The sequence below is a fragment of the Rhodanobacter fulvus Jip2 genome (assembly GCF_000264315.1).
GTDB classification, from domain to species: domain Bacteria; phylum Pseudomonadota; class Gammaproteobacteria; order Xanthomonadales; family Rhodanobacteraceae; genus Rhodanobacter; species Rhodanobacter fulvus.
This window is the reverse complement of sequence record NZ_AJXU01000081.1, coordinates 1-52034: the sequence shown is the minus strand read 5'-3', so window position 1 is coordinate 52034 and position 52034 is coordinate 1. Positions and strand designations below refer to the sequence as shown.

Sequence of the window (52034 nt, the reverse complement as noted above, 5' to 3'; positions counted from 1 at the left end):
GAGGGTTGGGGAGGGGTCGCTTTTGATCTTGAAATCAAAAGCGTAACCCCCTCACCTAAAGGACTCCCTACAGTCGCCGACCTCCCCCTGCTTTGCAGGAGGAGGAGCGGCTACGGAGATAAATGCGGGTATCCGCTGAAACTCAACTGCGCCTCGCCGGCGCCTACCCGCAACCGCGCCAGTGCGCCGAACGGCAGCGTGAACTTGTCCGGTTCGTGGCCGGTTGGCAGGCCGTCGATCACCGGGATGCCGCTAGCGGTGCGGATCTGCCCAAAGCTGTCGGCCAAGCCATAGCCGTTGTCGTAGCCGCTGGGCCGGCACTGGCTGAAATCACCCAGCAGTAGCGCGCGCTGTCGCCCCAGCACGCCGGACAGGTGCAGTTGGTACAGCAGCCGCTCGATCCGGAATGGCGGTTCGCCCACGTCCTCGACGAACAAAATGCCGCCCTCTATCGCGGGAAAATACGGCGTGCCGACCAAGCTGCACAGCACCGCCAGGTTGCCGCCCCACAGCGGGCCTTCCGCGTCCAGCTCGGTGGTGGACGCGGTGCGCCACGACACGTGCGAATCGGGCGAACGGGCGGTCTGCCAGAAATGCCGCCAGGTGAAATCACTCAGCGCTTCCGCGCCGAAATCCGCGCCCAGCATCGGGCCGCTGAAGGTGCACAGCCCACTTTTCGCATGCAGCGCCAGTTGCAGCGCGGTGAAATCGCTATAGCCGACCAGCAGCGTGTTGCTGCCGCCCAGCCGCTCGCGCAAGGCGTCGTAATGCAGGTCGGCCAGCAGCCGGGTGGCGCCGTAGCCGCCGCGGATGGCCAGCGCGATATCCGGCAGCGCATCCAGCGTGGCCAGCGCATTGATATCCGCCGTGCGTTGGGCGTCGCTGCCGGCGTAGCGCTGCTCACTGCGGTCGAGTACATCCAGGGCATCCACGACGCAACCGGCCACGCGCAACCGCTCCACGCCGCGCGTCATGGCGGCGCGATCGTGCGGATAGCCGGAAGGGGCGATCAGGCGGATGCGGGTTTCGGGCATGGGCTTGGGTTCGGTGGGCGACGGTCGATTATGCGGCGATGGGGTGGCGGTTGCAGGGCGGAGACATGGCGCGATGTGTGGGAGCGGCTTCAGCCGCGATGCTCTTGGCTCTTCCAAATCCCGAATCCCGGATCCCGAATCCCGTAAAAAGCATCGCGGCTGAAGCCGCTCCCACAGGTTCAGGGCCGGTACGGTCAAACGTACTCGACAACCTCCAGATCGAAACCGCCCAGGCCCACCAGCTTGCGCGGCGTGCCGATCACGCGCAGGCGGTGCACGCCGAGGTCGGCCAGAATCTGCGCGCCCAGGCCCAGTTCGCGCCACTCCTGTTGCGCGTCGCGTGCCGGTTCGGGCTGGGGCTGGCGCTGCAGCCCGGCCAGCAGGGCGTCGGGCGTGTCGTCGCCCGACAGCACCAGCAGCACGCCGCGATCCTCGTCGGCGATGCGGCGCAGGGCCGCGGTCAGGGTTATGCCGAGGTCGTCGCGTTGCAGATGCAGCACGTCGGACAAAGTGTTGCGCACGTGCACACGCGACAGCACCGGCGCGCCGTCATCCACCGTGCCGCGCACCAGGGCGAAGTGCAGGCCCTTGCGGATCACGTCGCGGTACGCGACCAGCCGGAACGCACCGAACTCGGTCTGTACATCTTCCTCGTGCACGCGCTGCACCGTCTTCTCGGTTTCCAGCCGGTGACGGATCAGGTCGGCGATGGAGCCGATCTTCAGGCCATGCTTGCGCGCAAAAATCTCCAGCTCCGGCCGCCGCGCCATCGAGCCGTCTTCATGCAGGATCTCGATCAGCACCGCCGCCGGTTCCAGCCCCGCCAGCGCTGCCAGGTCGCAGCCCGCTTCGGTGTGACCGGCGCGGCTCAGCACGCCGCCCGGCAGCGCGGTCAGCGGAAAGATGTGCCCGGGCTGGGTCAGGTCCTGCGGCTTCGCATCCGCCTGCGCCGCCACCTGGATGGTGCGCGCGCGGTCGTGGGCGGAAATGCCGGTGGTGACGCCTTCGGCCGCCTCGATCGAGACGGTGAAGTTGGTGTGGTAGGCCGAGGTGTTGTCGCTGACCATCGGCTTCAGGCCCAACTGGCGCGTGCGTTGCTCGGTGAGGGTGACGCAGACCAGGCCACGCGCCTCGCGCACCATGAAGTTGATGTCTTCGGCGCGCACTTTCTCGGCGGCCATGATCAGGTCGCCCTCGTTCTCGCGGTCTTCGTCATCGACGATGACGACCATGCGGCCGGCGCGGATGTCTTCGAGGATGTCGGGGATGGTGTTGAAGGGCATGGGTGTTCCTTGGGAAGGATGTTCTCCCTCCCCTGCTCGCAGGGGAGGGTTGGGGAGGGGTTGCTCTTGATCTGAAAATCAAAAGCCTTACCCCCTCCCAACCTCCCCCTGCGAACAGGGGGAGGAGCAAAGAGATCAGGCGAAACCGTGTTGCTTGAGGAAGGCCTCATCCAGCTTCGGCGTCTCGCCGCTGGACAGCAGCCGCTCGATATAGCGCGCCACCACATCCACCTCGATGTTCACCGCATCGCCCACGCGACGCGCGTGGAACGCGGTGTGCTCGACCGTGTGCGGGATCAGGTTGACGCCGAAGCGATGGCCCGACACTTCGTTGACAGTGAGGCTGGTGCCGTCGATGCAGACCGAGCCTTTGGCGGCGATGTAGCGCGACAGGCTGGCAGGCACTTCGAAGGTCCAGCGCTGGGAGCGGCCATCGGGCGTGATCGACACCACCTTGCCCAGCCCGTCGACATGGCCGGAAACCATATGGCCGCCCAGACGGTCGGCCAGGCGCAAGGCCTTTTCCAGATTCACCGGATCGCCGGCCTTCAGTTTTCCCAGCGAAGTCAGCGACAGCGTTTCGTTGGAGACGTCCGCCGCGAAACCGCGCGCTTCCAGCGTGACCGCCGTGAGGCAGACGCCGGAGACGGCGATGGAATCGCCCAGTTGCACGTCGGCGAGATCGAGGTCGGCGGTATCGACGTGCAGCCGCACGTCACCGCCGCGCGGTTCGAGCCGCGCGATGCGACCCACGCATTGAATGATGCCGGTAAACATCAGCGCACCTCCGGCGGGAGGGCGAGGCGATGCCATGACTGAATGATTTTCATGAAACGTTTCCCGCGTCGAAAAAAGCGAAAAACGCCTCAAGGCATGAGGCCTGACGCACGCCGCGAAGCGTGTGCCGTGCCGTCTTCTCTTTATCCGGACTTTGAGGATGTGGTTGCCCGCATCCAACCGTCGGCTCCGGCATTGGACCGGATCTGCTGACCTTCCGCATGGCGGAAGCGCTCGCGGGCTCGCCTCGAAAGGCCTACCGCCGGTGGGGAATTTCGCCCCGCCCTGAAGACGTCGTACTGCCGGCAAAGCCGACTGGCGGAGTCTAGCACCATCGCCAACAAGCCCATGCTCTTTGTGGGAGCGACTTCAGTCGCGATGCTCTCCAGGATGTCGAAGCAAAGGCATCGCGACTGAAGTCGCTCCCACAAGGGCGGCGCGCGCCGAGCTACAACCCGATGCGCTGCCCGGTCTTGCGTCGGTAATCGCGCAAAACCTGATCCATCACCCAACTGGTACGCACGCCGCTTTCGGTGACGTCCGGGCAACTGCCCGGATGGCCGGTGAGCTCGGCCACGATGGTTTCGATCAGCGGCTGCTGGATGGCGCGCGGGTTTTCGATGTTGAATTCGCGCACGCCGGCGGCGTTCTCCAGCCGGATGGGGCCGTCGCCGAAGGTGGCGAAGGAAAGCCGGCCCGCATCACCCACCACTTCGGTGAGGTCGTGCCGCTGCAGCGCATCGAAATTCCACAGGCCGGTGCCGATCATGCCGTTGCCGAACGCGAACGCCATCGCCACGCTGTCCTCCGCCGGATAGCTGCCGCGCTGGTTGCTGGCGTGGCCGCTGACGCTGGTGATGGGGCCGAACAGCCAGTCCAGGATGTTCAGCGTGTGGCAGCCGATGTCCACGAACAAGCCACCGCCGGAGATCTCCGGGCGCACGTGCCAGTGCACCGACTGCGGCTCGCTGTAACGCGGGTTGTGCGCCGCGGTGTGCACGCAATGCACCGAGCGCGGCGTGCCGATGGCGTGCTGGTCGAACAGCAGCTCGCGAATCTTGTGGAAGCGCGGCAGCATGCGCCGGTAATACGCCACGAACACCGGCACGTTGGCGGCGCGGCCGGCGGCCACGATGGCCGCGCACTCGGCCGCGTCCATCGCCATAGGCTTTTCCACGTAGACCGGCTTGCCCGCCGCGATGCTCATCAGCGCGTAGTGCTTGTGCGATGACGGCGGCGTGGCGACGTAGACGGCATCCACGTCGGGATCGTCGACCAGCGCCTGGCCGTCGTCGTACCACTTCGGCACGCCATGGCGCTGCGCGTAGTCGCGCGCTTTTTCGCCGTTGCGGCGCATCACCGCCACCAGCGCGGAATGCGGGGTTTTCTGGAACGCGGGGCCGCTCTTGATCTCGGTGACGTCGCCGCAACCGATGATGCCCCAGCGGATGGTTTCGGGATGGGCACTGCTCATGCGACGGGCTCCTTGTGCGGAAAGATGATCGGGTGCGCCGGGGCGCGGCAGAAGTCAGCCCGGCCGCAGGCGCAGGCGGATGTCCGGCCCCAGCATGCGCTGGTCCAGCAGGCGCAACGACCAGCGCGAGGCCATGTCGGTCAGGCTGGGCAGGTGCATCAATGGCGCCGCTTCGCTGCCCAGCAGCAACGGCGCGATGTACAGCAGCAGCTCGTCGACCAGGCCGGCGGCGAACAGCGCACCGCACAACCTGGGGCCGGCTTCCACGTGGATTTCGTTGACATCGCGTTGGGCCAGCAGGGCCAGCACCGCGTGCAGATCGAAGGCATCGGCCGGCGTGGGTAGCGCGAGGCGCTTGATGTGCGCGAAGCGGTCGTCGGTGCAGGAAGAGGCGGATTCCCCATGGATTAGCAGGGTCGGCGCCGAGCCATCGAGCACGTGACTGCCGGCGGGGGTGCGTAGTTGCCGATCCAGGATGACGCGCAGAGGCTTGAAGCCCTCTCCTCCAAGCTTGCTTGGGGGAGAGGGTTGGGTGAGGGGGGCTCTGGCTTCAAAAGCAGCCCCCTCACCCCAACCCTCTCCCCCGGCGGAGCCGGGGGAGAGGGAGCTAGAAGCGAGCCGCACGGTGAGGCGGGGGTTGTCGGCCAGCACGGTGCCGCTGCCGCTGAGGATGGCCGAGCTGCGCGCGCGCCAGCGCTGCACGTCGGCGCGGGCGGCCTCGCCGGTGATCCACTTCGAATCGCCGTTGGCCAGCGCGGTGCGGCCGTCCAGGCTCATCGCCAGCTTCACCCGCACGAACGGGCGGCCGCGCTCGATGCGGCTGAAAAACCCGATATTCAGTTCGCGCGCGGCTTCACGCATCAGGCCGGTTTCGACCGCGATGCCGGCGGCGCGCAAGCGACTCACGCCGCGGCCATCGACCTGATCGAACGGGTCTTCGGCCGCCACCACCACCCGCCCTACCCCGGCGGCGATCAACGCATCGGCACATGGCGGCGTGCGGCCGTGATGGGCGCACGGTTCGAGCGTGACGTAGGCGGTGGCGCCGCGGGCACGTTCGCCGGCCTCGCGCAAGGCGTAGACCTCGGCGTGCGGTTCGCCCGCGCGTTGGTGAAAACCGGTGCCGACCACCTCGTCGCCGTGGGCGATCACGCAACCCACGCGTGGGTTCGGTGCTGTGGTGTAGAGGCCGCGTTCGGCCAGACGCAAGGCGTGGGCCATGTGGGCGTGGTCGGTGGCGGAGAAAGAGGCGCTCACCGCACCGCTCCTACAGGGCGGCGGTGCACGTCACTTGCCTTCACGCTTGCCGCCGCCCAGCAGGGGCAACTGCAGATCGGACAACCCCGGCAAATCACGCTCCAGCTTCTCGATTTCCTCGCGGAACGCGTGCACATCCTCGAACTTGCGGTAGACCGAGGCGAAGCGCACGTACGCCACCTGGTCCAGATTCTTCAGCTCGCGCATCACCAGCTCGCCCAGCTGGCGCGACGGAATCTCGCGCTCGCCGCTGCGGCGCAGGTCGTTGATGATGGTGCGCACGGCGCTGTCCACATCATGGCTGGGCACCGGCCGCTTCTGCAGCGCGCGCTCGAAACTCACCCGCAATTTGCGCTCGTCGAACGTCTCGCGCCGCTCGCCACTCTTGACGATCGTCGGCAACTTCAATTCGGCCGTCTCGAACGTATTGAACCGCTCGCCACACTGCGGACACTCGCGCCGGCGCCGCACCGTGCTGCCGTCCTCGGTCAGCCGCGAGTCGATCACCCGGGTGTCTTCGTGCTGGCAGAAGGGGCAGTGCATTTTTACGGGATTCGGGAGACGGGATTCGGGATTCGTGAGAAGCGCAAACGCGCGGGAATCCGGGTTCTTCCGAATCCCGAATCCCGAATCTCGATTCCCGGCTTCTCAGCCATACACCGGGAACTTGCGGCACTGTTCAGTGACCTTGCCGCGCACCGCGGCGATCACCGCCTCGTCTTCCGGCGCATCCAGCACGTCGCAGATCCAGTTCGCCAGTTCGGTCACGTCCGCTTCCTTGTAGCCGCGGGTGGTGACGGCGGGCGTGCCCACGCGCAGGCCGGAGGTGACGAAGGGCTTGCGCGGGTCGTTGGGGACGGCGTTCTTGTTGACGGTGATATGGGCCTTGCCCAGCGCTTCCTCGGCGGCCTTGCCGGTGACGTCCTTGCCGATCATGTCGACCAGCATCAGGTGGTTTTCGGTGCCGCCGGAGACGATCTTGTAGCCGCGCTCGATGAACACCTTGGCCATCGCTTTGGCGTTCTTCACCACCTGCGCCTGGTATTCCTTGAACTCGGGCTCCAGCGCTTCCTTGAACGCCACCGCCTTGGCCGCGATCACGTGCATCAGCGGGCCACCCTGGATGCCGGGGAACACGATCGACTGCAGCTTCTTCTCGATTTCTTCGCCCGCACCCTTGCTCACGATGAGACCGCCGCGCGGTCCGCGCAGGGTCTTGTGCGTGGTGGAGGTGACTACGTGCGCGTGCGGCAGCGGGCTGGGGTAGACGCCCGCGGCGATCAGGCCGGCGACGTGGGCCATGTCCACGAAGAACAGCGCGCCCACCGAGTCGGCGATCTTGCGCATGCGGGCCCAATCCACCACCTGCGAATAGGCGCTGAAGCCGCCGACCAGCATCTTCGGCCGGTGCTCGGTGGCCAGGCGCTGCACTTCGTCATAGTCGATCAGGCCGTTCTCGTCGACGCCGTACTGGATCGCATTGAACAGCTTGCCGGAGACGTTGACCTTGGCGCCGTGGGTGAGGTGGCCGCCGTGCGCCAGGCTCATGCCCAGGATGGTGTCGCCCGGCTGCAGCAGCGCCAGGTACACGGCCTGATTGGCCTGCGAGCCGGAATGCGGCTGCACGTTGGCATAGTCGGCGTCGAACAACTGCTTCAGCCGCTCGATGGCCAGCTTCTCGGCCACGTCCACATACTCGCAACCGCCGTAGTAGCGCTTGCCCGGATAACCTTCGGCGTACTTGTTGGTCAGCTTGGAGCCCTGCGCTTCCAGCACGCGCGGGCTGGCGTAGTTCTCCGAGGCGATCAGCTCGACGTGATCTTCCTGGCGCTGGCCTTCATCGGCGATGGCCTTGGCCAGTTCGTCGTCATAACCGGCAATCGTGCAGTCCTTGGGGAACATTCTGGCCTCGGCAGGGTGGTGGCGGGATTTAGCCGGAAATTGTAGCGCTGCCGTGCTTTTGCGGCCACCGGCAGGTGGCTTCGCGCGGGTTCATCGGCGCGACGGCACAAGCCGCTATAATGCGCGGTTTGATGAATTCCCCTTGTCGTGCCGATCCACCGGCGCGGCGCACGCTTTCGGAGGTTGCATGAGCTCGCAGTACATCTACACCATGAACGGGGTCAGCAAGATCGTCCCGCCGAAGCGCCAGATCATCAAGGACATCTCGCTCAGCTTCTTCCCCGGCGCCAAGATCGGCCTGCTCGGCGTCAACGGCGCGGGCAAGTCCACCGTGCTGAAGATCATGGCCGGCGTGGACAAGGACTTCCAGGGCGAGGCCCGCGCGCAGCCGGGCACCAAGATCGGCTACCTGGCGCAGGAGCCGGACCTGAACCCGGAAAAGACCGTGCGCGAAGTGGTCGAGGAAGGCGTCTCCGAAATCCTCGACGCGCAGAAGCGGCTGGAAGAGGTGTACGCCGCCTACGCCGAGGACGGCGCGGATTTCGACAAGCTGGCCAAGGAACAGGAACAGCTGGAAAACCTGCTGGCCGCCAACGATGCGCATGCGCTGGAGCGTCAGCTGGAAGTCGCCGCCGATGCGCTGCGCCTGCCGCCGTGGGATGCCGTCGTCGGCCCGCTGTCCGGTGGCGAAAAGCGCCGCGTGGCGCTGTGCCGCCTGCTGCTGTCCAAGCCCGACATGCTGCTGCTGGACGAGCCGACCAACCATCTGGACGCCGAGTCGGTCGACTGGCTGGAGAAATTCCTGCACGACTATCCCGGCACCGTCGTCGCGGTCACCCATGACCGCTACTTCCTCGACAACGCCGCCGAGTGGATTCTCGAACTCGATCGCGGCCGCGGCATTCCGTGGAAGGGCAACTACACCGAATGGCTGGAGCAGAAGGACGCCCGCCTGAAGCAGGAATCCAACCAGGAGAAATCGCGCCAGAAGGCGATCGCCAAGGAGCTGGAGTGGGTGCGTTCGGCCGCCAAGGGCCGCCAGTCCAAGGGCAAGGCCCGCCTGGCCCGCTTCGAGGAACTGAACTCGGTCGACTACCAGCGCCGCAACGAGACCAACGAGATCTTCATCCCGCCGGGCGAGCGCCTGGGCCAGGAAGTGATCGAGTTCAAGAACGTGACCAAGTCGTTCGGCGACCGCGTGCTGATCGAGGACCTGTCGTTCAAGGTGCCGCCGGGCGCCATCATCGGCGTGATCGGCCCGAACGGCGCGGGCAAATCCACCCTGATGAAGATGATCATGGGCAAGGAAACACCGGACTCGGGCGAGGTGAAGCTGGGCCACACCACCAAGCTGGCCTACGTCGACCAGTCGCGCGACGCGCTCGACCCGAAGAACAACGTGTGGCAGGAAGTCTCCGGCGGTTCGGACATCCTCACCATCGGCAACTTCGAGATCCAGTCGCGCTCCTACATCGGCCGCTTCAACTTCAAGGGTACCGACCAGCAGAAGATCGTCGGCAGCCTGTCCGGCGGCGAACGCGGCCGCCTGCACATGGCCAAGACCCTGCTGCAGGGCGGCAACGTGCTGCTGCTCGATGAGCCGTCCAACGACCTGGACGTGGAAACCCTGCGCGCGCTGGAAGATGCGTTGCTGGAATTCCCCGGCTCGGCGATCGTGATCTCGCATGACCGCTGGTTCCTCGACCGCATCGCCACCCACATCATCGCGTTCGAAGGCGACTCGCACGTGGAGTTCTTCCCCGGCAACTACAACGAGTACGAGGCCGACAAGAAGCGCCGCCTGGGCGACGACGCGGGTCCGAAGCGGGTGAAGTACAAGAAGCTCGCCTGAGGCGAGCTTCGGGAATCGGGAATGGGGAGTCGGGATTCGGAAAGGCGGCTCGCACGCGCTTCCCACCTGCTCCGAAAACCCCAACGTCCGTCACCCCAGCGAAGTGCTTCTCAACAGCGAAGCTGGTCACGCTGGGGTCCAGCGTCTTTCCCAAGCGTCGCGGAAGGCGCTGGATTCCTGCTTTCGCAGGAATGACGGTATGGGCCGCGGGGTGACTCAGGCTTCGACAAAGGCCAGCGCGGCGCTGCCGCGCGGCAATCGCACCTGGGCGTGGCTGCCGTCGACGGCCACGGTTTCCTCGTGGCGCGGCGACCAGTCGCCGTTGCCGGCGACCTCGTTGCCGGCCAGGCGCACGTCGTGGATGGCGTCGATCGAATCGGCCTCCAGCCGCCACAGGCGCAGCCGCGACGCGGGCGCGCCAAGCTCCATGCGCACGGTCACGTCGCGCTGCAAATCCTTGTTGAACAGCGCGATAAGCCGCTGGCCGTTCCTGTCGGCCGCGTAGGCCGTGAGGTTGGCGCCGTTCGCGGCCAGCTCCGCCGACACGAAGCGCGCGCCGCCAAACTGCTGCGCCAGCAGCAAGCCGTAATACAGCGGGCGCGGGTACCAGCCCTGGCCCACGTCACCGGCGATCGGTGTGTAGCGGCCGCTGATCGCATCCAGCCGCTGCTTGAGGTTCGCGCCGTTCGGCGCCGTCGCCACGTTCTTGTTGAGCGAGGCCTCCAGCACCGACAGCGTGCCGGAGTGGATGTTGATGCCGTCCACGCCGGCCTGTGCGCAAGCCAGCGTGAAATCGCCACTCCACAACGCCGAGGCAAATGTATTGCTGACGCCCAGCTTGCCGCCACCCCAGTAGGAATTGGCCTCGGTGAGCAGGAACGGCAGCTTCTTCGCCGCCGCCACCTTGGCAACCTGTTCCGCCTGGCTGATGAAGCCGGGATCGCCCGCCAGCATTTGCGCCACCGTGGTGGTGGGCGCCGGCGCGCCGCCGCGGTAGTAGTGGTGCGTCAGCGCCACGATGTCGTCGGTGTCGCGGGCGAACTTCAGCACCCAGTCGATTTCGTTGCTGGTGTCGGGGCCGGCGATCGGCACATGCGCGCGCTGGCGGATCGCCCCGGCGGTTTTGCGCCACAGCGCCATGTACTCGTCGTAGCTGAAGGCGCTGCCATCCGCGTGCTTGTACAGGCTCGGTTCGTTGCCGATCTGGATCGCCTGCAGCCGGTCGCCCACCGCGCGCTGCACCGCCTCGGCCAGCTCGGCCGCCATTTCCGGCGAACCGCGGCGCAGGTTGACGCCGAATACCAGCCGCCAGCCGGTGGCGTCGAGAAAGCCGGCCAGGTTCGCCAACTGCTCGGGCGTAACCATGTACGGCCGCTTGTACACCGCGTTCGGCAACTGCGGCATCGGCGGCAGCGCACCGGTGTAGCCGCTCCACGCCGAGAAGTCGCTGGAATTGCCGCCGATGCGCAGCACGCCGGCGGGATTCAACCGGCGCAGCAGGCCGATCAGCGCCTCGTTCGATGCCGAAAAATAGCGCGTGTCGTGCATCTGCAGCGTTTCGAAACTCAGGCCGACCAGCCCGGAGGGCACCGTGCGACCGGTCACCGACTCGCCCAGTTTCAGCGTGGCGCGAACTGGCGTTCCACCGGAACCGCCACCGGGTTTCGCGGCGAGCGGGTTGATCAGCGCCACGGCAGCGGCCGTGGCGCCGACCTGAAGGAAGCGACGTCGGCTGGCGGAAATCTCGTGCGTCATGGGCTAGGGCCTCGCGGTTTTCGAGATGACAGATCACTCTCGTCGACGATAAACGAAAAATCCCGCCAGCCGCTAAAATGGCCAACCGATCCCGCCGACTCGAGAGTGACCATGCGCTTTTCCGACGCCCTGCAGCAACGTTGGCGCCAGCACGACACCCTGGTCTGCGTGGGGCTCGATCCGGACCCGGCGAAATTCCCCGCGCACATCAAGGGCGCGCCCGACGCGGTGTTCGCCTTCTGCCGCGCCATCGTCGACGCCACCGCCGACCTGGCCTGCGCGTTCAAACCGCAGATCGCCCACTTCGCCGCCCTGCGTGCCGAAGATGCGCTCGAGCGCCTGATCGCCCACATCCACCAGCGCCATCCCGGCGTGCCGGTGATCCTGGACGCCAAGCGCGGCGACATCGGCAGCACGGCGCAGCACTACGTCACCGAGGCGTTCGACCGCTACGGTGCCGACGCAGTGACGCTGAACCCGTACATGGGCCGCGATTCGATCCAGCCGTTCCTGGATCGCGCGGACAAGGGCGTGATCCTGCTGTGCCGTACCTCCAATCCCGGCGGCGCGGATTTCCAGGCGCTGGATTGCGGCGGCGTGCCGTTGTACCTGCGCGTGGCCGAAACCATCGCCCGCGACTGGAACACGCACGGCAACTGCGCCCTGGTCACCGGCGCCACCTGGCCCGACGAAATCCGCCAGGTGCGTGCACTGGTGGGCGACATGCCGCTGCTGGTGCCCGGCATCGGCGCGCAAGGCGGCGACATCGAGGCGGTGATGCACGCCGGCCGTACCACCGACGGCAGCGGCCTGATGATCAACTCCTCCCGCGGCATCATCTACGCCGGCAACGACAAGGACTTCGCCATCGCCGCGCGCACCGCCGCGACCGAACTGCGCGACACCATCAACCGCTACCGTTAGCGCGCGACCTTTCCCTCGCCATCAAGGGTGCGCAGGACTATTACACGATCCAGTGGGCCGAGCGCAGCCCGGCGCAAGCGGCCCGCGTCGCGTTCGACAAGACACGCTGGGTGGCGCGGCTGGAGCAACTGATGCCGGTGTTTTTGTGCGCGAAAGTTGCGGGCGAAAAGGCCCCTTATCCAAGCTGTGTATCGCGTTTGCCTCGGGACGAAATATCCGACGGCACCACCGACGCCAACGCGCAAGCAACATCCACCTCGCCATCACTGTCACGCTGAGATCGCGACATGCCGCCCTGCGTGCCCGACCACGGCGCCCAGGGCGGCGAGGTAGTAGCGTTGGCGCAACCACAGCGACGATCCTGAGCAGTGTCGAGTACGCAAGCCTCAGCCGGTCGCCGCCTTGGCGGCCTGCAGCGTCTTCGCCTTCAGATCCAGTGCATCGGCGGCATCCAGCAAGGCACGCGCAAAGCTGCGCACTTCGGCCGGGCGCAGCGCGTACCAGTTGCCCGCCTTGCCAACGGTGGGCAGCGTACGGCCCACGCGCGACACGCAATGCGGCCGGAAAATCACCATGCCCGTCAGCGATTCCGAGCTGATGTCGGCGGACACAATCTGCATGTGCGTTTCGTCTTCTTTCTTCACCGAACTTCTCCCGGGCGGGATTCCGCCAAGCGACCACTCTACGCCATCGCCGATTTCGCCCATGGCCCGCGCGCGCGCCCTGCCCCCGCCGCTGTAATCTTGAGCGCTGCGCCCTCGTCCGCGACGTGTCGCTCGCCGAGCCGCGCAGTTCCCCATCCCCAAAAAAGGAAGACGACGCATGGCCGAGCAGATCGACATTCGCATGGAAGACTGGAACCGCCTGCAACGTGAGGTGGCGCGTTTACGCCTCCTGGTGATCATCGCCCTGCTGGCGGTGATTGCACTGGCTGCCGTGTCGTTGCTGCGCAAGCCGGATACACCGACCAAACCGGACCCGATTCTCCGGGCACAGGGCCTGGTGATCACCGATGCGCAAGGCCATGACCGCATCCTGATCGGCGCGCCGGTGCCGGCCAGCAAGGACCGTACGCGCAAGGACAGTGCATCCGACAGCATCATTTTCCTCGGGAAGACGGGCGCTGATCGCCTGGCGCTCGGGCAAATCCCCACGCTGCATATCGATGGCAAGACCTACAAGCGAAGAGGTGATGACAACAACTACGGCATGACGCTCTACGACACCAAGGGCAGCGAGCGCGGCGGCATGGCATTCATGGGCACCGGACGTGTCGGGCTCGCGCTCGATCGCGCCAAGCCCCCGTATGAGGCCATTGGCCTGATGGTCGATGACGAGGAAAATTTTGCCGGAATGTACATCAACTACGGCGACCCCAAGGCGCGGGACTCTGCCATCGAAATGGGCACGGACGCCGAACGCGCTCACATCAAGTTCAATGGCATGGACGGCTTGCCGCACGCGCGGCTCAATATCGATGGAAAAAGCAAGCCGGCCTGGCAATTCGACGACGCCGCATCCGCAGCGAAAGCGGCACAAACCGAAAAGCACTGAGTCATTGCGCCCGTACGCGGTAATCGCTGCGTACGGGCATCGGCGCGTCGCTGCCGATGCCGCTGGCGTACTCGTCCCGGCGCTTTGTCATGGTCGAGCCGATGCGCTGGCGCATCCCGGAACACGACGGCGGCCTGCGCCCGATCGATCAGTCGCTGTCACTCGCGCGGCATGATTCGGCGCAGTCATCGAGCGGCAGGAAGAATCGGCGCTTGGGCACTTCGATGGCGCCGGCGCGACGATAGAATCGTGCCGCGCCGGTGTTCCAGTCGGGTGTCTGCCACTGCACTTCCGCGCAGCCGGCGTGCCGTGCGGCCGCGATGACCGCCGCCAGCAACGACATGCCGATGCCGTCGCCACAGCGCCCTTCACGCACGAACAGGCAATCCATGTGCAGGAATTCGCGCGCCTGCCAGGTCGAGAACGCGCTCGTGGCGGTCGCGTACCCGAGCAGCTCGCCGTGCGCTTCGGCCACCCATGCGTGCAGCCGCGGCGAGGGCGAGAACAGCGCCCGCTCCAATCCCTCGCCGATACCCACCGGCAGCGGCATGGCGCGCTCGTAGCTGGCGTGTTCCGCGCAGAGAAGCACCAGCGTCGGCACGTCCTGGCGCGATACCGGCCGTATCTCGCACGCCGCGGCACCCGCCTTCATGCCGCCACCGTCGACGCCAGCGGCGGGTGCATGTTGCATGGCTGGAGGAACTGTCCTGCATGGCGCGGGATTTGCCACGGCTCACGCATTGCCGATGGCCAGTTCGAACCCCTCATCCAGCCAACCGGCCATGCCGCCCGCCATCAGCTTCACCGGCCGTCCCAACCGGGCCAACCGTACCGCGGCGCGCGCCGCACCGTTGCAATGCGGGCCGGCGCAATACACCACGAACAACGTTGACTCGGGATATGTCGCCAGGCGCGACGCGATGATCTTGCCGTGCGGGATGTTCACCGCGCCGGGAACGTGCCCGCGCGCGTAATGTGCCGGGCTGCGTGCGTCGATCAGCACGAAACCGGGATTTCCCTGCCGCAGCGCGTCGTGGGTATCCCAGCAATCGGTCTCGAACGCGAACGCGGCCTCGAAATGCTGCAGTGCCTGCGCGGGCGGCGCGGCGGGAGTCTGGGTGACGGCGTTGGACATGGCGACTTCCGGTGCTGGAGGGAAGCTCATTGTTCGGTTCCGTCGGCGCGCGCACAATTGGCGAAAACGACACGATTCGATCAGATCATGCCAACCTCACGCCGCCGCGCCATCGCGCGCAATCCGCTGGTCGCCGCGCTGGTGTATGACGGCTTGTGCGGCTTCGAGTTTGCCTGTGCGGCCGAAGTTTTCGGCCTGCCCAGGCCCGAACTGCAGCCAGGCTGGTACCGCTTCGAAACCTGCGCTGCCGAGCGCGGCCCCTTGCGTGGCCAGCACGGCATGCGAGTGATGGCGGACGCCGGGCTGGACCGGCTGGTCGAAGCCGGCACCATCATCATTCCCGGCTGGAAGGGCATCGACGTGCCGGTGCCCATGCGCGTGCTGGACGCGCTGCGCGAGGCGCACGCGCGCGGCGCGCGGCTGTTGTCGATCTGTTCGGGCGCCTTCGTGCTGGCGGCCACCGGCCTGCTTGACGAGCGGCGCGCCACCACCCACTGGCGCTACGCCGACGCGCTGCAACGCCGGTACCCGCGCATCACGGTCGATCCGGCGGTGCTGTACGTGGACGAGGGTCAGTTGCTTACCTCCGCCGGCAGCGCGGCGGGCCTGGACCTGTGCCTGCACCTGGTTCGGCGCGACTACGGCCCGGACATCGCCAACCAGGTGGCGCGACGGCTGGTGATTCCGCCGCATCGCGATGGTGGCCAGGCGCAATTCGTGGAACGACCGGTGCCCAGGCGGCCGAGCAATCCGCTGTCGAAAGTGATCGAGACCATGCACCGCCGACTGGCCAGCCGCCAGTCGATCGCCGAACTGGCTGCGATGGCCGCGATGAGCGAACGCAGCTTCATGCGCCGCTTCAGGGAGGCGACCGGCAGCAGCCCCACGGACTGGCTGATCGCGGCGCGGGTGGACCGCGCACGCGAGCTGTTGGAAGGTTCGTCGCTGTCCATCGACGCCATCGCGCAGGAATGCGGCTTCGGCAGCGCCGTTACGCTGCGCCACCATTTCCGCCGCAAGCTCGGCACCAGCCCCGGCGCGTACAAGGCGCGCTTTGCCTCGGCCAGGGAATTATCGGGGCCTGCTGCTGTTTGATGGCGGACGTGCATTGCCGCCGCTGCGGCGTCGCCACTTTCATCGAGCACCACGACTCGTCACAGCGGACTGCCTGACCAGACGATCCAGCGGCTACTTGGTCGGCGGATACGGGCTCCCCTGCAGCAGCTGCGCCAGATGCGCCGCGTTGCAGGCCTGCGTCTTGATCGCACCGGCCAGCGCCTTGGGCGTTTCCTCAAGATCGATGTAGTTGGTCTTGTGCATCGCCTCGCCCACCCAGTAGCTGGAACTGCCGCCGGGGATGCTGAAACCGACATCGGCGAGCGCCTGGTACATCTCCGCGGTGACGTGGTGGGCGCCGTCCTCGTTGCCGACGACGCAGACCATGGCGACCTTGCCGAAGGTCGGATAGACGCCGTGCTCGTCGATTTCCCCGAACACGGCGTCGAGCCGTTCGCATACCCGCTTGGCGACGCTGCAGGGCTGACCCATCCAGATCGGCGTGGCCAGCACGAAGATGTTGGCGTCGTCGATGCGCTTGCGCAGCGCCGGCCACGCATCGCCCGGGCCCTGGGCGGTTTTCACGCCGGGCTTGATGTCGTGGTTGACGGCGCGCTCGCAGGCGGTCGTCACGCCGTAGTCCTGCAGCGCACCCAGCACCTGGTCGAGCAGTTTCTGGGTGGACGACGATTCGTTGCCGGTTTTGAGGGTGCAGTTGAGGCCGAAGGCGGAAAGCATGGCGGCTCCTTGGATAACGGGGCTATCCAGCCTGCGCCTGCGGATGTCGAGATGCGGTCAGTGTCATGTGTTGCTTCCGCATGGATTCGGTGGCCGGGCACAAAGCCCACCGTATCAGTCGGCGACGCGCACCCCTTTCCAGAACGCCACGCGGCCGGCGATCTGCGCCGCGGCATCTTTCGGTTGCGGGTAGTACCACGCGGCCTGCGCGTTCACCGCGTCACCGACCACCACGTCGTAATAGCTGGCCGTGCCCTTCCACGGGCACACGCTGTGATGATCGCTTTCGCGGAAATATTCCTCTCGCAACGAGGCGGCGGGAAAGTAGTGATTGCCTTCGACCACGACGGTGTCGTCGCTTTCGGCCAGCACGGTGTCGTTCCAGATCGCTTTCATCTTTCATCTCCGGGAGGTAGTTGCGGCATCCGGCCACTCATGCGCGGGACAACGAGCTCAGTTAACCGGCACGGCCTTTGCGGCCGTCTCTTTCCGCAGGACGATCACGCCGTCCAGCACTCGCGACCAGTCCAGCGCGTGGAACTTTCCGTAGTCCAGGGCGCGGGCTGGTATCTTGCCCATCGACGCGAGCTCTGTGTGACCGACGAAGCGCAATGCGACCAGCCCCGCTGTGGCAAAGGCTCGTGACTCCATGGTGTCCGGTGCCGCCGCGGCAAGGGATCGCGGCGTTCCATGCCCACCCACCTGGCCGTAACTGCCGCCGAGCGCACTGAAGCCGATCGCGGCGGCGCGATCGCCCAGCGATTCGGTCAGATAACTTCCCAGCGGGCGGACACTCGGTTTGACGCCCTCAAGTGTTTTCGCCGCATGCACACTGGCGCACCACACCACGATTCGCGTGTTCGCCGGCCAATGCGCGCGGATCCAGACGAAGTTCTGATACATCGCCCGATCGCGCAGGCCAAGAGGGTCTACCCCCGCAAAATCCAGGTAGCGGGCATACGAGTCCGTCATCGCGATCAGCGCAGGGGATGGCTTGGCGTCTTTCGCCCCGAGCTTCGTCCGGATATCCCCCAGGCAACCGCGCAACTGCTTCAGCGCGCTGGCATCGAAAGAATGGGTATCGTCGTATTCCCAGCGGTTGTGGCGCCCGATGATGATGCTGCACGCCTTGCGTCGGTCGCCGGCCAGCACGGACGACAAATCCGTCGGTAACTGTTGTTGCGAATAGTGGGCGGTGATACCCCCGACTTGAGGGTCCATGCCTGCCACCCGTACACGCCCTGCTTGCGCCTCGGTGAACAGCCAGCGCTCGAGCGGCGCGAACGCAGCGTAGCGCGACCACAGTGCACCGATGGCATCCGCGAGTTGCTCCCGAGTTGCCGTACCCCTGGCAATGGATTGCTCGAAATCCAGCATGTCGTAGAACTGGCTTTCGAAAACCACACCGCTGAAACCGCATTCCCCGACCAATCGCCTGACCAGCGACGTCTTCACCGCGATGGTTGTGGCGCCCGCATGGTGCCCATCCTCGCCAAGCAGCACGACCTGCTTCGAGCAGACCGCCTGGATCACGGGGTCAAGTCCGGCTGTTGCTGCACCGGCACGCTCGGGACGGACCGTGGGCTGCGCCCATGCCGATGTCGCTACCGTGCACACCAGAAGCCACACCATCAAGATGGCCACCTGTCGTCCGGCCCTGTTCGTCAACGACAACGCCCTTCTCCCGTCCGCTCAATCGTCTGTAAGGTCCTGCCCCGGAAACAGCACGTCGGTGTAGCCGAATTTGCTGAAGTCGGTAATGCGCGAGGGGTACAGGCGACCGATCAGGTGGTCGCATTCGTGTTGCACCACGCGGGCGTGGAAGCCTTCGGCGGTACGGTCGATGCGGGTGCCTTGCGGGTCGACGCCCTGGTAGCGGATGAGGGAATAGCGGCTCACCGCGCCGCGCAGGCCCGGCACCGACAGGCAGCCTTCCCAGCCTTCTTCCATGTCCTGCGACAGCGGCGTGATCAGCGGGTTGAGCAGGATCGTGCGCGGCACGGCCGGTGCGTCGGGATAGCGCTCGTTCTGGTCGAAGCCGAAGATCACCAGTTGCAGATCGACGCCGATCTGTGGCGCGGCCAGGCCCACGCCGCCGGCATCGTGCATGGTGTCGAACATGTCGGCGATCAGCGCATCCAGCTCCGCGCTGCCCAGCATCGCCGTGGGCACAGCCGGGGCGACGCGCAGCAGCCGGGGGTCGCCCATCTTCAGGATTTCGCGAATCATGCGAGCCTCTCCATCAGGAAACATCCATCCCGAAATTGTGGCGGCCGCCGCGTGAACAAGGGCTCAGGGCCGCGCCGGGCTATTGGCCGCCGAACACCTTTTTCAGCAACTCGGTGCTTCGTGCGGCGGGGTTCTCGCGAATCGACTGCTCCTGCGCACCGATCTCGGTGAACAGGCCGTCCAGCGTTTTCGCCGTCACGTAGTCGTCCAGGTCCAGCGGGCTGCCGCCCTTGTTCGACTTTCCGCCGCCCAGCGCCCCGAGCACGCTGCCGAGCTGGCCACCACCGCTGCCGGCGGTGAACGCCTTGTATTTCCGGGTGACGCCGGCGCTGTCGGTGGCCTGGGCCACGATGGGATGGATGCGCGCGGTCAACGCATCGCCGGCCACGCGGCGGAAGAAATCGGTGGCCGCGTGGTCACCGCCGGTGAGGATGCCGCGCGCATCGTCCAGCGTCATCTTGCGGATCGCGTCGCCGAAGATCCCGGCCACCTGCGGTACCGCTTTCTCGGCGGCGCGGTTCATGCTCAGCTCGAACGCATCCACCTTGGCGCCCTGGCCCAGTTGCCTGGCCAGCTGGCCGGCCTGTTCGAGCTTGCCCGGCAGGGGAATGCGCACCTTGGCGTTGTTCCAGAAGCCGCCGTCGCGGCCGAGGCTGTTGATGGCGTTGGTGGTGCCCTTGGCCAGCGCTTCCTTGAGGCCGGCGGCGATGTCGCTGGTCGGCAGGTTGCTGCCCACCTGCGACGTATTCGAGGTGTGGGTCGACTGCTTGACCCTGTTCAGCAAGTCCTTGAATTGATTGGACCCGGCGGCGCCCACCGGCAACGCGACAACCACCAGGGCAAGACCGCACAAACCGTGACGTATCGCGATGCGCATGGCGTATTTCCTCGATGGCGGCGGGCCGGGCAGTGTAGCGCCGCCCCTGTGACGCGGTGTGCACGGATCCCGCAATTCGACCAATGGCTAGTCCGGCTGGCCTTCTTTGGCATTGACCATCGCCGCCGTCGGGCGGAGTCTTGCGGTATTGCCGAGGAGGAGTTGCCATGCAGACGATGCAAGCCACCGTTCCCCCGCCGAGCGCCGCCAGCAGGATTGTCTGGGCCGCGATCGCCATCATCGGTGCTTTCTGCCTGGGCGTGGTGGCATTGAGACGGGGCGAGCCGATCAATGCGATCTGGCTGGTGGCTGCCGCATCGGCGATCTTCGCCATCGGCTACCGCTTCTACGGCAAGTTCGTCGAACACTCCGTGTTGAAGCTGGACCCCACCCGCGCGCCGCCCTCCGTGCTGCGCAACGATGGGCTGGACTACGTGCCCACCGACAAGTGGGTGGTGTTCGGCCACCATTTCGCCGCCATTGCCGGCGCCGGCCCGCTGGTAGGCCCGGTGCTGGCCGCGCAGATGGGTTACCTGCCGGGCACGCTGTGGATCCTGTTCGGCGTGGTATTTGCCGGCGCGGTGCAGGACTTCATGATCCTGGGCCTGTCGCTGCGCCGCGACGCGCGTTCACTCGGCCACATGCTGCGCGAGGAGCTGGGCCCGGTGCCTGGTCTGGTGGCGATGATCGGCGTGCTGGTGCTGATGATGATCGTGCTGGCCGTGCTGGCGCTGGTGGTGGTCAAGGCGCTGACGCACAGTCCGTGGGGCACGTTCACCGTGGCTGCCACCATCCCGATCGCGTTCCTGATGGGCGGCTACATGCGCTGGTTCCGCCCCGGGCGCATCCTCGAAGTGTCGATCATCGGACTGGTTCTTCTGTTGGTGTCGATCTGGGCCGGCAAGTTCGTGGCCGACTCCGCCACCCTGGCGCCGCTGTTCGACATGGACGCCAAGGCGCTGGCCTGGTGGCTGATCGGCTACGGCTTCGTCGCCTCGGTGCTGCCGGTGTGGCTGTTGCTGGCGCCGCGCGATTACCTGTCCACCTTCCTCAAGATCGGCACCATCGCCTTGCTGGCGCTGGCCATCCTGATCGCCGCGCCGGACCTGCAGATGCCGGCCGTGACCCGCTTCATCGACGGCACCGGCCCGGTGTTCTCGGGCAACCTGTTCCCGTTCCTGTTCATCACCATCGCCTGCGGCGCGGTATCGGGCTGGCATTCGATCATCGCCTCCGGCACCACGCCCAAGCTGCTGGCCAACGAAGGCCAGGCGCGCATGGTCGGCTACGGCGGCATGCTGTGCGAAGCCTTCGTGGCGATCATGGCGCTGATCGCCGCCACCTACCTGCACCCGGGCGTGTACTTCGCGATGAACTCGCCCAGCGCGATCATCGGCACCACGGTGCAGGAAGCGGCCACCACGATCAGCCAGTGGGGCTTCGTCGTCACGCCGGCCGAATTGATCCAGACGGCCAAGGACATCGGCGAGAACAGCATCCTCAGCCGCGCCGGCGGTGCGCCCACGCTGGCCGTGGGCATGGCCCAGCTGCTGCACAACATCATGCCCGGCGGCGGCATGATGGCATTCTGGTACCACTACGCGATCCTGTTCGAAGCGCTGTTCATCCTGACCACCGTCGACGCCGGCACCCGCGTGGGCCGCTTCATGATCCAGGAGATCGCCGGCCTGATCCACAAGCCGCTGCAGGAGACGAATTCCTGGACCGGCAACCTGCTGGCCACCGCGATCTGCGTGTTCCTGTGGGGCTATTTCCTGTATCAGGGCGCGGTCGATCCGCTGGGTGGCATCAACACCTTGTGGCCGCTGTTCGGCATCGCCAACCAGATGCTCGCCGCGATCGCGCTGATGCTGGCCACCGTGGTGGTGGTGAAACTCAAGCGCGAGCGCTACGTGTGGGTGCCGGGCATCCCTGCGATCTGGCTGATCATCTGCACGATGACTGCTGGTTACCAGAAACTGGTCGGCCCGATCAGCTTCACCGCCGCCGCCAACAAGTACAACGCCGCCCTGCAGCAGGGCCAGTTGCTGGCGCCGGCCAAGACCCCGGCCGCCATGCAGCAGATCGTCACCAACAACTACGTGGACATGGCGCTCACCGGCCTGTTCATGCTGCTGATCGTGGTGATGGTGGCGTTCTGCCTGCGCGCTCTGGTCAAGGGCTGGCAGGCCAACCATCCGACCGCGCACGAAGAGCCCTACGTGGCGTTGGGCAGCGTGGCGTCATGATGGCCACCACGTTGAACGCTGTACGCAAGTGGGCGGTGCAGACCGCCCGCCTGTGCTGCGGCATCCCCGACTACGACGTCTACGTGAAGCATCTGCGCGAGCATCACCCCGAGCGCACGGTGCCCAGCTACGGCGAGTTTTTCCGCGAGCGGCAGGAAGCGCGCTACAAGGGCGGCGGCGGACGCTGCTGCTGAGACACCTGTGGGAGCGGCTTCAGCCGCGATGCTCTTGGGACAGCTGCAGAGCATCGCGGCTGAAGCCGCTCCCACCGGAAGTGTCATGCGCATTGGTCAATCGGCGCCAAGCGAGGACAATGGGTCGCTTGCCTGCCCGATGTCCACCATGTCTTCCATCGAAAACACCCTCCCGTTACCGCCAGACTCCGCACCGCTGCAGCGCCACCCCGGACTGCGCGTCATCGCGATCTACGAAGTGATCAAGACCGTCTGTCTGGTACTGGTGGCGATGGCCGCGTTCCATCTGGACCACCAGCAGAATTTCGAACACCTGGTGCATTGGCTGGAACATCTTTCGCTGGCCGACAGCAATGGCCTGCGCTGGAAACTGGTAGGCGTGCTGGTGGCGTTCGGCCCCAGCAAGTTCGTGGCGGTCGGGGCGGTGGCGCTGGGTTATGCGCTGCTGTTTGGCATCGAGGGCGTCGGCCTGTGGCTGGGCAAGCACTGGGCGGAATGGTTCACGGTGATCGCCACCGGCTCGCTGATCCCGCTGGAGTTGTACGAGACGCTGCACGGTTTTGGCTGGCTCAAGCTGGCCACGCTGGTGGGCAATGTCGCCATCATCGTGTACCTGGTGCGTATCGCGCTGCAGCCGCGCCCCAACCACTGACCCGCCAGAGCTTCTGCGCCGCGTTTTTGTGGGAGCGACTTCAGTCGCGATGCTGTGGCTCTTCGCCCCTCGCTCGAAAAGCATCGCGGCTAAAGCCGCTCCCACAAGTGCATGGGCGGCAGCTCACACTTCGTGGTGGATTGCCTCGGCTTGCATTGCGCCAGCCGCATCGCTCCGCGACGGCAGCAACTCCACCAGATACATCGCCGCCAGCACCAGCGCGCCGCCGACCAGCATGCGCCAGCCCAGCACGTCGGTGCCGAACAGCACCGCGAATGCGGCGGCGAACACCGGCTCGGTCGTCATCACGATGGCGGCGCGGGTGGCCGGCAAGTGCGACTGCGCCCAGGTCTGCATCAGCATCGCGCCGGCACCGGCGATCAGCGCCATGTACAGAATCGCCAGCCACGCGTTGCGGTCCGGCGGCCACACCGGGCCATGCGGCGCGGTGGCCAGCAGACAGACCGCGGCGATCGCCAGCATCTGCACCGCCGACATGCCGAACGCCTCGCCCGGCCGCGACCATTGCCCCAGCCCCACGATGTGCAGTGCATACAGCACGGCCGAGGCCAGCGTCAGCCACACGCCCAGATCCACCGACAACCCGTTGAGCGACAGCAGCGCCAGCCCCGCCGTGGACAAGGCCACCGCCAGCCACGTCACGGCCGGCATCCGCCGGCGCAACAGCAACACCGCCAGGATCGGCGTGAACACCACATACATGCCGGTGACAAAACCGCTGACACTGGGCGCGATCAAGGCCAGGCCCCATGTCTGCAGCAACTGCCCCGCACCGTAGAGCGCCCCCAGCAACAAGCCGCGCACCAGCTGTTGCCGGCCAAGCCGCCACACCGGCCGCGCGAACAACGCCAGCATCACCCCCGCGCCGATCAGGAAACGCACAGCCAGAAAATCCGCCACCGGCATGCGCCCCACCACGTCCTTGATCAGCACGAAGGTCGAGCCCCAGACGGCGGTCATTGCCAGCAGGCCGAGGGTGGCGAGGGTGGTGGTCTGGCGCGGGTTGGGCATGGGGTTTGGAGGGAATGGGGAATGGGGAATGGGGAATGGGGAATGGGGAATGGGGAATCGGAAAATCTCCCACCGATCGCCCTGCGCGTAGCCGCGCAGCGGCGGAGTCGAAGGGTGGTTATGCAGCAGGGCTTCGACGTCGCCGCTGCGTGGCTACGCGCAGCCGGAACGGTTTTACGGGAGCTGCGGCGCGGAATCAGGCGTTTGTATGCCGCGCCCGTTGCCTCGCCCGCCACCACTGCCCCGGCACCAGCAGCAAAAAATGTCCCCAGATGCCACACCACACCGCGGCGGCCAGCAGCGGATTGCGCGCGGCCGGGTCGAATTTGCGGAACCAGCGCCACATGCCGCGGTGCTTGTAGCGGCTGACGAATACCGGCCGGTGGCGGCTGGAGCTGCCCTTGCCGTGCGGCACATGCACGTCGCCGGCAAGCAGCACCTGGTAGCCGGCATCGCGCACGCGGCGGCACAGGTCCAGGTCTTCGCAGTGCAGGAAATAGCCTTCGTCGAAGCCGTCCAACTGCTCGAAAACGGCGCGCGGCAGCAGCATCACCGCGCCGGAGACGGCCTCGGCTTCCACCACCCGGTCGGGGATGGCGCCATCGATGGCCACGCCTTCTCCCGCGCCACCGAACAGGCTGGTGAGCGCGCGCCGCAACAATGGATCGCGGCGGAACGAGGCCGGGTCGGGCTGGCCATCGGCATCGCACACCACCGCACCAACCAGGCCCGCGCGCGGATGCGCTTCGAGGATGTCGAGCAACCGCTGCAACGCCGTTTCCCGCAGCAGGCAATCAGGGTTCAACACCAGCAAGGTTTCGCCGCGTGCCTGCGCGGCGGCGCGATTCACCGCCGGCCCGAAACCCAGGTTTGCACTGCTTTCAATCACCCGTAGCCGCGCGTCACCCGCATGCGCCTGCGCGATCGCCTGCGGCATGCCGTCGGCGGAGGCGTTGTCGATCAGGATCAGTTCCAGCGGCAAGGTTCCGGCCAATACCTCGCGCACACCGTCACGCAACGAGGGGCCGCTGTCGGCCGACACGATGATGATGCTGACCGCGGGCGCGGAAGCGGAAGAAGAAGGAGGATTCACCCGCACAAGTATGCGGGAGCGGGGCAGATGTGAGAACACGTGGCGGCGATCATCGCGTAGACCTGTGGGAGCGGCTTCAGCCGCGATGCTCTTTCTTTGGAGCTGTCCCGCAAAGAGCATCGCGACTGAAGTCGCTCCTACATCGACCGGCGTCCGCGGGAGCCGGAGACGTGTTCCAGCGGCACGGGCATGTCGCCTTCGCGTCGCTGCAGCCAGGGCTGTTCGCCGTCCCAGCCGTACAGGTTCCAGCCGCGCAGGCGGTGGCAGCGGTGATGGTCGCGATCGCACAGCAGCAGGCGACGGCCGCGTTCGGGGCGGGCGGCGAACCAGCGTCCGCCCGGGCTGAAATCGCATTGCTCGCCGGCTTCCAGTTGCATGCCGTCGGCGAACAGGTAGCTGCCCTCGCGCCACTGCAAGCTGCCACCGCGCGGATCGGCGAGTTCCGCTGATGCGGCGCGCCACTCGGGCGGGCGCAGTTCGATGATGCGTGCGGGCGGGCCGATCGGCGCGCGGGCCAACTCGGGCCATTCCGCATCGGAGGTGGTGCCGGCGGGCGCGCGGCGCAGGTCGCGGTCCAGCCAGGCCTCCATGCCCGCCAGCAAGGTGTAGCCGGCGAGTGCACCCAGCAGTGCGGCACCCACGCCGAACGCTCCGCCGCCCAATGCCCGTTGCAGCGCGACCATCACGCCCGGCAGTCCCCAGCGCAATGCGCGCCGCAGCAGCCTGGCGTGCTCCGCCGGCCAGTGCAGTTGCAGCAACAACGCGGCAGCCAGCGCCAGCAACAGGGGCAGGCCCAGCCACCATGGCAGCAATGCCAGTGCCGCCAGCCATGCCAGCATCGGCGCCACGGCATGCCACTCGGGTAAGCGCCACCGGGCCATGGCTCAGTGGCGTTCTGTGGGCGGTGGAACGATCAGCCGCACCACACGCGGGCGTTGCGGAACATGCGCATCCACGGCGAATCCTCACCCCAGTTTTCCGGATGCCAACTCAACTGCACGCTGCGGAACACGCGCTCCGGGTGCGGCATCAGGATGGTCACGCGGCCATCGGCGGCGGTGAAGCCGGCCAGCCCGCCGGGCGAGCCGTTGGTGTTGAGCGGGAAGTTCTCGGTGGGCTTGCCGCGGTTGTCCACGAAGCGCACCGCGCCATGCGACTTGGACGGGCTGCACACCTGCGGAAAACTCACCCGACCTTCGCCGTGCGCCACCGCCACCGGAATCCGCGAGCCGGTCATGCCCTTGAAGAACAGGCTGGGCGAGTCGAGGATTTCCAGCGTGGCCACACGCGATTCGTACTGCTCCGACGCATTGCGCAGGAACTTCGGCCAGTGCTGCGCGCCAGGAATGATTTCCTTCAGCTGCGACAGCATCTGGCAGCCGTTGCACACGCCCAGGGCGAACTTCGTCTCGTCGGCGAAGAACGCCGCGAACTGCTCGCGCAGGCTGTCGTTGTAGAGGATCGAGGTGGCCCAGCCGCGGCCCGCGCCCAGCACGTCGCCGTAGGAGAAGCCGCCGCACGCGGCGAAACCGCGGAAATCGGCCAGCTTGATGCGGCCGCTGGCGAGATCGGACATGTGCACGTCCACCGCGTCGAAGCCGGCGCGGGTGAACGCGGCGGCCATCTCCACCTGACCGTTGACGCCCTGCTCGCGCAGTATCGCGATGCGCGGTCGCTGGCCCTTGGCGATGAGCGCGGCGGCCACGTCCTGCGTCGGGTCGAACGTGAGCTTTGGCGAGATGCCCGGGTCGGCATCATCCAGCCGCCATTCCAGCTCGGCGTCGGCGCTGAGCGGGTTGTCGCGCAGGCGCTGCATGGCGTGGCTGGTTTCGTTCCAGGCCGCGTACAGCGTGCTCCAGTTCCACTTGAACAAGGTGTCGCTGCCGTTGAACAGCTTGATGCCCAACTTTTCTTTTGGACGTCCAATCCGGTGACTGCAACCGGCCAGGTCGTATTTCACCAGCAGGCTCTCGAACGCCTCGCGGTTGGCGTCGGCCACCTGCATCACGGCGCCCAGCTCCTCGTTGAACAGCGCGCGCATGGCCGCTTCGGCCCAGCCGTCCAGATGGATTTCCAGACCGCAGTGGCCCGCGAAGGCCATCTCCAGCAAGGTGACGATGACGCCGCCGTCGGAACGGTCGTGGTACGCCAGCAACAGGCCGCTGGCGTTCGCTTCCTGCACCAGCTCGAACAGCGCACGCAGGCGCTTGGCGTCATCGAGATCCGGCGGCACGCCGCCGCCGCGGTTGAACACCTGGGTCAGCGCGGAGCCGCCCAAGCGGTCACGGCCGGCGCCCAGATCGACCAACCACAGTGACGAGTGACCGCGATCGAGCTTCAGTTGCGGGGTCAGCGTGCGGCGCACGTCGCCCACGCGGGCGAAACCGGTGATCACCAGCGACACCGGCGACACCGTGCGCTGCGGCGTTCCACCGTCCTGCCACACCGTCTGCATCGACAGCGAGTCCTTGCCGACGGGGATGGAAATATCGAGTTCGGGGCACAGCTCCATGCCCACCGCTTTCACCGCATCGAACAGCGCAGCATCCTCGCCCGGATGGTTCACCGCGGCCATCCAGTTGGCCGACAAACGCACCTCGCCCAGCGAGGCGATCGGTGCGGCAGCCAGGTTGGTGATCGCCTCGCCCACCGCCAGCCGTGCCGCATCGGCACTGCTGAGCAGGGCCACCGGCGCGCGTTCGGCCATCGCCATCGCCTCGCCCGCGTAGCCGTCGAAGTCGGCGACGGTGACGGCGCAATCGGCCACCGGCACCTGCCATGGGCCGACCATCGGATCGCGATGATTCAGCCCGCCGACGGTGCGGTCGCCGATGGTGATCAGGAAGCTCTTGCTGCCCACGCCCGGCAGCCGCAGCACGCGCAGCAGCGCCTCGTCCATGCCGATGCCGGTGAGGTCGGGCACCAGGTCCACGCGTGGCTTGATGCGGGTGGCGTCACGGTGCATGCGCGGCGGTTTGCCGAACAGCACGTCCATGGGGAGATCGATGACGATCTCCCGGGATTCGGGATTCGGGATTCGGGATTCGTCAGAAGCGGCCGCGCGCGTGACCAGCAGGCGACGTTCTTCCGTGGCATCGCCCACGACGGCATACGGGCAGCGTTCGCGCACGCACATGGCCTCGAATCGGGCCAGGTTTTCCGGCGCGATGGCCAGCACGTAGCGTTCCTGCGATTCGTTGCTCCACACCTGCATCGGCGACAGCGAAGGGTCGTCGCAGGGGATTTTCGACAGGTCGATCACGCCGCCCACGTTGGCGTCGTTGAGCAACTCCGGAATCGCGTTGGACAGGCCGCCGGCGCCCACGTCGTGCACGCTGACGATGGGGTTGGCCTCGCCCAGCGCGCAGCAGGCGTCGATCACTTCCTGGCAGCGTCGCTCCATCTCGGGGTTGTCGCGCTGCACCGAGGCGAAATCCAGCTCCGCGCTGGAGGCGCCGCCGGCCACCGAGGAGGCCGCGCCGCCACCCAGGCCGATCAGCATCGCCGGGCCGCCCAGGACAATCACCTTGTTGCCCGGCTGCACCGGGTGCTTCAGCACATGGCCGGCGCGCAGGTTGGCCAGGCCGCCGGCCAGCATGATCGGCTTGTCGTAGCCGCGACGCAGGCCCGGCTCGCCGGTCTCGTGCTCGTAGCTGCGGAAATAGCCGCCGAGGCAAGGGCGGCCGAATTCGTTGTTGAACGCGGCCGCGCCCAGCGGGCCGTCGCGCATGATCTCGAACGCGCTGGCCATGCGTGGCGGCAGCGGGCGCTCCACTTCCCACGGCTGCGGATGGCCGGGAATGCGCAGGTCGGAGACCGAGAAACCGGTGAGGCCGGCCTTCGGCTTGCCGCCGCGGCCGGTCGCGCCCTCGTCGCGGATCTCGCCACCGGCGCCGGTGGCCGCGCCAGGCCACGGGGCGATCGCGGTGGGGTGGTTGTGCGTTTCCACCTTGATGGCGAAGTCGATGCGCTCCTCGATGCCGCGCCACACGCCATCATCCGGGTCGGTGAAGAAGCGCTTGCCGTTGCTGCCCTCGATCACCGCGGCGTTGTCCGAATAGGCGGACAGCGTGTACGCCGGGGAGCGCTGGTGGGTGTGCTTGATCATGCCGAACAGGGTCTTGTCCTGCTCCTCGCCGTCCACCGTCCAGCTGGCGTTGAACACCTTGTGCCGGCAGTGCTCGGAATTGGCCTGGGCGAACATGAAAAGTTCGGCGTCGGTGGGGTCGCGGCCCAGCTCGGCGTAGCGGTCGGCCAGGTAGTCGATCTCGTCGTCGGCCAGCGCCAGGCCCAGCCGCCTGTTGGCCTCGGCCAGCGCGCCGCGGGCGTCGTCGCCCAGCGCGATGTATTGCAGATCACCCGGTGCGCCGCCCAGGAACAGGCTGTGCGCGTCCTCGATGCGGCTCAACACCGATTGCGTCATCGCATCGTGCAGCAGTGCCATCACCGCTTCATGAGCAGGCGTGCCCGCGTCCGGCAGGCCGGCCATGCGCCACGCCATGCCGCGCTCCACCCGCCGCACATCGGCGCCGAAACCCGCGCCATGCAGAATGTCGGTGGCCTTGCTCGACCACGGCGAAATCGTGCCCAGCCGCGGCACCACCCACAACGTGGCCGGCTCCGGCGCCCCATCCTTCGCTTCCAGCACGGCCAGCAGCCGCTGGCGCAGCACGCCCTCGGGCGCGGCATCGGCGTCGATGAAATAGACGAACCACGACGCCTGCACGCGTACACCGTGATGCAGGGCATCCAGGCGGGCGTTGAGGCGTTCGAGGCGGAACGGCGAGAGGGCGTTCTGCCCGTCGAGTGCGATCATGCGGGGAACGGCGCTGTGCAGGGAAAACGCCCATTCTAACCCAGTGGCGAGCCGAGGTCTGCCGGTGGAGGTCCCGCCGCATCAAGGCCCTGCGTCAGGGCAGGACCCCACCTGTGGGAGCGGCTTCAGCCGCGATGCTCCTGCTCTGGGGCTCCAAGGCAAAAGGCATCGCGGCCGAAGCCGCTCCCACACCCGCTCAGTCGCCTTGCTGCAGCGCCACCAGCAGCTGCGCGGGGGTCACATAACCGCCCAGCGTGCGGCCATCGGGTGCCACGATGGTGGGCGTGCCGCTGACGCCCAGCTTCATCCCCAGGTCGAACTGGTCCGCCACCGGGTTGGTGCAGGTGGCGGCGGGCGGTGCCTTGCCCGCAATGGCGGCGCTGAAGGCCGCCTTGCGATCGGCCGCGCACCAGATCGACGACATTTCGCTGTACGTCGCGGTTGGCTTGCCCGAGGTGCTGGCGACGCCTTCGCGCGGCCAGGCCAGGTATTCCACCGCGATGCCGGCCTTGTTGAAGGCGGCGATGTGCTCATGCAGCGCGCGGCAATAGCCGCAGTTGACGTCGGTGAACACGGTGACGGTGTATTTCGGGTGCGCCGGCGCGAACACGATGCGCTGCGAGGCGGGCACCTTGGCCAGCTCCGCCTTGCGGAACCGGGCCCACGCCGCGTTGCTCACGTTCTTCTTCTGCGCCAGGTCGATCAGGTCGCCGTTCAGCAGGTAGCGGCCGTCGCTGCTGAGGTACATCAGCTGGCCGGAGGCGATCACCTGATAAAAGCCCGGCAGCGCCGCCGGTTCCACCGCGTCCACCTGCACGCCGGGCGCCAGCGTTTTCAGCGCGTTCCGCACCATGGTGTTGACCGCGGGGGTGACCTTGAGGGGGGCCGGCTCGACCGCACTGGCGGCACCCATTGCCATCACGCTGGCGACCATCAGGCCGGCGCACGTTGCCAGCAGCCATTTCTTCGACATCACGACCTCGTTCGATCCGGCTTGGCCGGGCATGACCGGCGATTCTCGCATAGTCCGCTGAACCGGCCTGGTCCGCGCACGATCATCCGCGCGGGTGGTGCTGCGCGTGCAGCCGCTTCAATCCCTCCTTCGCCACCAGGGTGTAGATCTGGGTGGTGCTGAGCGAGCTGTGGCCCAGCAGCATCTGCAGCGCGCGCAGGTCGGCGCCGTGGTTGAGCAGGTGAGTGGCGAACGAATGGCGCAGCACGTGCGGCGAGATGCGCTTGGGGTTGATGCCCACCTGCGCCGCGTAGCGCTTCACCAACAACCAGAACATCTGCCGCGTCATGCCGCTGCCGCGCTGGCTGAGGAACAGCGCCGGCGGCTGGCGCGCGCCAGCCAGTGGCGGACGGGCGTCGGCCAGATAGTTGCCGATGTGTTCCAGCGCCACCTCACCCACCGGCACCAGCCGATCCTTGCCGCCCTTGCCGGTGACCCGCAGCACGCCCTGGCGCGCATTGAAATCCGCCAGCGGCAGTTCGACCAGCTCCGACACGCGCAGGCCGCAGGCGTACATCAGCTCCAGCATGGCGCGGTCGCGCAGGCCCAGGGTGCTGCCGAGGTCGGGAGCGGCCAGCAGGCTCTCGATCTCGCGTTCGGCCAAGGCCTTCGGCAGGCTGCGGGGCAGGCGCGGCCGCTCGATCAGGGCGGTGGGGTCGACGAACGCGGGCTCGTCGCGGGCGATGGAGGCGTAATAGCGGCGAAACGTGGATTGCCGCCGCGCCATCGAGCGGATCGCCCCGGCGCAGGCCGCGTGGTAGGCGGAAATATCCTCGCGCCGCGCCGTGCGCAACTGGCGCCCGCGCCCGGCCAGCCAGGCGGCCAGCGCCTGCAGGTCGCGGCGGTACGCCTCCAGCGTGCGATCGGCCAGGCCATCCTCCGACCACAGCCGTTCGAGAAACGCGGCAATGCCGGCGCGGTCGGCTTCGGCGATACTGGGCGGGTTTTCTTCCTTCGTCATGCGCTCGATGCTGGCCATTGCGCGCGCAACACGCAAGCGATCCACACTTGATGTCCCGCACCTTTCCCACTGCCCCGCCCTGCCCGCTGTGGCGTCGATTGACGGCGCTGGTGTACGACCTGCTGATCGTGCTGGCGATCATGATGGTGGCGAACATGCTGGGCCTGCTGGTCACCGGCGGCCGCTTGCTGGACGAGCAGCAGCATCTGCGCGCGTGGTGGTTTCCGCTGTTCGAGGCCGCCTGCGTGGGCGGGTATTTCGTGGCGTCGTGGCGTCGTGGCGGGCAGACCATCGGCATGCGGCCGTGGCGCATCCGCCTGACCACCGCCACCGGTGATACGCCCTCGTGGCCGCAGTTGCTGGTTCGCCTGGGTGTCGCCGCCGCACCGTGGCTATTGCTGGGCCTCACCCAATGGGTCGGACTTCGACTGGCGCTGTGGGCCGTTCTGGTGGCATGGATCGTCTGGTACATACCGGCATTGATCGACCCGCGCCGCCGCGCCGTGCACGATATCGTTGCCGGCACCGAAATCCGTTCGCCGCCCTGATTCCTCCACCGTCGCCCCGCCGCGCAGGACTCCATCCGCCCATGCCAAGCCCCGCTCGCGACAGCCGCAGCAACGATGAGCTCATCCGTGCCAACCGCGGCTTCTATGAATCGCTGTGGGCCGACGCGCACCTGATGGATCCGCAACGCTTCAACACCTGGCCGCTGGTGCGCGAACTGGTCGCCACCGCGCCGCGCCGGCTGGAGGTAGCCCCGGGCCTGCGCCCGCGCCTTCCGCTGGAGGACACCTGCTTCATCGACCTCAGCCACGCCGCCCTGCGCCAGTTGCGTGCGCGCGGCGCCAATACCGCGCACGGCATGATCGGTGCGCTGCCCTGCGCCAGTGCCAGCTTCGACCTGGTGTGTGCGCTGGACATCCTGGAGCACGTGGCCGACGACGAGGGCGCACTGCGTGAACTGGCGCGGGTGGCCGCACCGGGCGCGACGGTGTTGCTGTCAGTGCCGCTGCACCAGCACGCGTGGACGGCATTCGACGAATTCGTGGGGCATTGCCGGCGCTACGAGCCGGACCAGATCATGACGCTGCTGGCCCAGCACGGCTTCACCATCGAGCAGAGCGCCGTGTACGGCATGCAACCCAAATCCTCGCGCCTGCTGGAACTGGGCCAGTGGTTCCTGGTGCACCGGCGCCAGCGCGCGATGTGGTGGTACAACCGCGTGTTCATGCCGCTGGGCGTGCGCTTCCAGAAACCGCTGCAATGGCGCGACGGCATGGGCGACACGCAGGGCGTGGACGAGCTGCTGCTGCGCTGCCGTTTCTCGCCAAGTGATTGATTAGGCAGGCCACCACTGATTTTGCGGCGATGCAACACCCGGCGGTCAAAAAGGCTAAGATGGCGCCTTTCGTCGCAGGCACACCCGCCCCATGCTTTATCAAATCCACGAATGGCAACGCTCGTTCCTCGGCCCGCTGAGCTACTTCGCCCAGGCCAACGCGCGCATGCTCAATGACCACGCCAGCCCGCTGTCGCAATGGCCGGGCGTGCAGCGGATGGCGGCGGGGTTCGAACTGATCCACCGCCTGGGCAAGGATTACGAGAAACCGGCATTCGACATCCACAGCGCGCTGGCCCACGAGCACGAGATCGCGGTGATCGAACGGGTGGCGCTGGACAAGCCGTTCTGCCAGCTGAAGCGCTTCAAGCGCTTCAGCGACGACCCGGCCACCATCGAGAAAATGAAGGTCGACCCGGTGGTACTGGTGGTGGCGCCGCTGTCAGGCCATCACGCCACGCTGCTGCGCGACACCGTGCGCACGCTGCTGCGCGAACACAAGGTCTACATCACCGACTGGGTCGACGCGCGCATGGTGCCCGCCGAGGCCGGCACCTTCGGGCTCGACGATTACGTGGCGTATATCGAGGAATTCATCCGCCACATCGGCGCGCGCGAGCTGCACGTGATCTCGGTGTGCCAGCCCACCGTACCGGTGCTGGCGGCGGTGTCGCTGATGGCCGCACGCGGCGAGGACACCCCGCTCAGCCTCACCATGATGGGCGGCCCGATCGACCCGCGCCGCAGCCCCACCGGCGTCAACAACCTGGCCACCACGCAGCCGCTGTCGTGGTTCAAGAACAACGTGGTGCAGACCGTGCCGCCGAACTATCCCGGCCACGGCCGCGAGGTCTACCCGGGCTTTCTGCAGCACGCCGGATTCATCGCGATGAATCCCAGCCGCCACCTCAGCTCGCACTGGGACTACTACCAGAACCTGTTGCGCGGCGACCAGGAAGACGCCGCCTCGCACCGCAAGTTCTACGACGAATACAACGCCGTGCTGGACATGCCGGCCGCGTTCTACCTGGACACCATCGCCACCGTGTTCCAGCAGTTCCTGCTGCCGCGCGGCCTGTGGGACGTGGCCGGTGAACGGGTGAACCCGGCGGCGATCAAGCGCAGCGCGCTGCTCACGGTCGAAGGCGAGCTGGACGACATCTCCGGCCTGGGCCAGACCCAGGCGGCGCACGACCTGTGCAGCGGCATTCCCGCCAAACGCCGCGCGCACAAGGTCATCGAGGGGGCCGGCCATTACGGCATCTTCAGCGGCCGGCGCTGGCGCGAAACCGTGTACCCGCAGGTGCGCGATTTCATCCGCAAGTTCGACCGTGCCACGAAATAATCCGGCCTCGCGGCAACGCCAGGAACGACGAAGGCCGGCATTGCCGGCCTTCGTCGTTTTGCATGCCTGGTGCCCTCGAGACGATTCGAACGTCCGACCTGCCCCTTAGGAGGGGGCCGCTCTATCCAGCTGAGCTACGAGGGCGATGCGCAATTTTCGCATGGATTCGCCGAGGCGCGAAGAACGCCGCGCGAAGCCCGGCAAATGGCCACCTGCTAGAATGGTTTCTTTTTAAACCATTCAATGGAGACGCTCATGTCCCATGCGATTCTGAAGTCGCTCGGCCTCGACCAGACCTTGTCCGGCACCTACCTGGGCCAGGGCGAATGGTCGGCCACGACCGACGCCGGCACGCTGCAGCCCACCAATCCGGCCACCGGTGAAGTGATTGCCAGCGTGCCCGCCAGCAGCGCCGCCGACTACGAGCGGATCGTCGAGCGCGCCCAGGCCGCGTTCAAGATCTGGCGCACCACGCCCGCGCCGCAGCGCGGCGAAGCCGTGCGGCTGTGCGGCGAGGCGCTGCGCAAGCACAAGGACGCGCTGGGTTCGCTGGTGTCGCTGGAGATGGGCAAGATCAAGCCCGAAGGCGACGGCGAAGTGCAGGAGATGATCGACATCGCCGACTTCGCGGTGGGCCAGAGCCGCATGCTGTACGGCTACACCATGCATTCGGAGCGCCCCGGCCACCGCATGTACGACCAGTACCACCCGCTGGGCCTGGTCGGCATCATCAGCGCGTTCAACTTCCCCGTCGCGGTGTGGGCGTGGAACGCCATGCTGGCCACCATCGCCGGCGACATCTGCATCTGGAAGCCGTCGCCGAAGACGCCTCTGTCGGCCATCGCCACCATCAAGATCTGCAACGAGGCGCTGAAGGAAGGCGGTTTCCCCGACCTGTTCTTCCTGTTCAACGACGCCGGCAGCGAGCTGGCGCAGAAGTTCGTGGACGACAAGCGCATCCCGCTGATCAGCTTCACCGGCTCCACCAAGGTGGGCCGCCTGGTCGGCGAGCGCGTGGCCAAACGCATGGGCCGCTCGCTGCTGGAGCTGGGCGGCAACAACGCGATCATCGTGGACGAAACGGCCGACCTGAAGCTGGCGATCCCCGGCATCGTGTTCGGCGCGGTGGGCACCGCCGGCCAGCGTTGCACCACCACGCGCCGCGTGTTCGTGCACGAGTCGATCTTCGACACCGTGGTCGGCACCCTGGTGCAGGCGTACAAGCAGGTGGAAGGCAAGATCGGCGACCCCACCCAGGCCACCACGCTGATGGGTCCGCTCAACAGCCCCGAAGCGGTGCAGGGTTACCTGGCGGCGATCGAAAAGGCCAAGGCGGCCGGCGGCACCATCGCCACCGGCGGCGCGGCGCTGACCGATCGCAAGGGCAACTTTGTGCTGCCCACCATCATCACCGGCATCGCCAATGCGCATGACGTGGTGCAGACGGAGACGTTTGCGCCGATCCTGTACGTGATGCCGTTCAAGACGCTGGACGAGGCGATCGAGATGCAGAACGACGTGCCGCAAGGCCTGTCCTCGGCCATCTTCACCAACAACCTGCGGGCGGCCGAGCAGTTCCTGTCCGCGGCCGGTTCGGACTGCGGCCTGGCCAACGTCAACATCGGCACCAGCGGCGCGGAGATCGGCGGCGCGTTCGGCGGCGAGAAAGAGACCGGCGGCGGGCGCGAATCGGGCTCGGATGCGTGGAAGGTGTACATGCGCCGCCAGACCAACACCATCAACTATTCCGATGCGTTGCCGCTGGCGCAGGGGATCAAGTTCACGGTGTGACGGTGGCGGCCGGAGCGGAACGTCTGCGCAGCCGTGGTGCATGAGTGAGGCCGAACACTCATGCCGCCATCCCGGCGAACGCCGGGATGGCGGATGTTGAGGGTTCGGCCGCGTTTCCGCGATCGTGCTGTTCCAGCTTTGCAGGAGTGAGCGACCGATGAACTACCCACCGCATTCCTCCCCACCCGCCACCACCAGCCCCCTGGCGGTGGCGAGTCTGGTCTCCGGCATCCTGGCGTGGTGCGTGCTGCCGTTCATCGGTGCGATCGCGGCGATCATCTGCGGCCACCTGGCACGCAGCGAGATCCGCCGCAGCCCGGTCGATCGTCCAACGGGCGGCGACGGCATGGCGATCACCGGCCTGGTACTCGGCTACGCGCAACTGGCCGCGGTTTTGCTGGCGGTGCTTGCGTTCGTGGCCTTGCTGTTTTTCGGCTTCACATGGTTCGGCTGGCATTGACCCGCGCATGAGCACGCCCGCTGCCCCTCCCTTCGATTTCCGCGGCTACCGGGTCGTGGTTGCCGGCGGCAGCAAGGGCATCGGCCGCAGCATCGCGCTGGGCTTTGCGCAGTCGGGCGCGGCGGTATCGATCTGCGCGCGCGGTGCCGCGGCACTGGAGGAAACGCAGCGGGCGATCGCCGCCTTGGGCGGCCAGGCGCACGCGGCGCGTTGCGACTTGGCCGATGCCGCGGACATCGAACGCTACGTGGCGGACGCGGCCGCCGCCCTGGGCGGCATCGACGTGCTGGTGAACAACGCCAGCGGCTACGGTTTCGGCGACGACGACGACAGCTGGCTGGCGGGCTTCAACGTGGACCTGATGGCCGCCGTACGCACCTCGCGCGCGGCGCTGCCGCACCTGCAGGCCTCGGCCCATCCCTGCATCCTGCACACCAGTTCGATCGCCGCGTTTCGGCCGCGCGCCCACGGCGCGGCATATGCCGCGGCGAAGGCGGCGCTGAGCCAGTACACCACCTCGCAGGCGCTGGCGCTGGCCGAACACCGCATCCGCGTCAACGCGATCGCACCCGGCTCCATCAGTTTTCCCGATGGCCTGTGGCAGCGGCGCAAGCGGGACCAGCCCGATCTGTACCGCGCCACGCTGGCAAAGATCCCGTTCGGCCGCTTCGGCACCCCGCAGGAAATCGCCCACGCGGCGCTGTTCCTGGCCTCGCCGTGGGCGGGCTGGATCACCGGCCAGACGCTGGCGGTCGATGGCGGGCAGATGCTCAACGGCTGACTGCTTGTGAATTGTGCTTTCGCTTCCCCTGCGCAGCGGGGGAAGCTGCCCGAGGGGCTGAAGGGGGCTCCTTTCGTCGTGCAAAAGCAAGATCGAGAGCGCCCCCATCCGCCGTCGGCACCTTCCCCCGCTGCGCAGGGGAAGGAAATGTCTGGCGTCGTCCAGTCCTCAAATGATTCACAGGCTCTGAGCGCCGCCGCCAAGGCGCGATAAACTTCCACGACGACTCCCGCACTTCGCGGGCTAACCGGCTCGACACATGTACGACTACCTGCGCCCGCTGCTGTTCAAGCTGGATGCCGAAACCGCGCATCGCGCCACGCTGTACGCACTAGGCGTGGCCCAGCGCAGCAACCTCGCGCAGTGGATCGCCAAGCCACCGGCCGACCTGCCGACCACCGCGTTCGGCATCAGCTTCCCCAACCCGGTCGGTCTTGCCGCGGGGCTGGACAAGAACGCCGAGCATCTGGACGCGCTGAACACCTTGGGCTTCGGCTTCATCGAGGTGGGTACGGTGACGCCGCGACCACAGTCGGGCAACGCCAGGCCCCGCATGTTCCGCTTGCCGCGGCACGAGGCGATCATCAACCGCATGGGTTTCAACAACGAGGGCGTCGATGCGCTGGTGCGCAACGTGCGCGCATCGAGTTACCACGGCGTGCTCGGCATCAACATCGGCAAGAACAAGGACACGCCGAACGAGAAAGCCGCCAGCGATTACCTGTTCTGCCTCACCCGCGTCTACGAGCTCGCCAGCTACATCACCATCAATATTTCCTCGCCCAACACGCAAGGCCTGCGCGACCTGCAGGAGGAAGCCACGCTGCGGCGCTTCATCTCGGTGCTGCGCGAGGCGCAGGAGCGGCTGGGTTCGCAACACGGCCGGCGCAAGCCGATGCTGCTGAAGATCGCGCCCGACCTGGGCGAAGCCGAGCAGGACGCCGTGGCCGAGGTACTGCTGCACACCGGCATTGACGGCGTGATCTGCGGCAACACCACCATCGACCACAGCGCCGTCGCCGACGATCCGCATGGCGACGAAGCGGGCGGACTTTCCGGCAAGCCGCTGTTCGCGCACTCCACCGCGGTGCTGGCCGGCATGCACAAACGCCTGCAGGGGCGCATCCCGCTGATCGGCGTGGGCGGCATCCTGGATGGCAGCGATGCAGCGGAGAAACTCGACGCCGGCGCCTCGCTGGTGCAGCTGTATTCCGGGCTGATCTATCGCGGCCCGGCATTGGTCAATGAATGCGTGGACGAAATCCGCCGCCAGCGCGGGGCCGCGCATGTCGATTGAACGTAGCGACATGCCTGCGGAGCGAACCGACATGCCTGTGGAGCGAATCGACATGCCAGCGGAGCGAATCGACATGGGCGGCTACACGCTGATCGAAAACGCCCCGCTGGCCAATCGCAACACCTTGCGCGTCGATGCGCGGGCGCGGCTGCTGGCCGAGATCCACGACGCCAGCAAGCTGCCCGAGCTGCTCGACTTCCCCGCCGTGTGCAACAGTCGCCTGCTGGTACTGGGCGAAGGCAGCAACGTGTTGTTCACCGGTGACTTCGACGGCACCGTGCTGGCCATGGCCACCCGCGGCGTGCAGGTGGAAAGCGACGGCGACAGTGCCCGCATCGCGGTGGCGGCCGGTGAACGCTGGGACGACTTCGTGCGCTGGACGCTGGGCCAGGGCTACGCCGGGCTGGAAAACCTGATCCTGATTCCCGGCACCGTGGGCGCCGCTCCGATCCAGAACATCGGCGCCTACGGCTGCGAAGTAGCCGAGTTCGTGGAAAGCGTGGAAGCATGGGACACCCGCGAGCGCTGCGTGGTGACGCTGGACCACGCCACCTGCGCCTTCGGCTACCGCGACTCGCTGTTCAAGCACGAACCCGGCCGCTACATCGTCACCGCCGTGCGCTTCCTGCTGCCACGCAACCGCCCGCTGCGCACCGACTACGCCGGCATCGACGAACAACTGGCGCGCATGGGCGTGGACAAACCCGCACCGTTCCACGTCGCCGAAGCCGTCGTGCACCTGCGCACGAAAAAGCTGCCCGACCCCGCCGTGATCGGCAACGCCGGCAGCTTCTTCAAGAACCCCATCGTGGACGCCACCATCGCCGACACCTTGAAACGCAACCACCCCGACCTGCCCGCCTGGCCGATGCCCGACGGCCGCTGCAAACTCTCCGCCGCCTGGATGATCGAGCAAAGCGGGTTCAAGGGCCTGCGCGAAGGCGATGCCGGCATCTCCAACCGCCACGCGCTGGTGCTGGTAAACCACGGCCACGCCAGCGGCCCGCAGTTGTGGGCACTGGCGCAGCACGTGATGGATGGCGTGCGCGAGACATTCGGCGTGCAACTGGAACCCGAACCGATCGTCATCACTCCCTGAGTTCCCATGGGAGCGCGCCCTGCACGCGATGCTTCGGCTCTCGGCTGTTCTGTGGGAGCGACTTCAGTCGCGATGCCTTGCTCCTGGATGTGACTTCCGGGTGGGAGCCTTCGAGCGCCTGCGGTTGTGCGAATCAAAAAGCATCGCGGCTGAAGCCGCTCCCACAAATGTCCCGAACAACAGCAAGAGCATCGCGCACGACCGAAGGAAATCCCTTATCGCGAAGGCTCACACCGCTCGTGCAAACCAGGCGCCGTAACCCGGCAAATGCAAGCCATCGCCATGCAACGAACCGGTCGGCAAGCCGTGGCCTTCCAAGGCACGCCATGCACCCAACGCAGGCAACGACACATCGGCCGCCGCCTCGCCGAGGTTGAACACCACCAGCACGGTCTCGCCATCGACGCGGCGCGTAAACGCCAGCACCGGCTCGGGCATGTCGATGAAGCCGATTTCACCCACGCACAGCGCCGGCTGCGCTTTGCGCCAGTGCATGAAAGTGCGGAAACCGTTGAGTACCGAATGCGGGTCGTGTTCCTGCAGCGCGACGGCCAGTTCGCGATGTTCCCGCGGCACCGGTAGCCACGGCGTGCCGGCGCTGAAGCCGCCGTTGGATTCGTCGCTCCAGGGCATTGGCGTGCGGCAACCGTCGCGGCCCTTGAATTGCGGCCAGAACGCAATGCCATAAGGGTCCTGCATCGCCTCGTAGGGCACGTCGGCTTCGGTGAGGCCAAGCTCCTCGCCCTGGTAGATGCATACCGAGCCACGCAGCGAGCACAGCACCGCCGTGAACAGGTTGGCCAATGACGACGACGCGTGCCCGCGGCCCCAGCGCGTGATCACCCGCTCCACGTCATGGTTGGAAATGGCCCAGCAGGGCCAGCCTTCGTCCATCTGCGCTTCCAGCGCCTGCACCGTGTCGCGGATGTAGGTTGCGCTGAAATCGTCGGTGAGCAGTTCGAAGCTGTAGCCCATGTGCAGGCGACCGGGGCGGGTGTATTCGGCCATGGTGGCCAGCGAATCTTCCGAGGATATCTCGCCCAGCGCGGCCACGTCTGTATAGCCGTCCATAAGCGCGCGGAGATCGCCCAGGAACTTCAGGTTTTCCGGCTGCGTGTTGTTGAAATGGTGGTACTGGAAGGCGTACGGATTGTCCGGGCTGAAGCCGCGGCCCACGCGCTTTTCCTTGGGTTTAGGCGGGTTGTCGCGCAGTGCGCGGTCGTGGAAGCAGAAGTTGATCGAGTCCAGCCGGAAGCCATCCACGCCCTTGTCGAGCCAGAAGCGCAGGTTGGCCAATACCGCCGCGCAGACATCGGGATTGTGGAAGTCGAGATCCGGCTGCGAGGCCAGGAAGTTGTGCAGGTAGTACTGGCCGCGGCGCGGCTCCCATTGCCAGGCCGAACCGCCGAACAGCGACAGCCAGTTGTTCGGCGCGCTGCCGTCGTCCTTCGCGTCCGCCCACACGTACCAGTCCGACTTGGGATTGTCGCGGCTTTCGCGGCTTTCCTTGAACCAGGCATGCTCGTTCGAGGTGTGGCTGAGCACCTGGTCGATCATCACCTTCAGCCCCAGCGCGTGCGCCTTCGCCAGCAAGTTGTCGAAGTCGGCCAGGGTGCCGAACAGCGGGTCGACATCGCACGGGTCGGCGATGTCGTAGCCGAAATCGGTCATCGGCGAACGGAAGAATGGCGCGATCCAGATCGCGTCGACACCCAGGCTGGCCACGTAATCGAGCTTGTTGATGATGCCCGGGAGATCGCCCACGCCATCGCCATCGGTGTCCATGAAGCTGCGTGGATAGATCTGATAGATGGCGGCTCCGCGCCACCAGGTTGCCTCACTCATTCCGCGTATCCCCTTGTTCTTGTTGCCGCGGCGCCGACGACATCGGATCGGCTCGACTGCATGACATGGGGGCAGCTTAATGGCAGCGGGCAATGCTCAATACGAGCGTGCATACGTATTCATTTGCGGCATGTAACGCGTCGCAACACGACGACAAAAACGTGCCGCAACATGCTTGCGCTCCCACGAAAACAGCTTGAAAACAGCGGTATTTCGCCCATCGACGTACGCGCTCGACCCTCACCGTGTTAGCGCAAACATTGATGCGAAGCACAAAAATGAATACGTATGCAGTACCCGGTTGAACGCGCGTTTCCGCGCCTACCATGGCCGCGCATCGACAAGCCGCATGCAACACCAAGGGAATGCGCGGGCGAAGGTCGATCAGTCATCGATACGCGTAACCAATCATAGAAACTGGGGAGGGGGCACCATGGTATTCAAGCGAAACGTACTTGCCTTGGCATTGGCATCCGTCGGCTTTTGCGCGGCATCGAGCAGCTACGCCGCGCCGCAGGCCAGCGACAGCAACGACCAGGCAACGCAGACGACCGCGTCCGGTGACGTATCCACCGCCAAGGCCAAAGCCCAGGCGAAGGAAGACCAGCACGTCAAGAACATGAGCACGATCACGGTGACCGGCTTCAGCCGCAGCATCGAGACCTCGATCGACGTGAAGCGCTACGCCGACACCGTGGTGGACGTAGTGACGGCGGCGGACATCGGCGGCCTGCCCGACGTGTCCATCTCCGACGCACTGACCCGCCTGCCCGGCATTTCGGCGGAGCGCATCAACGGCGAAGCCAGCGCCATCAATATCCGCGGCATGTCCGGCGGCTTCGTGGAAACCACCTTGAACGGCCGGGAGCAGGGCGCCACCAGCGGCAGCCGGGTGATCCAGTTCGACCAGTACCCGTCGGAGATGATCAGCCAGGCGACGGTATACAAGTCGCCCAAGGCGTCGTTGATCGAAGGCGGCGTGGCCGGCACGGTGGAGATGCAGACGGCCAACCCGCTGGAGAATTCGAAGCAGTATTCGGCGGTGTTCAACCTGCGCGGCAGCTACAACGACCGCGGCAACGAAACCGACGGTGCCAATCCGCGCGGCTACCGCGCCAGCGCGTCGTTCCAGGGCAAGTTCCTCAACAACACGCTGGGCCTGGGCCTGGGCGTGGCGCAGATGTACCAGCCACACGTGGCCGACCAGTTCAACGGCTTGGCGTACAACGGCTCCAAGGACGTCAATGGCGACGGTGTCAACGAGTACACCAGCGAAGGTTTCGAGATGCAGCAGAACGGCGGCTCGGCACGCCGCAACGGCTTCATGGGCGTGGCGGTGTGGGAGCCCAGCGATTCGTTCACGCTGAAGGCGGACGGCTTCTACTCGCATTTCGATGCCACCAACTTCGGCCGCGGCTTCCGCGTGAAGACGCTGTCCAACGGCGCCATCACCAACCCCGCCATCCAGGCGGATGGCCAGGTGACCGGCGGCACCGTTTCCAGCAACGGCGACCCGTACTACACCATCCAGACCACCAACGATGACGACAGCACCGTCACCAGCGTGCTGTCCGGCGGCTTGAACGCGAAGTGGACGACCGGCTCCTGGACCATCATCGGTGACGTGGGCATGTCGCGCGCCAAGAGCGACATGACCAACGCCGTGTCGTGGACCCTGCCGTTCAACGGGATGGGCACCGCCGCTCCGACGGTGGCCAACGACCTCTCGGCCAGCTACCAGTTGAAGAACCTCAACATCCCCGATGTCAGCTTCAATCGCGACCTCACCGATCGCAACCAGATGGCCCTGGCCAAGGTCGGCGTGTATCCGTACATCTACGAGGACAAGACCAAGGCGGCCAAGCTGGATGTGCGCTACGACTTCTTCAACAACTCGGTGATCTCGGCGGTCGAGGCCGGCGCGCGCTACTCGCAGCGTCGCTACCAGGCGGACCGCGCCATCTGGGAATACGGCAACGACTTCGGCCAGTACCAGAATGGCCAGGTGCCGCTGGCCTTGAACGATGGCAACTCGCACACCGCCTGCTTCAAGGGCAACCTCTCGGGCTTCCCCTGCTTCCTCTCGGTCAACAGCCTGGCCGTGCTGGAAGAGAACGGCATCACGCCCACCCCGACCCGGCAGTGGGCCAACGACTGGACCCAGATCCAGAGCGCCACCGTCAGCGAGAACGTGCTGGCCGCCTACGTGATGGCTGACGTGGACACGATGATCGGCGACCACAACCTCACCGGCAATTTCGGCGTGCGCATGGTGCGCAGCTCGCAGTACAGCGAGGGCCTGCAGAACATCGGCGACGGCAGCGCACCGCCGCTCACCGACGGCCTGGGCGTGGTCAGCACCAACTACCTGATGGTGCGTCGTGGCAAGAAGTACACCGACTACCTGCCCTCGCTGAACCTCAACTACCACTTCGACGACGCCAACCAGTTGCGCTTCGCGGCAGCCAAGGTGATGTCGCGCCCGCCGCTGAACAAGCTGATGGCTGGCGGCGGCTCGTGGATCGATGGCAACAAGTACAACATGTGGGGCAACACCAGCCCGTTCCTGGACCCGTTCTACGCCAAGGCGTATGACCTGTCGTTCGAGCACTACATGGACGACAACGGCGGCGCCATCGCGGCGGCGCTGTTCTACAAGAAAATCGATTCGTTCATCGAAGACCGCACCATCGATCCGTTCGATTTCGCCGGCGCGGGCATCCAGGTGCCGATCAACCCGAACACCCAGCAGCCGTACGAGAACGGCCAGTACCAGACCGCCGTGAACAACGATAAGGGCGGCTACGTTCGCGGCATCGAGCTGGATTACTCCAAGGTGTTCAAGTCGCTGCCGGGCGCATGGTCGGGCCTGGGCTTCACCGGCAGCTTTGCCTACTCGCAGAGCAAGGTGACGGAAACCTCCACGCTGGGCGGCACGCCGATGCAGATCGGCCTGCCCGGCCTGTCGCCGCGGGTGATCAACGGCACGCTGTTCTACGGCTACAAGGGTTTCGACACGCGCCTCTCCGCGCGCTATCGCGACCGCTTCGTCTCCAACCAGATGTCCGAAGACAGCCAGACGGTCTACTACGCTCCGGAAACCGTGGTGGACTACCAGGCCTCCTACGCGTTCCAGTCCGGCAGCCTGAAAGGCCTGAGCCTGCTGTTCCAGGTCAGCAACCTCACCGACCAGCCGACGCGCACCTACTTCGGCAGCGAGGATCTCACCGGTACGCTGCAGTGGTTCGGCCGCCAGTACTACGTGGGCTTCACCTACGCGCTTTAAGTGATCGAGCCCGGGCGCCGCACGAAAGCGGCGCCCGGCAACTTTCCTCTTCTGCCCGGGCCGGTTGCACGCTGGATCCCGGGCTTTTTTTCGGCAGGCGGCAACGCGCATCATGCGCGGATGCCGTCCACCCGCAATCCATGGGGAACGTCCATGTTCTGGCGACAATCCATACTCGGCTGCACCACCACGCTTTTCGCCGCACTCGCACTTGGCCTCGCCGGCACCGCCGGCGCGGCACCGCCCACGACGACCAGCCATGCACCCGCGGCCCACACGGCACCCTCTGATGTCTGGTACGAAATCTTCGTGCGCAGTTGGGTCGACACCGATGGCGATGGCATCGGCGATCTCAATGGCGTCACCGCCAAACTCGACTACCTGCAATCGCTGGGCGTCAGCGGGATCTGGCTGATGCCGATCAATCCCTCGCCCAGCAACCACGGCTACGACGTCACCGACTACTACGGCATCAATCCGCAATACGGCAGCATGCAGGACTTCGAGAAGCTGCTGGCGGAGGCACACAAGCGCGGCATCAAGGTGATCATGGATCTGGTGATGAACCACTCCAGCGACCAGCACCCGTGGTTCCGCGCCGCGCTGGACCCGGCCAGTAAATACCGCAGCTGGTACCAGTGGTCGCGCCCCGGCACCGACCTCGACGCGATCAGCGCCACGGACACGCCCGCGTGGCACGCGCGGGGCAGGCAGCACTATTTGGGCGTCTTCACTGGCGCCATGCCCGATCTCGATTTCGACAACCCCGCCGTCCGCCAGGAGATGATCCGCATCGGTCGCTACTGGCTGCAAAAAGGCGTGGATGGTTTCCGCGTGGACGCCGTGCAGCATGTCTACCTCGACTTCAAGGCCGACACCGACAACCCACAGGTGCTGGGTAAGAACATCGCATGGCTGACGCAGTTTCGCGCCGGCATGAATGGGGTCAATCCACACGCTTATATCGTGGGCGAGGTGACCCAGCCGTCGGCGGAAAAGCTGGCGCCGTATTTCAAGCCGCTCAGCGCCGTGTTCGATTTTCCGCTGGCCGAAAAACTGATCGACAGTGCGCGGCAGGAACGCAACGATGGCCTGGATAAGCTGCTCGGCCACATCGACAGCACCTACCGCGCCACCACCGGCCGCTCCGGCGTCGATGCGCCGTTCCTTTCCAATCACGACCAGAACCGCGTGATGAGCCAGCTCGACGGCAATGCCGAGCACATGCGCATGGCCGCCGCGATGCTGCTGACCCTGCCCGGCGATCCGTTCCTCTACTACGGCGAGGAGATCGGCATGCGCGGGCAAAAGCCCGACCCCGATATCCGCACGCCGATGCGCTGGCATCGCGCCACCCACGCGCCCGGCGAAACCACCTGGCGCGCCGGTCATGACGATCCCGCCATCTCGGTGGAAGCGCAGCAAGGCGACCCGGATTCCCTGCTGAGTTTCTACACCCGGATGATCCACTGGCGCAGCCAGGCCAGCGCGCTGCGCGATGGCCGGCTCACGCCGTACACCGTGGACAACAAGCAAGTGGTGGCCTACCGGCTCGACGCCGCCAGCAGCCATGTGCTGGTGGCGCACAACCTTTCCGGCACGCCGCAAACGATCACGCCGGACAAGACGCGCCGCGTGCTGTTGCAGAGCAAACCCGATGTCGTGCTGCGCGACGGCGTTCTGCACCTGCCGGCCTACAGCACGGCCGTGCTGCAGTGATGGTGCTGGCCACCGCACTGTCGATGGCACTGTCGAGCGCCGTGACGCCCGCAGCCGACGGCATCGAATGGCAGCAGCGTCGGGCCAGCATGAGCGTGGCCGGCGATGGTTTCGTGCTGCACGCTCCCGGTGGCGATCGCCACATCCCGGCCCAACCGCTCGCCACCCATACCGGCAGCCCGCTGTTCGACGGCCTGTTCGCAATGGCGCTGGATGACCTGCACAAGGACTCGGTGGCGGCGATTCGCGACGACGCGTTCGACCACGGCCAGTCGATGCCTTGCGCCTGTTTCGAGACGGGCGAGAAGTGGCATTACGTGTGGACGCGCGACCTGTCCTACGCGATCGACCTGGGCTTGTGGCGGATCAACCCGGTCCGGGCGAAAGCGTCGCTGCTGTTCAAGCTGTCCGACGTACGCGAACCCACCGCGCCGCCGGGCCTGTATCCGATGCAGGACACCGGCTCGGGCGGCAGCTGGCCAATCAGCACCGATCGGGTGGTGTGGTTCCTGGGAGCGCGGCATCTGCTGGATGACCCGGCGTTTGCCGACACGGTGTATCGCGCGCTCACCGATACGCTGGCGCAGGACCAGCACTACGTGTTCGATGCGTCGATGGGGCTTTATCGCGGCGAGACCTCCTTCCTCGACTGGCGTGAGCAGAGCTACCCGGGCTGGACCGCCAACGACGTGCGCTTCATCGCGCAGTCCTACGCGCTGTCCACCAACGTGCTGCATTACGAAGCCCTGCAATTGGCCGTCCAGATGGCCGAACGCCGCCATGACCCGAAGGCGGCCGATTACCGCATCCGCGCTGGTGCGTTGAAAGCCGCCATCAACACCCGTTTCTGGCGCGGCGACCGCGGCTTGTACATGAGCTACATCGGCAGCGATGGCATGCCGATCGAAGCCTATGACCTGCTGGGCATCTCGCTGGCGATCACCAGCGGTGTGGCCGATGCCGACCGCGCCCGCCAGGCGCTGGCCAACTACCCCGCGTATCCGGCCGGCAGCCCGGTGATCTGGCCCGAACGGGCGGATCAGCCGATCTACCACAACCGGGCGATCTGGCCCTTCGTCAGCGCCTATGCCCTGCGCGCCGCGCGGGTGGTGAACGATCCCGACCGCATCGCGCATGAACTGCGTTCACTGCTGCGCGGCGCCGCGTTGAGCGGTTCCAACATGGAGAACTTCGAACTGCTGAGCCAGCGCGTGCACGTGGAGGACGGCAAGCTCAGTGGCCCGGTGGTCAACTCGCCGCGCCAACTGTGGTCGGTGGGCGGCTACCTGGACATGGTGATCGAAGGCGTCTTCGGCCTCAGCGCTGATGGCCGCATCACGCCGAAGCTGCCCGCCTCCCTGCTGCCGATGCTGTTTGGCGACCGCGAGCGCATCAGCGTGCAGTTGCGCGACCAACGCATCACCCTGCAACGACCGGCCTCGGTCAACGGCAACCTGCTTGTGGCCAGCGACGTTGAACACCACGGCAACGAGACGGTGGTGACGCTGAAGGCGATCCATGTCGATACGACACCGCTGCGGCTGGACGCACCGTTGTTTGCGCCGGCCACACCGGCGGCGCCGCAAGCAACTCGCACCGGGAGTAGCTGGAAAATCAGCTTCAGCGGGTATGGCCAGTTGTATGTGGATGGCAAGGTCATCGGTGCCATCGACGGTCAACGCCTGGTTCCCGCCAGCACGGCGCAGCAATGTTTTTCCGTCACCCGCCGCGCCGGAGAACTCGAATCGCTGCCCAGCCCCGTCACCTGCGTGGGCCCGATGCAGCGCCTCGCCGGCGCCTGGCCGCGAACGTGGACAGCGCCCGCCAGCGGCCGCTTCAAGGCCACCTTGGTTTACGCCAACGATCACGGCCCGATCAACACCGGCATCACTGCCGCGGTGAAAAACCTGGTGATCGCGTGCAAGGGTGCGCCAGTGCAGACAAGGCCCATGGTGATGCCGCACAGTGTCGGCATGCAGCCATCCACCCATGTCACGTTCGACGCATCCGCGGGCGCACCTTGCGCTTTTTCGATCAGCCAGGGGTTCAACATGAGCTTCCTGCGCCACTTCGCCCACTACACCGGCGGGCAAGGCGGCATCGAGGGGCCATTGAATGAAGCACGCATGGGCGACCTGCTTATCGCGCCGCTGACCAGGACCGCACCATGAGCAGAAAACCCGAGCTGTCGTTCTGGCAGATATGGAACATGTGCTTCGGTTTTCTGGGCATCCAGTTCGGCTTTGCGCTGCAGAACGCCAACGTCAGCCGCATCTTCCAGACGCTGGGCGCGGACGTCACCGACATACCCGCGCTGTGGATCGCCGCGCCGCTCACCGGCCTGCTGGTGCAGCCCATCGTCGGCTACTGGTCCGATCGCACCTGGAACCGGCTGGGCCGGCGCCGGCCGTATTTCCTCGCCGGGGCCGTACTGGCCACGCTCGCCCTGCTGGCAATGCCCAACTCGCCCGCCCTGTGGATGGCCGCGGGCCTGCTGTGGGTGCTTGATGCGTCGATCAACATCTCGATGGAGCCGTTCCGCGCCTTCGTGGGCGACCAGTTGCCGCCGCGCCAGCGGCCGCTGGGCTACGCGATGCAGAGCTTCTTCATCGGCCTCGGCGCCATCGTGGCCTCGGCGCTGCCGTGGCTGCTGGCGCATGCCGGCGTGGACAACGTGGGCGCCGCCGGCGTGATCCCCGATACGGTGAAATATGCGTTCTACATCGGCGGTGCGGTGCTGCTCTGCTCGGTGTTGTGGACCGTGCTTTTCACCCGCGAATATCCGCCGGAAATATTGCTGGGTTTCGAACAGGGTGACGAGCACGCCGCCCCCGTGGCTGCAGCAACCATCGACCGCCACGCCGCATGGCGCAACGCCGTGGTCTGGTGTTCGGCAGGCATCGTCGGCGTGCTGCTGATCAGCCATTACAACCTCCAACGCGACCTGTATATCCTGGCCGGCAGCCTGATCGCCTACGGCCTGGCGCAGGCGTGGCTGGGGCGCTCACGCGGCAACGGCATGCTCACCCAGGTGCTGGGCGACCTGCACCACATGCCCGATGCCATGCGGCGGCTGGCCTGGGTGCAGTTCTTCTCCTGGTTCGCACTATTCGCCATGTGGATCTACACCACGGCGGCCGTCACCGAAGTGCATTTCGGCAGCACCGATCCCCACTCCGTCGCCTACAACGACGGCGCCAACTGGGTCGGCGTGCTGTTCGCCGCCTACAACGGCTTTGCCGCGCTGGCCGCGCTGGTGATTCCGCTGATGGTGCGCCGCTGGGGCCTGCGCATCAGCCACCTGCTGAACCTGTGGGTGGGCGGCATTGCCCTGCTCTCCTTCCTGTTCATCCGCGACCCGCACTGGCTGCTGCTGTCGATGGTGGGCGTGGGTTTCGCCTGGGCCTCGATCCTGTCGCTGCCGTATGCGTTGCTGTCGGACAACCTGCCCGCCGCGAAGATGGGCGTCTACATGGGCATCTTCAATTTCTTCATCGTGATACCGCAGCTGCTGGCCGCCAGCGTCCTGGGCATGCTGCTGAAAACCTTCTTCCACAGCCAGCCGATCTGGGCACTGGCGCTTGGCGGTGGCAGCCTGCTGGTGGCTGGTCTTTTCACCTTGCGGGTGCGTGAGCCGGCTACCCACTCCCCGTAGCAGTGCATCCCGTGCGCGATGCTTCTAGTCACGCCACAAGAGCAGCTACCACCGGGCTACTACCGTACCGCGCCATTCGCCGACGGGTACTCTTTCCTGACGTGACGCATCGTGTTTCATGCCGCCGGCAAACTGGCATGAAGTGCTTTGCCGATCCGGCAACATGTTGTCGCGAAGCATTGACGCACAGGGAGAAGGACCTTGTTTACCGATCGAAAAGGGGACCGGCGCGGCTCCAGGCCCGTGTACGAGCGTTACAGCGATGCACTGGCGCAGGTGTCTTGGCAGGACTTTGAGAAACTGATGGTCGCCTACTACGCCGGCCAAGGTTACCGCGTGGAACACGTTGGCACGGCGGGTTCGGGGACGCGGTTTGATGGCGGCATCGACCTCAAGCTGTACCTGGATGGACAGTACCTCGTCGTCCAGTGCAAGCATAGGAACGCGCAGCAGGTGACCCATAACCCCGTCCACGAATTGCTCGGTGTCATGCTGACCGAACACGCCACTGGCGCGATCGTTGTCACCAGCGGTGAGTTCACCCAGGCGGCGCACGCGGCAGCCACCAGGGAGCCACGTATCCAGCTGATCGATGGTGCGGCGCTGCGCCAGATGGTTGGCCCGCTTGTCGCCGCATTCGTACCCAACCAGGCGGATGACGCCAGCTTTAGCGATGCCAGCGTTTACGAGCGTGTGCCTACCAGTCCGGCGAGCTATCGCCCACGCCGCGGACGTCGCGCACCGGCACGCAATCCGCTGCCAGGCATCGCGTTCGCGATCATCGCGAGCCTGATTGCATTTTTTGTGGTGCGAAACGCCTTGACCGAATTCGCGCGAAAGCCTTTTCTTCCAACGACGACCTTGGTGACACCTCATCCACCCGTACGAAACTCGCGCCCACCCGCCCTTGTGCCCCGGCAAACCCCACAACCGATGTACGGACAGGATGTTCCAACGACCGATGCCGAGATGCGGGAGTGGAAGCGGAAGAACGCCGAGTCGATGAGAATCATCGAGAAGAGCACCCCCGAACTACTGCGCTGAGGGCTTCCTCGACCGGGTTGCACTGAAAGCGGCAGCTCGAACTCCATCTCAGCGCTGCCTGAGCTTTTTGCAGAACGATCGCAGAGCAAGAGCCCCCCCTCACCCCAGCCCTCTCCCCCGGCGTCGCCGGGGGAGAGGGAGCACAGGCGGCCTGCGCTTCGGCCCGATCTTTAGCTCTCCCACTTTCAGCCCTTCGCTCTTCGGCTTCAGCTCTTCGCTTGTCGCTTGTTGCTTGTCGCTTGTCGCTTGTCGCTTTTGCAACCGCGCAGCGGTTGCGCACCGAGTGCGGGCCAGGATGGCCCGCTGCTTTACCCCGGGCCCCTGTGCGGCGGTGAGGTGGGGTCGACAGGCCGCGCAGCGGGAGCCGACATGGATGTCGGCTCCTTTTCGTCCGGACAGGAGTCCGGTCGAAAAGCCCGGCCCCGGCTCACGGACTTGCCGGGCATGGCGAGGGCATGGATGCCCGAGTTGAGGCAACGCAGGAGCGGTTGCCCGATGCCCGGCAAGCGCCAAG

The 52034-nt window shown here is 66.3% G+C and carries 43 protein-coding genes, 1 tRNA gene and 1 riboswitch; of the genes, 20 read left to right on the top strand and 24 right to left on the bottom strand.

All coding sequences use genetic code 11. The features are described 5' to 3' along the window. Positions 1–110: 110 nt before the first annotated feature. From ldcA to glyA, 7 genes are all read right to left on the bottom strand, one after another. Positions 111–1034, bottom strand: coding sequence for a muramoyltetrapeptide carboxypeptidase (gene ldcA / locus UU9_RS16755; RefSeq protein ID WP_007082957.1), 924 nt, complete (start codon positions 1032–1034; stop codon positions 111–113). Positions 1035–1228: 194 nt separating this feature from the next. Then, a complete protein-coding gene (ribB, locus tag UU9_RS16750) occupies positions 1229–2317 on the bottom strand; it encodes a 3,4-dihydroxy-2-butanone-4-phosphate synthase (RefSeq protein WP_007082956.1) in 1089 nt (362 codons plus the stop codon). A gap of 135 nt (positions 2318–2452) precedes the next feature. After that, a complete protein-coding gene (locus UU9_RS16745) occupies positions 2453–3094 on the bottom strand; it encodes a riboflavin synthase (RefSeq protein ID WP_007082955.1) in 642 nt (213 codons plus the stop codon). A 130-nt stretch (positions 3095–3224) separates the two neighbouring features. Continuing rightward, positions 3225–3391, bottom strand: a riboswitch (FMN riboswitch). Positions 3392–3542: 151 nt separating this feature from the next. Next, a complete protein-coding gene (locus UU9_RS16740) occupies positions 3543–4568 on the bottom strand; it encodes a Gfo/Idh/MocA family protein (RefSeq protein ID WP_007082954.1) in 1026 nt (341 codons plus the stop codon). A gap of 54 nt (positions 4569–4622) precedes the next feature. Beyond that, positions 4623–5789 (bottom strand): bifunctional diaminohydroxyphosphoribosylaminopyrimidine deaminase/5-amino-6-(5-phosphoribosylamino)uracil reductase RibD, encoded by a 1167-nt coding sequence (ribD, locus tag UU9_RS16735; protein WP_050982474.1) that lies wholly within the window; start codon positions 5787–5789, stop codon positions 4623–4625. A gap of 66 nt (positions 5790–5855) precedes the next feature. Next, positions 5856–6368: a transcriptional regulator NrdR gene (gene nrdR / locus UU9_RS16730; RefSeq protein WP_007082952.1), complete on the bottom strand. Its 513-nt coding sequence runs from the start codon at positions 6366–6368 to the stop codon at positions 5856–5858. 105 nt (positions 6369–6473) lie between these two features. After that, on the bottom strand, positions 6474–7727 hold the full coding sequence (gene glyA / locus UU9_RS16725) for a serine hydroxymethyltransferase (protein ID WP_007082951.1): 1254 nt from the start codon (positions 7725–7727) through the stop codon (positions 6474–6476). A 187-nt stretch (positions 7728–7914) separates the two neighbouring features. On the opposite strand from glyA, the gene ettA reads away from it, so the two are divergent. Continuing rightward, complete coding sequence (gene ettA, locus UU9_RS16720; protein WP_007082950.1) at positions 7915–9579, top strand: energy-dependent translational throttle protein EttA; 1665 nt, start codon at positions 7915–7917, stop codon at positions 9577–9579. Between the two features lie 216 nt (positions 9580–9795). Here ettA and UU9_RS16715 read toward each other — a convergent pair whose 3' ends face one another. Further along, entirely contained in the window at positions 9796–11334 is a 1539-nt protein-coding gene (locus UU9_RS16715) for a hypothetical protein (RefSeq protein WP_007082949.1), read from the bottom strand. Positions 11335–11445: 111 nt separating this feature from the next. Here UU9_RS16715 and pyrF point away from each other — a divergent pair, with 111 nt between their 5' ends. Further along, complete coding sequence (pyrF, locus tag UU9_RS16710; protein ID WP_007082948.1) at positions 11446–12258, top strand: orotidine-5'-phosphate decarboxylase; 813 nt, start codon at positions 11446–11448, stop codon at positions 12256–12258. Between the two features lie 386 nt (positions 12259–12644). On the opposite strand, the gene UU9_RS16705 is transcribed toward pyrF, so the two are convergent. Further along, positions 12645–12878: a hypothetical protein gene (locus UU9_RS16705; RefSeq protein WP_040671294.1), complete on the bottom strand. Its 234-nt coding sequence runs from the start codon at positions 12876–12878 to the stop codon at positions 12645–12647. A 202-nt stretch (positions 12879–13080) separates the two neighbouring features. Here UU9_RS16705 and UU9_RS16700 point away from each other — a divergent pair, with 202 nt between their 5' ends. Further along, positions 13081–13812: a hypothetical protein gene (locus tag UU9_RS16700; RefSeq protein ID WP_007082946.1), complete on the top strand. Its 732-nt coding sequence runs from the start codon at positions 13081–13083 to the stop codon at positions 13810–13812. 148 nt (positions 13813–13960) lie between these two features. Here UU9_RS16700 and UU9_RS16695 read toward each other — a convergent pair whose 3' ends face one another. Together UU9_RS16695 and UU9_RS16690 are read right to left on the bottom strand one after the other, a co-directional pair. Then, positions 13961–14503 carry a GNAT family N-acetyltransferase gene (locus tag UU9_RS16695; protein ID WP_007082945.1) on the bottom strand — a complete coding sequence of 181 codons (543 nt, stop codon included), beginning with the start codon at positions 14501–14503 and terminating at the stop codon, positions 13961–13963. A 42-nt stretch (positions 14504–14545) separates the two neighbouring features. After that, on the bottom strand, positions 14546–14947 hold the full coding sequence (locus tag UU9_RS16690; protein ID WP_007082944.1) for a rhodanese-like domain-containing protein: 402 nt from the start codon (positions 14945–14947) through the stop codon (positions 14546–14548). An 87-nt stretch (positions 14948–15034) separates the two neighbouring features. Between UU9_RS16690 and ftrA the strand changes: the two genes are divergently transcribed. Then, entirely contained in the window at positions 15035–16042 is a 1008-nt protein-coding gene (gene ftrA / locus UU9_RS16685; RefSeq protein ID WP_007082943.1) for a transcriptional regulator FtrA, read from the top strand. A 93-nt stretch (positions 16043–16135) separates the two neighbouring features. Here the strand turns inward: ftrA and UU9_RS16680 are convergent, their stop codons facing one another. The 5 genes from UU9_RS16680 to UU9_RS16660 form a co-directional block, all read right to left on the bottom strand. Continuing rightward, on the bottom strand, positions 16136–16741 hold the full coding sequence (locus tag UU9_RS16680) for a flavodoxin family protein (protein WP_007082942.1): 606 nt from the start codon (positions 16739–16741) through the stop codon (positions 16136–16138). 114 nt (positions 16742–16855) lie between these two features. Next, complete coding sequence (locus UU9_RS16675) at positions 16856–17137, bottom strand: DUF427 domain-containing protein (protein WP_007082941.1); 282 nt, start codon at positions 17135–17137, stop codon at positions 16856–16858. A 57-nt stretch (positions 17138–17194) separates the two neighbouring features. Beyond that, positions 17195–18373, bottom strand: a complete 1179-nt coding sequence (locus UU9_RS16670) for an erythromycin esterase family protein (protein WP_156804338.1) — start codon at positions 18371–18373, stop codon at positions 17195–17197. Between the two features lie 60 nt (positions 18374–18433). Then, a complete protein-coding gene (def, locus tag UU9_RS16665; protein ID WP_007082939.1) occupies positions 18434–18970 on the bottom strand; it encodes a peptide deformylase in 537 nt (178 codons plus the stop codon). 79 nt (positions 18971–19049) lie between these two features. Beyond that, positions 19050–19847 (bottom strand): DUF4197 domain-containing protein, encoded by a 798-nt coding sequence (locus tag UU9_RS16660; protein WP_007082938.1) that lies wholly within the window; start codon positions 19845–19847, stop codon positions 19050–19052. A gap of 176 nt (positions 19848–20023) precedes the next feature. Between UU9_RS16660 and UU9_RS16655 the strand changes: the two genes are divergently transcribed. The 3 genes from UU9_RS16655 to UU9_RS16645 all read left to right on the top strand — a co-directional run bounded on the left by UU9_RS16655 (position 20024) and on the right by UU9_RS16645 (position 22942). After that, the gene (locus UU9_RS16655) at positions 20024–22096 is read left to right on the top strand and encodes a carbon starvation CstA family protein (protein ID WP_040671292.1); all 2073 of its coding nucleotides are present in this window, start codon (positions 20024–20026) and stop codon (positions 22094–22096) included. After that, positions 22096–22290 (top strand): YbdD/YjiX family protein, encoded by a 195-nt coding sequence (locus UU9_RS16650; RefSeq protein ID WP_007082936.1) that lies wholly within the window; start codon positions 22096–22098, stop codon positions 22288–22290. The genes UU9_RS16655 and UU9_RS16650 overlap by 1 nt, the downstream gene beginning before the upstream one ends. Positions 22291–22438: 148 nt before the next feature. Continuing rightward, positions 22439–22942 (top strand): DUF2127 domain-containing protein, encoded by a 504-nt coding sequence (locus tag UU9_RS16645; RefSeq protein WP_050982475.1) that lies wholly within the window; start codon positions 22439–22441, stop codon positions 22940–22942. Positions 22943–23065: 123 nt separating this feature from the next. Here UU9_RS16645 and UU9_RS16640 read toward each other — a convergent pair whose 3' ends face one another. The 6 genes from UU9_RS16640 to xerD all read right to left on the bottom strand — a co-directional run bounded on the left by UU9_RS16640 (position 23066) and on the right by xerD (position 31856). Beyond that, on the bottom strand, positions 23066–23974 hold the full coding sequence (locus tag UU9_RS16640) for a DMT family transporter (RefSeq protein WP_007082934.1): 909 nt from the start codon (positions 23972–23974) through the stop codon (positions 23066–23068). A gap of 196 nt (positions 23975–24170) precedes the next feature. Then, complete coding sequence (locus tag UU9_RS16635; protein WP_040671284.1) at positions 24171–25067, bottom strand: glycosyltransferase family 2 protein; 897 nt, start codon at positions 25065–25067, stop codon at positions 24171–24173. 137 nt (positions 25068–25204) lie between these two features. Further along, positions 25205–25948 (bottom strand): hypothetical protein, encoded by a 744-nt coding sequence (locus tag UU9_RS16630; protein WP_040671282.1) that lies wholly within the window; start codon positions 25946–25948, stop codon positions 25205–25207. Between the two features lie 32 nt (positions 25949–25980). After that, positions 25981–29883 (bottom strand): phosphoribosylformylglycinamidine synthase, encoded by a 3903-nt coding sequence (gene purL, locus UU9_RS16625; protein WP_007082931.1) that lies wholly within the window; start codon positions 29881–29883, stop codon positions 25981–25983. A gap of 196 nt (positions 29884–30079) precedes the next feature. Then, positions 30080–30856 (bottom strand): disulfide isomerase DsbC N-terminal domain-containing protein, encoded by a 777-nt coding sequence (locus UU9_RS16620; protein ID WP_040671291.1) that lies wholly within the window; start codon positions 30854–30856, stop codon positions 30080–30082. Between the two features lie 82 nt (positions 30857–30938). Next, a complete protein-coding gene (gene xerD, locus UU9_RS16615; protein ID WP_040671289.1) occupies positions 30939–31856 on the bottom strand; it encodes a site-specific tyrosine recombinase XerD in 918 nt (305 codons plus the stop codon). A 50-nt stretch (positions 31857–31906) separates the two neighbouring features. On the opposite strand from xerD, the gene UU9_RS16610 reads away from it, so the two are divergent. From UU9_RS16610 to UU9_RS16600, 3 genes are all read left to right on the top strand, one after another. Then, positions 31907–32404, top strand: a complete 498-nt coding sequence (locus tag UU9_RS16610; protein WP_040671281.1) for an RDD family protein — start codon at positions 31907–31909, stop codon at positions 32402–32404. Between the two features lie 41 nt (positions 32405–32445). After that, positions 32446–33198: a class I SAM-dependent methyltransferase gene (locus tag UU9_RS16605; protein ID WP_007082927.1), complete on the top strand. Its 753-nt coding sequence runs from the start codon at positions 32446–32448 to the stop codon at positions 33196–33198. A 91-nt stretch (positions 33199–33289) separates the two neighbouring features. Next, on the top strand, positions 33290–34543 hold the full coding sequence (locus UU9_RS16600; protein WP_007082926.1) for a polyhydroxyalkanoate depolymerase: 1254 nt from the start codon (positions 33290–33292) through the stop codon (positions 34541–34543). A 67-nt stretch (positions 34544–34610) separates the two neighbouring features. Here the strand turns inward: UU9_RS16600 and UU9_RS16595 are convergent. Further along, a tRNA-Arg gene (locus UU9_RS16595) sits at positions 34611–34687 on the bottom strand. Between the two features lie 111 nt (positions 34688–34798). Here UU9_RS16595 and amaB point away from each other — a divergent pair. The 5 genes from amaB (at position 34799) to murB (ending at position 39971) form a co-directional block, all read left to right on the top strand. Next, complete coding sequence (gene amaB / locus UU9_RS16590) at positions 34799–36334, top strand: L-piperidine-6-carboxylate dehydrogenase (RefSeq protein ID WP_007082925.1); 1536 nt, start codon at positions 34799–34801, stop codon at positions 36332–36334. A gap of 157 nt (positions 36335–36491) precedes the next feature. Then, on the top strand, positions 36492–36794 hold the full coding sequence (locus tag UU9_RS16585) for a DUF4190 domain-containing protein (RefSeq protein WP_007082924.1): 303 nt from the start codon (positions 36492–36494) through the stop codon (positions 36792–36794). Between the two features lie 7 nt (positions 36795–36801). After that, positions 36802–37575: an SDR family NAD(P)-dependent oxidoreductase gene (locus tag UU9_RS16580; protein WP_007082923.1), complete on the top strand. Its 774-nt coding sequence runs from the start codon at positions 36802–36804 to the stop codon at positions 37573–37575. Between the two features lie 259 nt (positions 37576–37834). Further along, positions 37835–38872: a quinone-dependent dihydroorotate dehydrogenase gene (locus UU9_RS16575; RefSeq protein ID WP_007082922.1), complete on the top strand. Its 1038-nt coding sequence runs from the start codon at positions 37835–37837 to the stop codon at positions 38870–38872. Positions 38873–38945: 73 nt separating this feature from the next. Further along, positions 38946–39971 (top strand): UDP-N-acetylmuramate dehydrogenase, encoded by a 1026-nt coding sequence (gene murB, locus UU9_RS16570; protein WP_007082921.1) that lies wholly within the window; start codon positions 38946–38948, stop codon positions 39969–39971. 228 nt (positions 39972–40199) lie between these two features. Here the strand turns inward: murB and UU9_RS16565 are convergent, their stop codons facing one another. Beyond that, a complete protein-coding gene (locus UU9_RS16565) occupies positions 40200–41816 on the bottom strand; it encodes an alpha-glucosidase family protein (protein ID WP_007082920.1) in 1617 nt (538 codons plus the stop codon). 433 nt (positions 41817–42249) lie between these two features. Between UU9_RS16565 and UU9_RS16560 the strand changes: the two genes are divergently transcribed. From UU9_RS16560 to UU9_RS17400, 5 genes are all read left to right on the top strand, one after another. Continuing rightward, positions 42250–45102, top strand: a complete 2853-nt coding sequence (locus UU9_RS16560) for a TonB-dependent receptor (protein ID WP_007082919.1) — start codon at positions 42250–42252, stop codon at positions 45100–45102. Between the two features lie 153 nt (positions 45103–45255). Beyond that, positions 45256–46821, top strand: a complete 1566-nt coding sequence (locus UU9_RS16555; protein ID WP_007082918.1) for an alpha-amylase family glycosyl hydrolase — start codon at positions 45256–45258, stop codon at positions 46819–46821. Next, a complete protein-coding gene (locus UU9_RS16550) occupies positions 46821–48992 on the top strand; it encodes a hypothetical protein (protein ID WP_007082917.1) in 2172 nt (723 codons plus the stop codon). Before UU9_RS16555 ends, UU9_RS16550 begins: the two co-directional genes overlap by 1 nt. Then, complete coding sequence (locus UU9_RS16545; RefSeq protein WP_007082916.1) at positions 48989–50476, top strand: MFS transporter; 1488 nt, start codon at positions 48989–48991, stop codon at positions 50474–50476. The genes UU9_RS16550 and UU9_RS16545 overlap by 4 nt, the downstream gene beginning before the upstream one ends. A gap of 201 nt (positions 50477–50677) precedes the next feature. Further along, positions 50678–51520, top strand: a complete 843-nt coding sequence (locus tag UU9_RS17400; RefSeq protein WP_007082915.1) for a restriction endonuclease — start codon at positions 50678–50680, stop codon at positions 51518–51520. The last annotated feature ends 514 nt before the right edge of the window (positions 51521–52034 follow it).

Coding starts and splice junctions, on each gene's coding strand:
- ldcA (WP_007082957.1), bottom strand. CDS start 1,034: ATGCCCGAAACCCGCATCCGCCTGATCGCCCCTTCCGGCTATCCGCAC.
- ribB (WP_007082956.1), bottom strand. CDS start 2,317: ATGCCCTTCAACACCATCCCCGACATCCTCGAAGACATCCGCGCCGGC.
- UU9_RS16745 (WP_007082955.1), bottom strand. CDS start 3,094: ATGTTTACCGGCATCATTCAATGCGTGGGTCGCATCGCGCGGCTCGAA.
- UU9_RS16740 (WP_007082954.1), bottom strand. CDS start 4,568: ATGAGCAGTGCCCATCCCGAAACCATCCGCTGGGGCATCATCGGTTGC.
- ribD (WP_050982474.1), bottom strand. CDS start 5,789: ATGGCCCACGCCTTGCGTCTGGCCGAACGCGGCCTCTACACCACAGCA.
- nrdR (WP_007082952.1), bottom strand. CDS start 6,368: ATGCACTGCCCCTTCTGCCAGCACGAAGACACCCGGGTGATCGACTCG.
- glyA (WP_007082951.1), bottom strand. CDS start 7,727: ATGTTCCCCAAGGACTGCACGATTGCCGGTTATGACGACGAACTGGCC.
- ettA (WP_007082950.1), top strand. CDS start 7,915: ATGAGCTCGCAGTACATCTACACCATGAACGGGGTCAGCAAGATCGTC.
- UU9_RS16715 (WP_007082949.1), bottom strand. CDS start 11,334: ATGACGCACGAGATTTCCGCCAGCCGACGTCGCTTCCTTCAGGTCGGC.
- pyrF (WP_007082948.1), top strand. CDS start 11,446: ATGCGCTTTTCCGACGCCCTGCAGCAACGTTGGCGCCAGCACGACACC.
- UU9_RS16705 (WP_040671294.1), bottom strand. CDS start 12,878: ATGCAGATTGTGTCCGCCGACATCAGCTCGGAATCGCTGACGGGCATG.
- UU9_RS16700 (WP_007082946.1), top strand. CDS start 13,081: ATGGCCGAGCAGATCGACATTCGCATGGAAGACTGGAACCGCCTGCAA.
- UU9_RS16695 (WP_007082945.1), bottom strand. CDS start 14,503: ATGCAACATGCACCCGCCGCTGGCGTCGACGGTGGCGGCATGAAGGCG.
- UU9_RS16690 (WP_007082944.1), bottom strand. CDS start 14,947: ATGTCCAACGCCGTCACCCAGACTCCCGCCGCGCCGCCCGCGCAGGCA.
- ftrA (WP_007082943.1), top strand. CDS start 15,035: ATGCCAACCTCACGCCGCCGCGCCATCGCGCGCAATCCGCTGGTCGCC.
- UU9_RS16680 (WP_007082942.1), bottom strand. CDS start 16,741: ATGCTTTCCGCCTTCGGCCTCAACTGCACCCTCAAAACCGGCAACGAA.
- UU9_RS16675 (WP_007082941.1), bottom strand. CDS start 17,137: ATGAAAGCGATCTGGAACGACACCGTGCTGGCCGAAAGCGACGACACC.
- UU9_RS16670 (WP_156804338.1), bottom strand. CDS start 18,373: ATGGTGTGGCTTCTGGTGTGCACGGTAGCGACATCGGCATGGGCGCAG.
- def (WP_007082939.1), bottom strand. CDS start 18,970: ATGATTCGCGAAATCCTGAAGATGGGCGACCCCCGGCTGCTGCGCGTC.
- UU9_RS16660 (WP_007082938.1), bottom strand. CDS start 19,847: ATGCGCATCGCGATACGTCACGGTTTGTGCGGTCTTGCCCTGGTGGTT.
- UU9_RS16655 (WP_040671292.1), top strand. CDS start 20,024: ATGCAAGCCACCGTTCCCCCGCCGAGCGCCGCCAGCAGGATTGTCTGG.
- UU9_RS16650 (WP_007082936.1), top strand. CDS start 22,096: ATGGCCACCACGTTGAACGCTGTACGCAAGTGGGCGGTGCAGACCGCC.
- UU9_RS16645 (WP_050982475.1), top strand. CDS start 22,439: ATGTCTTCCATCGAAAACACCCTCCCGTTACCGCCAGACTCCGCACCG.
- UU9_RS16640 (WP_007082934.1), bottom strand. CDS start 23,974: ATGCCCAACCCGCGCCAGACCACCACCCTCGCCACCCTCGGCCTGCTG.
- UU9_RS16630 (WP_040671282.1), bottom strand. CDS start 25,948: ATGGCCCGGTGGCGCTTACCCGAGTGGCATGCCGTGGCGCCGATGCTG.
- purL (WP_007082931.1), bottom strand. CDS start 29,883: ATGATCGCACTCGACGGGCAGAACGCCCTCTCGCCGTTCCGCCTCGAA.
- UU9_RS16620 (WP_040671291.1), bottom strand. CDS start 30,856: ATGTCGAAGAAATGGCTGCTGGCAACGTGCGCCGGCCTGATGGTCGCC.
- xerD (WP_040671289.1), bottom strand. CDS start 31,856: ATGACGAAGGAAGAAAACCCGCCCAGTATCGCCGAAGCCGACCGCGCC.
- UU9_RS16610 (WP_040671281.1), top strand. CDS start 31,907: ATGTCCCGCACCTTTCCCACTGCCCCGCCCTGCCCGCTGTGGCGTCGA.
- UU9_RS16605 (WP_007082927.1), top strand. CDS start 32,446: ATGCCAAGCCCCGCTCGCGACAGCCGCAGCAACGATGAGCTCATCCGT.
- UU9_RS16600 (WP_007082926.1), top strand. CDS start 33,290: ATGCTTTATCAAATCCACGAATGGCAACGCTCGTTCCTCGGCCCGCTG.
- amaB (WP_007082925.1), top strand. CDS start 34,799: ATGTCCCATGCGATTCTGAAGTCGCTCGGCCTCGACCAGACCTTGTCC.
- UU9_RS16585 (WP_007082924.1), top strand. CDS start 36,492: ATGAACTACCCACCGCATTCCTCCCCACCCGCCACCACCAGCCCCCTG.
- UU9_RS16580 (WP_007082923.1), top strand. CDS start 36,802: ATGAGCACGCCCGCTGCCCCTCCCTTCGATTTCCGCGGCTACCGGGTC.
- UU9_RS16575 (WP_007082922.1), top strand. CDS start 37,835: ATGTACGACTACCTGCGCCCGCTGCTGTTCAAGCTGGATGCCGAAACC.
- murB (WP_007082921.1), top strand. CDS start 38,946: ATGGGCGGCTACACGCTGATCGAAAACGCCCCGCTGGCCAATCGCAAC.
- UU9_RS16565 (WP_007082920.1), bottom strand. CDS start 41,816: ATGAGTGAGGCAACCTGGTGGCGCGGAGCCGCCATCTATCAGATCTAT.
- UU9_RS16560 (WP_007082919.1), top strand. CDS start 42,250: ATGGTATTCAAGCGAAACGTACTTGCCTTGGCATTGGCATCCGTCGGC.
- UU9_RS16555 (WP_007082918.1), top strand. CDS start 45,256: ATGTTCTGGCGACAATCCATACTCGGCTGCACCACCACGCTTTTCGCC.
- UU9_RS16550 (WP_007082917.1), top strand. CDS start 46,821: ATGGTGCTGGCCACCGCACTGTCGATGGCACTGTCGAGCGCCGTGACG.
- UU9_RS16545 (WP_007082916.1), top strand. CDS start 48,989: ATGAGCAGAAAACCCGAGCTGTCGTTCTGGCAGATATGGAACATGTGC.